This is a genomic window from Streptomyces sp. NPDC037301, assembly GCF_055602785.1.
In genome coordinates this window covers 1-57,671 of sequence record NZ_JBVJWD010000015.1, presented here as the reverse complement: position 1 = coordinate 57,671, position 57,671 = coordinate 1, and the positions used below count along the sequence as shown (strand labels likewise).

Below are 57,671 nucleotides of genomic sequence, written 5' to 3'. Positions count from 1 at the left end.
CTGCCTTTCGCCGGCACTGCGACCGAAGCACCTCGGTGAGACGCACGACCATGATGCCGGACGGGGCCACCGCGCCGGACGGGGCCGGTTCGGCGCCGCAGCAGTTCTGTCCCTGACCGCCTGTTGGCCCCGGTCCCATCCGCTGCTGACTGATCGCTTCGGAATGAAGTTCGTTGTGATTCCTGGCGGTTGTGTGATGCACCGGCAGGATCTGTTGGGTGTCCGATGACCTGTGGGGCCGCATGGCCCCGCAGCCCGCTGCCGCGCGCCCCCGCGGCGTATGCTTGCGCCGGTCAGGGGAGGAGGCGCCATGGGGCGGATGCCGTCGGCGCAGCGGCGCAGGCAACTGGTCGAGGCCGCGATCCGGGTGATGGCCCGCGACGGCGTCGCGAAGACCACGACGCGGTCCGTCGTGGCGGAGGCGGGTGTCTCGCTGAGCGTTTTCCACTACTGCTTCGACTCCAAGCAGGAGTTGCTCGAAGCGGTGATGGACACCATCTCCGAGCACTCCGAGTCGGATGTCCTCACCACGCTCATCCGCAGGCCCACCCTGCGCGAGACGATCCGCGCCGGGCTCCAGGCGTACTGGGATCATGTGCTGGCCAATCCCGGCGAGCACATGCTGACGTACGAACTCACCCAGTACGCCCTGCGGGAGCCCGGCTATGAGCATCTCGCCCGGCGGCAGTACGAGCGCTATCTCACGGCACACACCAAAGTGATCCGTCAGCTCCCCTCGGTCCTCGGCGTGGAGTTGACGGTGCCCGAGCCCGCGGCCGCCAGGTATCTGGCCGCGCTGACCGACGGGCTCACCCTCAACTTCCTCGTGCTGGGCGACGAGGAGAAGGCGGGCGACGTGCTGGACATCGTCGCGGACCAGATCCTGACGTTGGTGCGGGAGTAGCTCAGCGGCTGTACACCGCTGCCTCGTTGATCGAGTAGCCGTACTTGGTAGCCCGTGTCACGCCGTGGATACGGACGTACCGCGCCTGCACCGGGCTGAACACCGCGTTGTCCAGGCCCCCGTCCCCGCTGTCCGTGGACCACACGGTCCGCCACGTGGTCCCGTCGTCCGAGACCTCGATCCGGTAGACCCGCGCATAGGCCTGTTCCCAGTCCAGGGAGACCTTACCGACCGTACGGGAGCTGCCCAGATCGAGCCGCAGCCACTGGTCGTCCGACCAGCCGCTCGCCCATCTCGTGCCGGTGTCGCCGTCCACGGCCTTCTCGGCGGCGTAGCTGGTGAGCGGGTTCCACTCCGTTTCACCGGCGCTCGCCGCGGCGCCGGCGGCGAGGTTGGGTGCGGGTTTGTGGAGTTCGGTCGCCTTCCAGGTGCGGAGGTAGGACTCCGCGCCGTCGAGTAGGTCCTGCACGGTGTCCTTGCCGCCGCTGAGCCGGATCTGCTCGATCCAGTCGGGCACCATCCCGACATGGGCCGCACCGTCGGTGTTGAAGTCCCAGGTGCGCTGGCCGGTTTGCTGACGGTCGATGACGGAGCCGCCGTCGGCACTGCGGAAGGGATACTTGACCGCGTTGGGGGCGCTGGGTCCGACCGGTCCCGGCCAGCCGCCGACGCCGTTCATGTCGGTGCCGTAGCCGACTCCGACGCCGTACTTCTGGCGCAGCGCCCTGGTGGCGGCGGATTCCTTGGCGAAGCTGTCGGCGCTGGACATGTACGAGGCCTTGAAGCCGCCGAGGCGGTAGACGCGCTCCAGCCAGCCGTCGTCCATCCAGCTGTGGCTGGAGAGCACGCCGGGGTAGTTCGCCGACTCCAGCAGGTCCAGGGCGCGGCCGGCCGCCTTGACGCTCATGTGGTCGGCCTCGAACATCATGTTGCGCTTCATCAGCCCCTTGACGGCGTACTCGCCGAGGCGGGTCAGCCCACGGGTGTTGCACTGCGCGCTGCTGTCGTATGCGGGCACCTTGGTGCCGGCGGGCAGCAGCTTGGTCACCTCGGCCGGGGCGGCCACGTTACCGGCGGGGTTGTCGTGCTGCGGACCGCTGCACTTCTCCGTACTCCAGAAGGTGCCGGTGGAGAGGAACTGGCCGATGTTCACGGCCGTTCCGATGGTGCCGGAGTCCATCCGCACTCCGCACAGGGCGTTGTCGAACTTGTGGCACAGGAACATGCTGCGCACACCGAGTTTGTACAGCTCGTCCAGACCTCTGTCGATGTCGGCCTGGCTGCACTGGGGGACGTCGAGGATCTGCTTGCAGCCGAAGGGCTCCGAGGTCTCGACGCCGAGCACCACGGCGAGCTTGCCCTCCGCGACGATCTGGCGGGCCTGGGTGGAGTCGGTGACGATACGGAAGAAGCCCTTACCCGTTCCGCCGTAGATCTTGTCGATGTAGTCCTGCATCTCGTAGGTCTTGCGGGCTTCGAGACGGATGGCGTCCATCTCGTTGCAGCCGCGGTCCCTGACGTAGATCGAGCACAACAGGCCGTTGGTGACCAGGTCGTTGACCAGGATCCGCTGGCCGCCGCGCCAGGTGCGCTCCAGCCACGCGTAGTAATTCTGCTGATGGCTCAGGGAGTTGTGGGCGGGCCAGGACTTGAACGTCGGCCAGCCCACCGGGTCGTGGTGGCCGTCCGAACCACCGGTGACGTTCTCGAAGAGGGCGAGCGAGCCGTCGGGATAGTGCTCGGGGCAGTCCGCGAGGGCGTCGGCGATGCCCGCTTCGGAGAACGGCTTGCCGCAGATGATGCGGCCGCCGAAGCCCTCGTTGGACATCACGTGATTGTGCGCGTCGACGAAGCCACGGACCCGGCCCTGGCTGTCCGTGCCGCGGAAGGGCTCGCCGGTGACGTTGATCTGTGAATCGGCGGCGGGCCGCGCCGTGGGCTCCCACCAGGGGGTGTCGGCTCCGACGGCGGGCGGGGAGCCCACACCGAGAGCCAGCAGGAGGGTGACGACAACGGCAAACAGTCCACGTCTGCGGAGGAGGGTCATCCGGGCTACCTTCGCTGTCCGGGATGGGCGCGCGCCAACTTACTCGCGCGTAGGTCCCGTCGAGGATGGCGCGGACCTGACAACGAGTCAAGAGTCCGGGACAGATGACCTATTTGATATCCCGTCAACTCGACCGGCTGAAGAAAGCCCTCTCGGGACGGCCTGTCTTCGGGGCCGGGGAACTCACGCGATGGCACCTCGCGCAAGCGGGTGCCGGCCGATGTCGGTGGGGGTGACATCGGGGTGCCTCCCGCGCTCCGAACGTGAACGGGACGGCCTCCACGTTCCATGGCTGCGGCACGATCTTCAGAGCGCCGACCGCCGGAGCGACGAGCAGCATCCAGCCCGTGAACGGTCCCGAACATTTGATCAGCGCCTTGGCCCCGGCGGCCGAACGGCTCCGGAATCCCTCCCCTCACGACGCGCTGACGGCCCGCACGCCAGCCGCCCACATTTTGCTCGACCGTCACCTCGGCCCACTTTCCTCAAGTCCGGGTCCTCTTGAATACTCCGTCTGAACCGCCCCGGGTTCGGTAGAGATCTCAGATTGTGTTTTTGACCTGGGGTTTCGCGGTGGTGAGGTAGTGGTTGGTCTCGTATTCGACGGGTGGGATGTGCCCTATTTCACCGTGGAGTCGGCGGTGGCAGTACCAGTCGACCCACTCGGCCGTCGCGAGTTCGACTTGGGAAAGTGTCCTCCAGGGCCGGCCAGGCTTGATCAGCTCGGTTTTGAACAGGCCGATCGCGGACTCCATGAGGGCGTTGTCGTAGGCGTCACGACCGAGCCGATCGAAGCCGCGATGCCCACGGCGTCCAGATGCTCGGCGAGCCGGAAACTCGTATATTGCGACCCGGCGTCCGAGTGATGTATCAACTCGCCTGCCGTGTGGGGGAATCCGTCCCGGTTCGCGCTGCCACGGAGCCATCTCCAGGGCGTCCAGTACGAGCCTGGTCTCCTTCGATGTGGCGGCGGACCAGCCAACGATCCGGCGGGAGAAAGTGTCCACGACGAAGGCGACGTAGACGACTCCGGACCAAGACCTGACGTAGGTGAAGTCAGCGACCCAGCAGCGGTTCGGCGCCGGCGCGACGAACTTGCGGTCCAGCAGATCCGGCGCCCGTTCGACTGGGCTGTCCGGGATCGTGGTGATGACCTTCTTTCCGCGGACGGCGCCGGTGATGCCGAGATCGCGCATCAGGCGTTCGACGGTGCACCGGGCTACTTCGTGGCCCTGGCGGTGCAGCTCACGCCAGACCTTCCTGGCGCCATAGACACGGAAGTCGGTCTCGTGGACCTCGGTGATCAGCTCCTTGAGGGCGGCATCCCGCACCTGCCTGGCCGAGGGGGTGACCGCGCCCTGCACGTCGTTAATCTGTCCGTGCATTTCGGATTCTCCAGTTCCAGGGCGCTGCTTACTCGCGGCTTATGCAGTTCGTAACTTTCACTCCGTCACGCTGCGCAGTTGCGGCGAGACGGAGAACTCGACCGTTCAAGGTCGCTGGGCAGAGGGCCCGGCGGTGCTGTGAGGCTGGCTGCGCGGGCAGCAGTGACGAAATCCTTACGGCGGGATTCGAGGCGTTCGATGAGCGGGTCCCGGACCCATCCACCGATCAGTTGCTCCCACATGGCCGGGCAACGGTCGACTAGAGAGAGCCTGCGCTACTTGCATTTCGGTGAGGGTGGCGCTGCCGCGGAGGCAGTAGTCCAGAAGATCCCGGTCATGCCTTCTTTCCTCCTCGTCCTTGCGCGCCCACCCGACGAGAAATTCCCAGGCTACGTAAGCCGAGCTATGACGATCATCGGTGCAATCTTCTGGGTCGCCGGGACACCAGCCTGCTTCCAGGGCGCTGATCGTCGCGCGCAGTACCGCGCGATCGAGCGCGCAGCGTTCCAAGAGGCGGCATTGCGAGAGAAGGAACTCTGCGGCTGCAAGGACATCAGGAGGGGCGAGGAGTTCCAGTGAGGCGTATCGGGTTTCCACCGGGATAGCGTGCTTGGCCACGAGCCCCTGGCGTTCATCGTGATCGAGGTTCGGGAGTCGCTTCACCACACCTACCAGGGTGTCGTGGACGCTCAGGAACTCCATGCACGCGCTGTCGAGTGCCATGTGCCGTTGCTGATCCCGCTGGAGGAGGCTCTGGGTCTGTACCGCCGAGATGGCTGTGTCGGCCTGGATGCGCCCGGCGAGGAGCGCGGCAGACGTTGCGCTTTCTGCGCTGCGCTTGGTCCACCACGCTGCAACTAAGGCAGTGGGAACGGAGAGAAGGGCTGCGACCGCGCCCAAGTCGACCATGTCCATCGACCAATGCTGGGTGAACAAGACCTGCCATGAGGGCGGTTCGGTGCAAATTGATGAGACCCGACATTTGTTCCTGCTCGCCCGGCTGTTGAGGCAGTTCGTTTCGATGAGACGTCAGCGCCGTGTACGGAGATCATGGAGCCGACCGACGAGGCAGTGGGATGGAGACAGACGAGGGTGCGTTAGCCAGGATGCGGGCGGCACCGGCGAAGTCTTGAAGCTGACTGCGGCCATATCGCGCGCACGGGCTCACGATGCACCCGCAGAGTCTGTCCACATCAGCCTTCGGCCGGCGGGCTTTGGACAACTGGGTCGTGCTTGGGGGACTGAACTGGGTTGACTGGCGGCTTGGTGCGGCGCACGGAGGCCGACGTGGCGCTGCGACGTGCAGGTCGCGCGTGTACCGCGTGCGCGTTGAAACTCCGAAGCCTGGAAGGCCAATTGGCTGCGCCGGGAACAGCCGGTCCGGTCGGCACGGTTACATCGACCGAGGGACCGGCGCCGTACGGGCGGGGAGACACGGAGACTGCAAGGGTGTCCGCCCCGCCAGGATCGCGGTACGCCCGCCGCGCACTCGGACCAACCCGTATTTCTGCAGGAGGACCGTTTTATGATTGACCGGCCGTTGACGCTCATGGCAGTGCACGCTCACCCCGACGACGAGGCCACCGGAACCGGAGGGGTCCTCGCGCGGTACGCGGCGGAAGGCATCCGCACCGTTCTCGTGACATGTACCGACGGCGGTTGCGGTGACGGAACGGGGGGTGTCAAGCCGGGCGATCCCGGGCATGATCCGGCGGCCGTTGCCTTGATGCGCCGCCAAGAACTCAAGGCGAGTTGTGACGTACTGAAGGTCAGCGATCTGGAGCTGCTGGACTATGCCGACTCCGGGATGATCGGCTGGCCGAGCAATGACGCCCCCGGATCCTTCTGGCAGACCCCCGTGGAGGAAGGTGCTGCCCGACTTGCGGAACTCATGCGGCACTACCGACCCGATGTGGTCGTCACCTACGACGAGAACGGCTTCTACGGCCACCCCGACCACATCCAGGCCCACCGCGTCACGATGGCGGCGCTGGAGATGACCGCGCTGATACCGAAGGTGTACTGGACGACGATGCCTCGCTCGATGATGCAGCGGTTCGGGGAGACCATGCGCGAGTTTCGTGGGGACATGCCGGAACCGGATCCTGCCGAGGCCGCCGCGATGGCCGAGATCGGCCTGCCCGACGATGAGATCACCACGTGGGTGGACACCACCGCATTCAGCGGTCAGAAGTTCGATGCGCTGGCCGCGCACGCCAGTCAGGGCGAGAACATCTTCTTCCTCAAGATGGGCAAGGAGAGGTTCGGCGAGTTGATGGGCATGGAGACCTTCGTACGTGTCAAGGACGCCACCGGCGCGGCCGTACCCGAGAACGATCTCTTCGCCGGACTGCGCTGATCCGCTGTGTGTCGTCATTACCGCGTTGGCGCCGGCGTGGACTGGACAGTTCGCCAGTCGGGTGGCGGCTGGCACAGCACTGGGGCTCCTGCCCGCAGTCGGGCTGCCCATCTGCGGACAGGAGCAGCTGCATGGGATGCCCCGGTAGTGAGAATCCGTGAGAGATGATCAGTAGTTGATCTACCGAAAGCACTCTGACCTGGATCTATCTGTTCGCGTGTAGAACAGTGTCCACTACTGGCGGTTTGTGCAGGCCAGCGCCGCGGTCCGGTTTGTGGGTTGCTATGAGAGCGGAGTCGCATCCACCTGGCGCCACGTCGCCACCGGGCCGGGGTCGCGGGCATCCTCGGGGGTGACCCAGAACGCTCTCCCCAGTTCGGCGCTGTACTGGGCGCCCGTCCGCCCGTCTCCGGACGAACGGCCGGTCAGACGGCGGCCGATCCACGGCATGAGGTGCCGGCGGGCGAAGCGGAGGTCGTCGACGCGTCGTATCGCCCATTTCGGAGGTACAGCGGCCGGGAGCGGCATCCGCCAGTCGTTCTCCGGCGGCAGCCCCAGCGTCTGCCAGACCGCCTCCGCCACGCGGCGGTGGCCGTCGGCCGTCAGATGCAGCCGGTCGACGTCCCACAGACGGGGATCGCCCAGGGCCGGTGCTCCGTACAGATCGACGACCGACGCTCCGTGGCGGGCAGCCAACTCGTCAACCAGGGAGAACAACTCCTCCATCCGAGGACGGAAACGTTCCATCACCGGGCCGTTGCGACCGGGGCTGCGCATGAGCACAAGCTTCCTGCACGAGGGCGCGAGACGCTCGACGGCCTCTTCGAGCCTTCCGCGGACCATGCCCATGTCGCACTTGGGCCGCAGCGTGTCGTTGAGACCGCCGACGAGCGTGATGACATCCGCCTGCATGGCGGCGGCCGCATCGACCTGCTCGTCGACGATCTGGGCGATCAACTTGCCCCGTACGGCGAGATTCGCGTACCGGAATCCCGGAGTGCGGACCGCGAGCCGTCCGGCGAGGACGTCTGCCCAGCCCCGGTATGAGCCGTCGGGTAGCAGGTCCGACATGCCCTCGGTGAACGAGTCGCCGACCGCGACAAGACTGGTGTAGGAGGCATTCATTTCCATGGCGATGCGATCGTATCGGGTGGGGTCCCGCCCCTTCCAGAAGGCGACGGCCAGGTGCCGAGCGTCGCAGTGCGCTGTCGGCGGTCGCGTCCTCAGTCGCTCAGGGCCAGCCGCAGCCCGAACCCGGCGATGACGGTCCCGGTGATCCGGTCAAGCAGCTGACGGGCCTGCGGGCGCTGCAGCCAGCCCCGCAGCGCCTGGGCGAAGGCGACCAGCAGGGCCGACCAGAGGAAGCCGAGCGCGATGTGCACCCCGGTCAGCAGGAGGCCTGCGGTGAAGTGCGGGGCGCCTGCCGGGATGAACTGGGGCAGGACGGCCACGTAGAACACGCCCATCTTCGGATTGAGCAGATTGGTCAAGGCGCCTTGCCGCCACCCGGCAGCGAGCCCGTCGGTTCCTTGAGAAGCCAGGGCATGAGTCTTGGCCCCCGGCACTTCCACCCCCTCGGCGCCCCGGCCGCGCAAGGTGCTGATGATCATGCGTCCGCCCATCCAGAGCAGATACGCGGCTCCGGCGTAGCGCAGCGCTTCGTATGCGACGTGCGAGGCGGTGAGCAGTGCCGTGACACCGAGCGAGGTGAGCGCGCCCCAGATCAGGGTTCCGCTCTGGATGCCGAGGACGACACCGAGTGCACGCTTGCGACGACCGAGCGCCGAGGTGCGAAGGACGAGGGCCGTGTCGAGGCCCGGAGTGAGAGTGAGGAGCCCTACGACCAGGACGAATGACCATAGTGCGGTGCTGATTGCCATGGACTGTCAGCCTAACCGAGCCAGGTGGCGGCCCCTTCTGCGGGAGGGCGCGGCCGAACCCGCACCGCGCCCCCGCCGGCCACCGGTCTGCCTGCCTGCGATGGAACCCGCACCTGGCCCCCAGCGGCTCCCCGCCCACCGGTCAGCGCGCCTGCGGTCGGCCCACCAGTTCGCGCAGCACGTCCTCCATCGTGACCATTCCGGCGAGTCGATCGTCCTCGTCCAGAACCGCCGCCAGATGTGTGCGGCTGCGCCGCAGCGCGGTCAGCACGTCGTCGAGCGGTGTGGCGGCCCGTACCCGGGCGATCGGCCGCATTGCCGACACGGGGAACGGCACATCGCGCGGTGTGGCGTCCAGGGCGTCCTTCACATGGAGGTAGCCCAGGATCCGCTTCTCGCTGTCCATCACCGGGAAACGCGAGAAACCGGTCTCGTACGAGAGCTGTTCCAGCTGTTCCGGCGTCGTCCCGATCCTCGCGTACACCACCCGCTCCACCGGCATCACCACATCCCGCACCGGGCGACGGCCCAGTTCAAGAGCGTGGTGCAGCCGTTCGGCCGCGCGGTCGTCGACCAGCCCGGCGGCCCCGGCGTCCTTCACCAGCCGGGCCAGTTCGTCGTCGGAGAACGTGGCGGACACCTCGTCCTTCGTCTCGACCCGCAGGAGCTTCAGCAGCGCGTTGGCGAAGGTGTTGACGGCGAAGATCACCGGACGCAGCGCCCTGGCGAGGGTCACCAGCGGCGGTCCGAGCAGCAGCGCGGTCCGCATGGGCTCGGCCAGAGCGATGTTCTTCGGCACCATCTCGCCGAGCAACATGTGCAGATAAGTCGCCACGGACAGCGCGATCACGAACGAGATCGGATGGATCAGTCCGTGCGGCACACCCACCGCGGTGAAGACGGGTTCCAGCAGATGCGCGATGGCCGGTTCGGCGACGATGCCGAGGACCAGCGTGCAGAGGGTGATGCCCAGCTGTGCCGCCGCGAGCAGCGCCGATACGTGTTCGAGGCCCCAGATGACGCTTCGCGCCTGCCGGTTCCCGTTCTCGGCCTCCGGCTCTATCTGGCTGCGGCGTACGGAGATCAGCGCGAACTCCGCGCCGACGAAGAAGGCGTTGACGACCAGGGTCATCAGTCCGATGAAGAGCTGGACGGCGGTCATCGTGCGTCCTCCGTCTGCTCGTCGTCGCCGGGCAGCGGCGCATGCAGCAGGGCTCGCGCGGCACGGCGCCCGGAGGCGTCCACCACATCGAGCCGCCAGCCGGCCAACTCGATCGAATCACCGACGGCAGGGATGCGGCCGACCTCGGTGGCGACAAGTCCGGCGAGTGTCTCGTACGGTCCGTCCGGCACCCGCAGTCCGATCCTCTTCAGCTGATCGAGGCGGGCGGCGCCGTCGGCCGACCACAGGGTCCGTCCGTCGGCGTCCTCACCCGCCGGTGCCAGGTCCGGCGTCTCGTGCGGGTCGTGCTCGTCGCGCACCTCGCCGACCACCTCCTCGACGATGTCCTCCAGAGTCACGACGCCGGCCGTACCGCCGTACTCGTCGATGACGACGGCCATGGCGAGCTTGCCGGACAGCCGGTCCAGGAGCCGGTCCACGGTGAGGGTCTCCGGTACGAGCAGGGGCTCGCGCAGCATCTCCGAGACGCGTGTACGGGGCCGCTGCTCGGCCGGGATGGCCAGCACGTCCTTGATGTGTGCCACGCCGACGACGGTGTCCAGGTTGCCCCGGTAGACGGGGAAGCGGGACAGCCCGGTCGCACGGGTGGCGTTCGCGACGTCCTCGGCGGTCGCCTGCACCTCCAGTGCGGTGACCTGCACCCGCGGGGTCATGACGTTCTCCGCCGTGAGCTCCGCCAGATTGAGGGTGCGGACGAACAGTTCCGCGGTGTCGGCCTCCAGTGCGCCCGCCTTCGCCGAGTGCCGGGCCAGCGCCACCAGCTCCTGCGGGCTGCGGGCGGAGGCCAGCTCCTCGGCCGGTTCCAGGCCGATGCGGCGCACGATCCGGTTCGCGGTGTTGTTGAGGTGGCTGATGAACGGCCGGAAGATGGCGGTGAAGGCCCGCTGCGGGGTCGCCACGGCCTTCGCCACGGCGAGCGGGGAGGAGATCGCCCAGTTCTTCGGGACGAGTTCGCCGACCACCATCAGGAACACGGTGGACAGCGCGGTTCCCAGGACGAGGGCCAGGGAGGACGCCACGCTGGGGGACAGGCCCACGGCCTCCACCGGACCGCGGATCAGCCTAGCGATCGACGGTTCGGAGAGCATGCCGACCACCAGGTTGGTGACGGTGATGCCGAGCTGTGCGCCGGAGAGCTGGAAGGTCAGGCTGCGTACGGCCTTCATGGCGCTCGCCGCACCGCGCTCACCCTGCTCCACGGCCCGTTCGAGCTGACCGCGCTCGACGGTCGTCAGAGAGAACTCAGCCGCGACGAAGGCGCCGCAGGCGAGCGAGAGCAATACCGCCACGAGCAGCAGAAGCACTTCGGTCATCGGTTCACCTCCGTCCCATGATCCGGCAGGGGCAGGAGGATCGCTCGATGTCGGCGATGTCGACTACTGGGAGGCTCGCCCATGGGCGGACGCTCACACCTTTCGGAAGGATCGGTCAGGAGACCACCCATCGTAAAGGATCGGCAAAGTCGTCCGCCCTTTCGGGTGATCGTGTCAGTCCGTGAGGGGCTTCACCCAGCGCCGCCAGTGATCCTCGCGGTGGTAGCCACCCGCAGCCCACGTGTGGTGTGCCCGTTCGTTGGCTTCCAGCACCATGGTGTCCACCCGTCGCCCGCCCAGAGAGACGAATCGCTGTTCCGCTGCTTCCATCAAGGCGGTGGCGATACCTTGCCGGCGGCAGTCCGGGTGTACGGCCAGCCGGTAGGCGGAGCATCGCCAACCATCGAAACCGGCTATGACGGTTCCCGCGAGAAGGCCGTCGCGCTCTGCGAGAAGCAGGGCCCCGGGGTCTCTCGAGATGAGTCGCGCCACCCCGCCGTGGTCGTCGCTGATGCTCGTTCCTTCCGCGGCTTCGCGCCAGAACCGCAATACGGGATCGATATCGATGAGGCCGGCGCAGCGGATGTGGAGATCACTCATGGGGCGAGCCAAGCAGAGGAACGGCCCGCTCGGCGAGCGATTTCCACGCGGGGATCCGGCCGTCAGAGTTCCGCGTCAAGGATGTTCAAGAACGCCGTGCCGTGCATACTCCCGTCGGGTCGGGGCAGCGCCAGCTCCGCCCAGATGACCTTTCCCTGGGGGGTGTAGCGGGTGCCCCAGCGTTCGGCCAGTTGTGCGACGAGGAACAGGCCGCGGCCTCCTTCATCCAGCGCAGCGGCATACCGCAGATGGGGCGAAGTACTGCTGCTGTCGGCCACCTCACAGGTCAGGGTGCGGTCGCGCAGCAGTCGTATCGCGACCGGTGCGGAACCGTGGCGGAGGGCGTTGGTGATCAGCTCACTGAGCACCAGTTCCATGGCGAACACAAGCTCGGACAGACCCCAGTCGTCGAGCTTCTCGGTCACGGCGGCGCGCATCCCCGCCACGGCGGCGGGATCGAACGGCACGTCCCAGTCGGCGACGTGGTCGGGCGGGATCGCCCGTGTGCGAGCGATGAGCAGCGCCACATCGTCCTTCGGCCGGCTGGGCAGGAGCTCGTCGAGTACCGCCTGGCAGCTCTCCTCCGGCGGCCGGTCGGGATGGGACGCCAGCGCCTGACGCAGCATTTCCATCCCCACGTCGATGTCCCGGGTGCGGTCCTCGATGAGCCCGTCGGTGTAGAGGACGAGTTGCGTGCCCTCAGCCAGCTCCAGTTCCGCGGTCTCGAACGGCATACCGCCCAGGCCCAGGGGTGGCCCGGCCGGCAGGTCGGGGAACGACACACTGCCGTCGGGCTGGACCAGCGCGGGCAAGGGATGCCCGGCCCGCGCCATGGCGCAGTGGCGGGAGACGGGATCGTAGATCGCGTACAGGCAGGTGGCGCCTGTGATCACCGCGCCGCCGTTCGTCTCCACATCCTCCTGGTCGATACGCCCGACCAGGTCGTCGAGGTGGCCGAGGATCTCGTCGGGCGGCAGGTCGAGTGTGGAGAAGTTGTGCACGGCGGTGCGCAGCCGTCCCATCGTGGCGGCTGCGTGCAGGCCGTGGCCGACGACATCCCCGACGACCAGCGCCACCCGGCTGCCCGGTAGCGGGATCACATCGAACCAGTCGCCACTCACCCCGGAGAGTGCGGGCAGATAACGATGGGCGACCTCAAGGGCGCTCTGCTCGGGCAGGGCACGCGGGAGCAGGCTGCGCTGCAGAGTCACGGCCATGGCGTGCTCACGGGTGTAGCGGCGGGCGTTGTCGATGCTGACCGCCGCCCGGGCGACCAGTTCTTCGGCCAGGGACAGGTCGTCCTCCTCGAACGGCTGGGGCTTCTCCGAGCGCCAGAAATTGGCCATGCCAAGGATGACGCCCCGCGCCTGGAGGGGCACCGTTATGAGCGAATGGATGCCGTACTCGACGATCCTGCGTGTCCGCTCCGGTTCCTGGGCGAGCCAGCCGGGTGCGGCGGACAGGTCGGGCACCAGCTCCGGCCGGCCGCTGCCGAAGGCCCGTGCCTGCGGCGTGGAGGGGAGGAAGTCGATCAGGCGGCCGCGCTCGTAGAGAGGATGGTCGTCCCGGATGCCCTGGATGGCGGTGCGGCGCATGTCCGCGCCCGTACTGGTCGGCTCGTCGCCGTGCAGGACCGGGTCGGCCAGATCGACGGTGACGAAGTCGGCCAGCCGGGGGACCGCGACCTTCGCCAGTTCCTCGGCCGTACTCACCACGTCGAGGGTGGTACCGATGCCGAGCCCGGCGTCGTACAGCAGTCTCAGCCGCTGGCGGGCCACCTCCGCCTTTCCGGACAGCGCCCGCAGCTCTGTGGAGTCACGCAACGTCGCCACCGTTCCCTTGGGGCCACCGTGACGATCCGTGAGCCGCTGGTTCACCGCGAGCAAGCGGTTTCCCGCAAGGAGCACTTCGTCCGTGGCCGCACGGCCCGAGCTCAGCAGTTCCACCATGCCGGGATCAAGGCTGGGCAAGTCCGAGATGTGCCGCCCCTCGGCGTCGTGCGGCAGATCCAGCAGCCGGCGGGCCTCGTCGTTCGCCAGCAGCAGCCGGCCGTCGTTGCCGACGATGAGCACGCCTTCGCGTACGGCGTGCAGCACCGCGTCGTGATGCTCGTACATGCGAGTCATCTCGGCGGGGCCCAGACGGTGGGTCTGCCGCCGCAGCCGTCTGGCCATCAGCGCCGTCCCGGCCGTGGCCACGGCCAGCGCGGCGGCTCCGGTGCCGAGGATGATCGGAATCTGCCGGGACACCACGCTGGTCACGTGCTCGACCTTCATGCCGGCCGCCACCAGGCCCACGACCTTGTGACCGAGGTTGTAGATGGGCACGGTCGCCTGCACCTCACGGCCGAGTGGGCCTTTGACGGTCTCGGTGTACACATGGCCGGCCAGCGATGGCCCGATGGTGCCGACGAACCTCTTCCCGATCTGGCTCGGCTGGGGATGCGTGTAGCGGATCCCCTTCGTATCCGTCACCACGATGAAGTCGACGCCGGCCGCTTTCCGAGCCGCCTCGGTGAGCGGCTGGAGCACTTTGGAGGGATCGGGTGACTTCAGCGCGGCCAGGACGCCCGGTGAGTGTGCGAACGTCTCTGCGACGGCAACCGAACGCTGTCTCGCCTCCGCGTTGGTGTCGTGCTGGGCCTGCAGCAGTAGTGCCAGCACCGCGGCCGCCACGAGGAACACCACCAGAGCCACCTGCAGGGCGAAGACCTGCCCGGCAAGGCTCCAGGGGTGTTTCTCCGTGAGTGACCGAACCGGTGCGTTCCGGAATCGGCCGAAACGTCTGGCCACACTGCCCTTTTTAACACCGCAAGGTCGACGGCGCGTGAGGCGAAGCAGCCCGGGGAGGGCCTTTTGGGCGGGAGCGCACGGCCGTCGCGGTCCGCTTCCGAGGGGCCGCCGCATCCCGGCGGTACCGTTGTCCTTGCCCTGGGCGGCTCCCTCGCAGAGCCGACGGAGAATGCCGAGGGCGAATTCCGCCATGTGGTCACCGGCGACCGGTGTACGGGGCACCGGAGGGCTCCCCTTGCCGGTGCTAGCGCACCCGCGCTAGCGTGTTTCTGTGCCCAAGACTCAGCTGAACGTGAGAGTGGACGAGGCCACCGCCGAGGCCGCGCGACAGCGCGCACTGCAGAGGGGAATCAGCGTGAACCGCTACATAGAGGAGCTCGTGAAGCAGGATGCGGGCGAGGTCGGACACACCTTTGTCGAAGCCGCGGCCGACTTCATGAAGCAGTACGAGTCGGTGTTCGCCGAGGAGTTCGGCCCGGAGTGCAAAGGCACGCGTTGAACCTCCAGATCGACCTTTCCTGGCTGCTCATGGTGGCCGAGCACAAGACTCCCGGCGATCCGCAGGTCGTCGACTGGGGTGCGCTCGTGGCTGCGGTGGCCCGTCATGAGGCCGAGATCTTCGGCAGCCCCGTCTACAGCGACCCGCACTCCAGGGCCGCTGCCCTTCTGCAGTTGTTGCTCCATGTTCCGGCGCTCGAACACTCGAACGCGATGTTCTCCTCGGCCGTCGCATACGGCTATCTCGTCGCCTCCGGGCTGAAGGTCATCACCTCGCCCGAGCAGGTGCGCGACCTGGCTCGACTGGTGAAGGAGGGCAAGGCGGACGTCCGGGTCATCGCCGACGAACTGCGCCAGTGGAGTCTGTGACACCTCCGGTACGCGGTGGTGGCCGATGCGTCAGTCGACCACGGCCGGCCGCCGCGCCACGCCCAGCACACATGCGGACGTGGGCAGCCGGATTCCCCAGTCGGGCATCCTGACCCTGCGGTAGGTCTCCACCGTGAACCCGGCCCTTTCGATGGCGGCCAGGGTGTCGCGCGCCGTGTGGCACCCGCCCGTCACCAGCGGCCAGACCGTACGGTCCAACGCCCGCTGAGTCGCTGCCATGGCCCGGTCATCGGCCCGCACATGCTCGAAGAAGCGCAGCTCGCCGCCCGGCCGCAGCACCCGTACGAGCTCCGCGAGCGAACGCTCCACATTCCGTACGGTGCACAGCACCAGCGAAGTGACGGCCCCGTCGAACGCCTCGCTCTTCACCGGCAGGGCCTCCGCCGCGCCCGGCACCACATCCACCGGAATTCCGGCACGCAGCGCCGAGCGCACCGCCAACCTCCGCAGGCTGCGCTCGGGTTCGATGGCCACCACCTCCGACACCGCGGGCGGGTAGTGCGCGAAGTTCAGGCCGTTGCCCGCACCTATCTCGATGACCCGGCCGTACATACCGGCCAGCAGCTCCGATCGCACCGCGCCCAGCCCCGCCCCGGTCTCCGCGGCCACGCTCATCCGGGCGTAGAACCGGGCGAAGACGGGGTGGTGCACCGCGTCCTCCGGGATCTTCGTGCTGCGCAGACGCATGGCGGACCTCCTCGACACGACGCTCGACCGGAACGGTACGGCTGCTTCGATTCTCCCCCGTCCCGCGCGGCTCAGCCGCTCAATCGGCCGGCCGATTACCGCCCAGTTCCGCCGCCAGCCAACTCCCGGCCAGGACACGGAAGTCGGCAGGCGCCAACGCCCCCGCACCGGCCGGTACCGCACCCAGCAGCGGGGCGCCCGCAGCCACCGGAAGGTCCGCCAGATTGCAGCGCGCCGCAAGGTCCGGCTCGGCGGGCATGCTGCCCACCACCACACCGAGGCACTCCAGCCCCCGGGCCCTCAGGGCCTCCGAGGTCAGCGCGGTCGTATTGAGCGTGCCCAGTCCGGCCGCCGCCACGACCAGGACCGGTGCGCCCAGCAGCCGTGCCGCGTCGGCCAGGGTCGCGCCGTCGTCGTCGAACCGTACGAGCAGTCCGCCCGCACCCTCGACCAGCACCAGATCGTGTTCGGTCGCCAGCTTCTCGGCCGCCTCGGCGATCTCGTACGGCCGTACCGGCGGGAGCCCTGCCCTGCGGGCGGCCGTGGCAGGTGCCAACGGCTCGGGGAACCGGGCCAGTTCGACCGCGGTCACATGGCCGCCCGCCAGCCGTGCCACCTCTGCGGCATCCCCGGGCTCGCCGGGGGCCAAGCCCGTCTGGGCGGGCTTGAGCACCGCCACACCGCGATCCCGGCACGCCGCCGCCACGGCCGCGGTCACGACCGTCTTGCCGATCTCCGTGCCCGTACCTGTCACCACCAGAACCGTCATCTCAGCCCTCCCGCGCAGCCGCGCACACGGCGCGGCAGATCCGCGCCACATCCTCGTCACCGGTCACATACGGCGGCATCGTGTAGACGAGATCGCGGAACGGCCGCAGCCACACGCCCTCCCGCACCGCCGCCCGGGTCGCGGTCTCCATGTCCACCTCGTGATCCAGCTGTACGACGCCGATAGCGCCCAGCACCCGCACATCCCGCACCCCGGGCAGCTCCGCCGCCGGGGCGAGACCGTCCCGCAGCCCGCCGCCGATCCGCTCGACCTCTTTCTCCCAGTCCTGGCCGAGCAGCAGGTCGATGGAGGCGCACGCCACCGAGGAGGCGAGCGGATTGCCCATGAACGTGGGCCCGTGCGCCAGCACCGGCACCTCGCCGCGCGAGATGCCCTCCGCCACCCGTGCCGTGCACAGCGTCGCCGCCATCGTCAGATAGCCGCCGGTCAACGCCTTGCCCACGCACATGACGTCGGGCGAGATCCCCGCATGCTCCGCGGCGAACAGCTTTCCGGTACGGCCGAAACCGGTGGCGATCTCGTCGAACACCAGCAGCACGTCATGCGCATCGCAGGCCTCGCGCAGCGCTCGCAGATAGGCGGGGGAGTGAAACCGCATTCCGCCCGCGCCCTGCACCACCGGCTCCACGATCACCGCGGCCAGCCGGTCGGCGTGCTCCGCGATCAGTTCCCACAGGTGTCGTACGTACGCGGCATCCGGCTCCGCGTCGAAGCCGGCCGGCGGCTCGTCCGCGAAGATCTGCCGGGGCAGTACGCCCGACCACAGCTCGTGCATGCCACCTTCGGGGTCGCACACCGACATCGGCTGCCAGGTGTCCCCGTGATAGCCGCCGCGCCAGGTCAGCAGCCGCTGCTTGGCCGGCCGCCCGGCCGAGCGCCAGTACTGCAGACACATCTTCACCGCGACCTCGACCGACACCGATCCGGAGTCGGCGAGGAAGACATGCTGCAGCGGCTCCGGGGTGATCTCGACCAGCCGCGTGGCCAGCCGCACGGCGGGCTCATGGGTGAGCCCGCCGAACATCACATGACTCATCCGGTCGAGCTGACCGCGTGCCGCTTCATTGAGCACCGGATGGTTGTAGCCGTGCACCGCCGACCACCAGGACGACATGCCGTCGACCAATTCGTGCTGCCCGTGGGCCGGTTCGGCAAGCCGGAGCCGTACCCCGGACGCGGACTCCACGACCAGTGGCTCCGTACGCCCCGGCATCGGGCCGTACGGATGCCAGACGTGGGCCCGGTCCAGGGACCGCAGTTCGGCCGGGGAGAGGGCCTCAGGCATTGGGTGCGACATCCGTACCCGCGCCGCGACGGCGGACTGCCACCAGATCCGTGCGTGCAGCCGGAATCTCGCTGGGCTCGGCAGTGGCTTCTGCGGGCGCGTCGCCACAGGGTGCACATCCCCCGTCATGCGAACCGCAGCCGCCACCCGCCTGAGCGCGGTGTGCAGGCAACGTCGTCGTTCCCGCTCCCTCCACCTCGAAACCGGCGTCCGCGATCATGTCCAGATCCGCCTGCCCCGCCTGTCCCTCACTGGTGAGGTAGTCGCCCAGGAAGATCGAGTTGACCAGGTGCAGCGCGAGCGGCTGCATCGAGCGCAGATGCACCTCGCGCCCGCCCGCGAGCCGCACCTCCACGTCCGGGCAGACGAACCGGACCATCGCCAGAATGCGCAGACACCGCTGCGGGGTGAGGTTCCATTCCTTGGCCAGCGGAGTGCCCTCGAACGGGATCAGGAAGTTCACCGGCACCGAGTCCGGGTCGAGCTCGCGCAGCGAGAAGACGACATCGACCAGATCGGCGTCGCTCTCACCCATTCCGGCGATCAGCCCGGAGCACGCCGAGAGCCCGGCGGCCTGCGCCTGCTGCACGGTCTCCACCCGGTCCGCATAGGTGTGAGTGGTGGTGATGTCCCCGTACGTCCCCTCGGACGTGTTGAGGTTGTGGTTGTACGCGTCGGCGCCCGCTGACCGCAGCCGGTCGGCCTGTCCGTCGGAGAGCAGACCGAGGCAGGCGCACACCTCGACGCCCTCGTGCCGCTCCTTGATCGCCTCGATGGTCTCCGACACCCGGTCGACATCCCGGTCCGTCGGACCGCGACCGCTGGCCACCAGACACACCCGCTTGGCGCCACCCGCCACCCCGGCGGCGGCGGCCTTCGACGCTTCGTCCGGTTTCAGCCAGGTGTACTTGAGGATCTCGGCCTTCGAGCCGAGCCGCTGCGAGCAGTACGAGCAGTCCTCGGGGCAGAGCCCGGACTTGAGATTGACCAGATAGTTCAGCTTCACGCGCCGCCCGAACCACTGACGGCGCACCTTTCCGGCCGCGGCCACCACTTCGAGCAGGTCGTCGTCGGAGGTCGCCAGTACGGCGAGTGCTTCTTCGCGGGTCGGCAGTTCGCGCCGCAGTCCCTTGTCCACCAGCGTGTTCAGGAGGTCCATGGCGTTGATCCTGGCCTACGGCACCGCCCGCAGCCAAGGAGGAACCGGACAACAGAGCCCGTCTGGGGTGTGTGTATTGCCACACCATGACCTGCTGCGTGCCCGGTTAGGGTCTGTGAGCTGCCTACAAAAGGGACCGCTCATGCCCTTCGCCCCGTTCGACTGGATCGACGACGAGGCGCGCCGCCGCGCGGACGCCGGACTCGTCCGTACGCTTCGCCCTCGGCCCGCCGAACCAGAACTGCTGGACCTCGCGAGCAACGACTATCTGGGCCTGACCCGGCACCCCGAGGTCACCGCCGCCGCGGCCGAGGCCGCGCGCAGGTGGGGAGCAGGGGCGACCGGATCGCGGCTCGTCACCGGCTCCACCGCATTGCACGCCGAACTCGAACGCGAGCTGGCCGATTTCTGCGGTTTCGAGTCGGCCCTGGTGCTGTCATCGGGCTACGCGGCCAATCTCGCCGCCCTCACCGCGCTCACCGGCCGCGGCTCGCTGATCGTCTCCGACGCGGGCAACCACGCCTCGATCGTGGACGGTTGCCGGCTCTCCCGGGCAGAGACCGCCGTCGTACCGCATGCTGATCCCGATGCCGTGCGCAAAGCCCTGCAGGCACACAGGGGACGCGCGCTGGCGGTCACCGACTCGGTCTTCTCGGTCGACGGCGACGCTGCGCCGCTGCCCGAACTGGCCGACACCTGCCGGGCGGAGGGTGCCGCACTGCTCGTCGACGACGCGCACGGTCTCGGAGTGCTGGGCGAAGGCGGCCGGGGTGCGCTCGCCGCCGCCGGTCTCGCGGGCGGCGAGGGAATCGTCACCACGCTCACCCTCTCCAAGTCCCTGGGCAGCCAGGGCGGGGCGGTCCTCGGTCCGGCCAGGGTCATCGAACACCTGGTCAACACGGCCCGTACGTTCATCTTCGACACAGGCCTCGCACCGGCCGCGGCGGGCGCCGCTCTCGGGAGCCTGCGGCTGATCCGTCGCGAGCCGGAACGCGCCGGCAGGGCCCGTGCGGTCGCCACCGCTCTGTACGAGCGGCTGACCGAGGCCGGTCTGACCGCCGTTCGCCCCGACGCGGCCGTGGTCTCGGTGCGGGCACCCTCGGCGGACGCGGCGGTGCGCTGGGCGGCCGACTGTCGCGCCGCGGGAATCGCGGTGGGATGCTTCCGGCCGCCATCGGTGCCGGACGGTGTCTCCCGGCTGCGGCTGACAGCGCGAGCCGATCTGACTCAGGAGCAGATCGCCACCGCCGTGGCGATCGTACGGCGGACCGCTCCTGTCAGCTGACCGAACCCCGGTGCAGGCCGGAGACGAAAGATGTCCAGGCCGCCGCGGAGAACCGCAGCGGTGGCCTGGACACATCCTTGGAGTCCCGCACGGCCAGCCGCCCGTCTGTGAACGGCGCGGCCTCCACGCAGTTGTTCATACCCGTGCTACGGCTGCTGCGCTGCCACCGTAACTCGTGTTGTGCGAGGCAATCCGACATGAGCCCCCCTCGGGCAGTCCGGGGTCACCCACCGTCGCGGTCGATCGCGGCGATGAGGTCCAACGAGTGCTCCGGCGACAGCGCGTGCGCCTGCATCGTGCGGAAGGCCGAGCTGTACGCCTCAAGGTCTTCTTTCCGCTCCAGATAGAGGCTACTCGTCAAATGGTCGAGAACTACCACGTCCAGATCAGAAGTGTTCGGAAATGAGAAGATAACGAAAGGGCCGGTGAGGCCGGCATAACCACCGACCGAGAACGGCAGCAACTGAAGCTCTACATGGGGTAGTTGAGCCACGCGAGTCAGATGGCGCAGCTGGTCTCTCATCACCCGGCGCCCACCGACCTCGCGCCGGAGCACCGCCTCGTCGAGCACCGCGCTCAGTCGCAGCGGCGGATCGGTCCGCAGCACCCCCTGCCGGGCGAGCCGCACCTCCACCAGCGAGTCCAGCTGGCCGGCGGGTAGTCCGTCCAGCGAGGCCCGGGTCACCGCACGTGCGTAGTCGGCCGTCTGCAGGAGACCCGGTACCACCGAGGTCTCCAGGGTCCGCGCGGTCCGCGCCTGGGACTCCAGACTGATGAAGTCGCGGTACTGCGGCGGGATCAGACCGCGATAGGCATGCCACCACCCGGTCCCGCCACCGCCCGCCGAACCCGCCAGCGCCGCCAGGAGCGTCCGCAGCTGCGTGTCGTCCACGCCGTACGCGTCCAGCAGCCGGGTCACATCGACCGGCCGCACCCCACTGACACCGGTCTCGATCCGGCTCACCTTCGACTGGTGCCAGCCGAGCATTCGCGCGGCGTCCCGGCTCGTCAGTCCGGACGCATGGCGCAGGCTCCGGAGCTCCTCCCCGAGCTTGCGGCGCCTCACCGCAGGGCCGTGCTGCATCTGCGGCCTCCCTCCCTCTTCTGCCGAGCGGACAGTGTGACGCCCGCATACGGTCTTGCGTGGCAGAGTTCACCGCATTGAGCGACAGATATATGCATATCTTGGTGGATCGCCGTCACAGAGGGCAGCATCAGTGGCAATCTGGCGCGAAGCACAACCGGGACCGGTCGCGGGTCGGTCCAAGTGGGAAAGGGACGGCTCGCCATGGCAGACCACCAGGAAGCAAGCGTCACTCTGCCGAGCGATCCGGTCTCGGTCTCGTCGGCCCGGAGATATGTGGCAAGGGTGCTGACCGAATGGGGTCTGGCCATCGACACGGAGTTCGCCGACAGTATCCGACTGATCGTCTCGGAACTCGTGACCAACGCCGTCCAGCACACCTTCGGCCAGTCGCCCACCTTCACCGTGGACCTGAGGCTGGAGCGGGAGGAACAGCTGCATCTGGGTGTGACGGACAGTCACCCGCGCTGGCCTCGGCGGCTGCCCGCCGCCGTTCAGCAGGACAACGGACGCGGCATGGTGATCATTCGCTGTCTGGCCAAGGAGTGCGGGGGCCGGCTCACCGTCACCCCCACTGCCGACGGCGGCAAGACGGTCTGGATCGCGCTCCCGTGGAGCATCCCCGTGCAGAGCTGACCGACCCTTCGATCCGCCGCCTCCCCGTCTCCCGATCGCGTGATCACCCGCCCTCGCCGCCCGGCCGCTGCGCCGAGGCCGCCCGCCCGAACCCACTGCGCAACAGTGCCTGGAGTGTTGCCGCCGCGGCGCTCGCCCGGTCGCCGCGGTGCACCATCGAGATCGTCCGCCGGAACGAAGCGGGCTCCAGCCGCCGCACGGACAACGGCGTCGACGACATCGCGGCAACCATCTCCGGTACGACCGCCATTCCGATGCCCGCGCTGACCAGCGCACACACCAGCGCGTAGCCGGGCGACTCGCAGACCACGGCGGGCGTCGCCCCTGCTTCGGCCAACGCCTGCTCCACCCCGCGGCGCGGTGGATGCGTCGGCGCACTGCTGATCAGCGGCCGCCCCGCAAGTTCTGTCACCGGCAGTCTCCCGGTGCCTTCGGACAGCATCTGCCCGACCGCCGTGATCAGGACCAGTTCCTCGACCAGCAGCGGTTCGGCGAATACCCCGGAGGGCCAGGCCGCTGCGGCAGCCGGCTCGTACACATGGGTCAGCGCAAGATCGGCCTCGCCCGCGGCCACCGCCGCGACCCCGTCCGGCGGCTCGTACTCGGTGACCGCCAGTTCCACATCCGGGTGGGCGCGACGGAAGGCGCTCAGCACCGGCGGCAACAGATGGATGCCCGCGGTGGTGAACGTGCCGACCCGGAGGCGTCCGCCGGAGAGTCCGGAGAGACGGGCCAGTTCGTGGCGGGCCAGGTCCATCTCGTCGAGGATCCGCCGTGCGCGTCCGACCAGCAGTTCACCGGCGGCCGTGAGGCGGGCCCCTCGGCGGTGGCGCACCAGCAGTGCAGCGCCCGCCTCCCGCTCCAGCTTGGCGATCTGCTGGGAGAGCGCGGGCGCAGTGTAGCCGAGTCGGGCGGCGGCCCGGGTGATCGATCCGGCTTCCGCGACCGCCACCAGCGCCGCGAGCCGTGTCGGGTCGTACATTAAGCGTTCCTTTTGGCAGACCCAGAAGATTGCAAGTACACGCTAAAGGCTCTGCCGGGCCAGGGTGGACCCATGGACGCACAATTGATCGCCTTCACCGGGGTCGCCGCTGGAATGGTCGCGCTGCCGGGCGCGGACTTCACCGTCGTCGTACGCAACGCGCTCGCCTCCCGGTCAGCGGGGGTGGCGAGCGCGCTCGGTGTTGCCGGTGGACTCCTCGTGCACACCGCGCTGGCCGTCGCCGGGCTTGCCGCTGTGCTGGTGACGCTGCCCGTACTGTTCCGCACCGTTCAGCTGCTCGGCGGGGCCTACGTCCTCTGTCTCGGCATCAGTGCCCTGTACGCGGCTCGGCGCCGCACCACGGGCAGGGCGGGCGAGGCCGAGGGCGAACCAGCAGGGCAGGGAACGGTACGCGCACTGCGCCAGGGCTTCCTCACCAACGCCCTGAATCCCAAGGCGCCGGTGCTCTTCCTGAGTCTGCTGCCGCAGTTCGTTCCCGACGGGCAGCCGCCGCTCCCGAGGACCTTGTTGCTCGCAATGATCGTGGTGCTGCTTGCGCTGATCTGGTTTCCCGCCGTGGCCCTCCTGGTGGACCGGCTGGGCCGGTGGCTGCGCCGGCCGCGTACCGCCCGCGCCATCGAGGGCGGCAGCGGCGCGGCGCTCACCGGTCTGGGGCTGGTGCTGGTGTCCGGCTCCCTGCTGCACTGAGGAACGAGCGGGTCAGCGGCGGAGACCCGGGCCTGTCCGGTGGATCACGGCCGGGGGCGCGGGCCTGATGCGCCGGACAGGCATCAGCGGACCCGCCCGTAATAGACGCTCTTCGTCCAGATCTTCTCCAGCCGGACCACCGCGCCGGTCCTCGGCGAGTGCCAGATCCTGCCCTTACCGGCGTAGATCCCCACGTGGTAGATGCTGCGGCCGTAATGGAAGAAGACCAGATCGCCGCGTTGCCTGTGCGAGGCCGAGATATGGCGGGTCTTGTTGTACTGCTGCTGGGCCGTGCGGGGGAGCTTCTTGCCCGCCTTTTTGAACGAATAGACCGTCAGACCCGAGCAGTCGAAGCGGTTGGGGCCGGTGGCCCCCCACCCGTACGGCGATCCCTTCTTCGACGCGGCGATGTTGAGTGCCTTCATCGAGAGTGCCGCTGCCTGGGCTTGGGGCGTGGCGCCCGGGGCAAGCATGGTGCCGCCGACGGCGGCCAGTGTCAGAACCGAGGCCGTGCCGGCCCGGGCGAGCAGAGACGGGACATGAACCTGCGCAGCCATGCGCAACCCTTCGTCAGCCGCCTGTGAAGGATGACCTGTCGGGTTCGGGCTGGCGAAGTTGCCCGGCCGCGCTCGGCGGCTTCACCCCGAGGGTCGACCGGTGTTCCGGTCGACCCGTTGTGCTCGGGTCCTCCACTCCTGCCGATCCACTTCTGTCGACCAGGCATCCGGACGGCGGCAGGACTCGGCGTCCGCCCGGACCGCCCCGTCGCGGTGGCGGGGGCTTGTCGTCCCAGGGATCTTGACGCACCGACTGCCGGATTTCCGAGTGAAAGCGACGATATGTGAGTCTCCTCACGAATGGCCCGTTTGGGTGGGGCTGGTGATTTCGAAGACCGTGCAGGTCACTCGGACCGGTCTCGCACCAGGGATGGAGGGAGGGATTCCGATCACTGTTCTCGCAGAAAACGCAAGTTGAGATATCGCCCGTGAGGGGGAATCCCTACGCCGAACGAGCTAGGAATTTTGATGTGCCTGCCGGGCGTGTCGCGCAGGGGAGTTGAGCGAAGTCCGTCGGAGTCGGGGACGGAGTGAGTTGAGCAAACCCCGTCGGAGGTGAGGGCAGGGGGAGTTGGCCGGAGCCGGCCGGGGTGGGAGACGAAGTGGGCTGCTCAACTCGTCTGAGCGGGGGGTACGGTGACGCGTCCGGCCCGCCGTTCCCCGTCCAGTACGCGCAGCGCCCGCGCCAAGGTGGCGGCGTGGATCTGCGCCTCGCCGCGCTCATGCATCAATGCGAGGGCATCCCGCAGCGCGCCCGCCCGTGAGGCCAGTGCCTGTGCGGCGCGCAGTGCGCCGTAGGTGTCGCTGCCGCGTGCCGGGTTGATCCGGCCCAGTTGGTCCAGGACTTCGAGGTAGCAGTCGATGAACTCCCCCTCCGCGCGCGTCAGTGCGGGGAGCGGCGGCAACTCCGGTGGCTGCATCGGGCGTTCACCTCGCGCTGTGCGGCGGGAGTGACGACTTCCGGGTCTCCATGATGTGGTCCACCAGACCGTACGCCTTGGCGCCCGCCGCGTCGAGGATGAGGTCGCGCTCGATGTCGGTGGCGATCTGCTCTGCGCTGCGGCCCGTGTGACGGGCCAACAGTGTGGTGATCATCTCGCGGACCCGTTCCAATTCCTGTGCCTCGATCTCCAGATCGGAAGGCTGGCCCTGAACCGGCTCGGTGAGCCCGGGCTGCTGCACGACGACCCTGGCGCCGGGCAGTGCGTGCCGCCGGCCGGGAGCGCCTGCGGCGAGCAGTGCGGACGCGCAGGAACCGGCCTGGCCGAGGCAGTAGGTCTCCACCTCGCAGGTGAGGTACTGCATCGTGTCGTAGACCGCGGACATGGCACCGAACGAGCCGCCGGGGGAGTTGATGTAGAGCGAGATGGGCCGGTCAGGGGCGTCGTGTTCCAGATACATGAACTGGGCGATCAGATCGGTGGCCGCGGTGTCGTCGACCGGGGTGCCGAGGAAGACGATCCGTTCGGCGAGCAGCTTGGAGTACGGATCGAGGGTGCGGGTCCCGTTGGTCGTGCGCTCGGTGAACTCGGGCAGCACGTAACGGGCGGTGGGGCGGAACAGCATGGCGTTGCCTTTCCTCCGGGGCTGTACGGGGACCTGCGCAAGCATCTGTAAAGAATGTACAGGACGTACAGAAAATTATGATGGGGAGCAGCACCGTCTCGCTGTGTGCGACGGTGGTCGGGGCGTAGCCGGGCCCAGCCGTTGGCTTGCCGGTCACGGGGTTCAGGGCGGTCCCGCTCTGTACCGACCGGCGCTTCGGAGTCGAGCCCTTGCTCGGCTTGACCGTCACCCGAATCCAGCGGCTGAAGTCCCGGGCCTCGACCCGGGTCGCCCGGCCCCAGGGGACCCCCACTGCCTGCAGGAACCGCCACCACCGCAGCAGATCCATTCGAACCGTCGACGGAGCCCTGCCGGCCGCCAGCGGCTCCTGAAAGTAGACCGCGACCGCTTCCACGCTTGTACCGTCGGGGTCGAGGAGCCGATAGGGCTCGTACCGGTCGCCGGTCTCCACCAGCCGACCCCACCGAGGAACCACCAAGGCGGCCAGATCCCGCTCGGGCGCATCGTTCGTCACGACCGGTCAACGTAGCGACCGCGGACACCACTTTCCCTCTGAACTGCAGAACCTCCGGGGTTCGTTCAGTCAACGGGGCGTCCGCTGCCCGATGCTCTGGCCCGACCCCGACCCGGGGGTCCGTCGTCGTGCTGAACGGCATTGGACCCGCGAGTTCGACTCCAACTCGTGACCACGCCGCTTCCGGGCTCCGTGGACGGACAAACGGGGAGCGGACTAGCCAAGAGGGCAGCGGTAGCGCAACTTGTTGAGAGATCCGCCGCCGGTGGAGTCCTCCACGGCCGCGCCGTCTGCGCCCCAGCCAGCGGCTTCGTAGAAGCGCCGGGCGCGTTCGTTGTCTTCCAGGACCCACAAGGTGGCTTGCGTGTAGTCGGCCTGTCCGAGAGCCGCCAACGTGGCCAGCATCAACTGCCTTCCGATTCCCGTGCCCCAGACCTCGGGCATCGCGTAGAGTGTGCCGATTTCCGCGATGACAGGGGTGTCCTGAGACGGGCCGAAACTTGCGAATCCGACGATCCCGGCCTCGGTTTCAGCTACCAGTACTCCCGACGATGGCCACCGTGTTTTCGCGATTCGTGTCTTCCACTCGGACTCTTGGCGGCTCGGGTCCATGGCGTCGAGGTAGTGCTGGGGAACAAGACCGGCAAAGGCCACCTGCCAGGAGCGCACGTGGACGCCAGCGACCTCTGAAGCATCATCAGGCCATGCCTGTCGAATCTGCATGGCTGTCATTCTTCAAGTCCCGTCAATTTGGGCCAAGTTCTTTTCCTGAGGGCGATGGTGTCGACGGTCAGGGATTTCCCCACGACCTGCATGATCGGCGTCACGTACTTCCCCACCCGCGCGGTCACCATTCCCCAGGGGGATGGTGACCGCGCGGCACACCCTCGAAGGGCTGATCAGACCACCGGCGGCCCCGCCTCGATGCGGCGCAGTACGGGGGGCAGGCGGTCCAGGTCGGGGCAGGTTTGGACCTGTCGCTCGTCCCACCAGGTGGCGCCGGCGTCGTGCAGTGGGCCGATCACGTCCTTGGCCTTCGCTGCGTCCGGCGGCGTGGCTCCGCCGAGTACGAACTCGAAGGGGTGCTCGGCCCCGGCTGTACGGTGCTTGCGTACATAGCCGACCAGTTCCCGTACCTCCGCGACATCGGGCACATGTCCATGCCGGGCCGTCTCGAAGAGTGGCGCCGCGCCGTCCCACCGCGCTGCCCGCCGCATGGGCGGACGGTGCGGCCAGAACCCGCCGATCCACACTGGCGGACCCGGCCGCTGCACGCCGGCGGGCGGCATCGTCACGTCCCGGACCTCGTAGTGTTGACCGTGGTGGTTCACCGGCTCGCCGGACCAGAAGCGCCTCAACAACTCCAGTCCCTCGTCCAGCCGCTGCGCGAGGAGGCGTGGCTCGGCAGTGTCGCCGAAGCTGCGGTATTCGTCCTCGATCGGACCGCCCAGGCCGGCGGCGAAGACCACCCGGCCGCCACTGAGGTGGTCCAGGGTGGCCACTTGGCGGGCGAGTTGCTGCGGACGGTAACGGGGGACCGGCGTAAGCAGGGTGCCCAGTCGGATCCGGGAGGTCGCAAGCGCGGCCGCGGTCAGCAGCATCCAGGGGTCACCGAAGGGACGATCCTGGTGCCGTCGGTGCAGCACGTGGTCCCAGACGAAGAGTCCGTCCCAGCCGGCCTGTTCGGCGGCGGCCGCCACGGTCGCGACGTTACGGGGGTCGGCAAAGTCGCCGAAGTTGGGGATGTTGATGGAGTAGCGCATCTCAGCAGGATGTGCAGCCGGCCACGAGGGGGCAATCGGATTTCCCGGCGGGCTACGGACAGGCGTAGGACCACGCAGGCTCCATCGTGATCTCCGAACCACAGTCGAACGGACAGGACTGACCCGCCGGACTCCGCATCACGCGCGAAACCCGTCAGCTGCTACGGCCACCACCTGGGGAATTACGTGAGCACAGCCCCTGGGGAATCGCGTGACCGTCGACAGATGGTGAGTGCTCGGCTGTCTGTTCCAGCAGTGCCCGCGCCGAGTCCGCGTAGCGGATGGCGGTCCTCTCGTCGATGCCGAAGACCAGTGCGAGGTGGAGCGGGTCGGCGCCGTGGGTGAGGGCCTCTTCGAGCTGTCGGTCGACGCGGAGTCGTTCGAGGGTGGCAGTGAGGTTGCGGGTGGCCCGGGTGGCCCGGGTGGTCCAGAGCTTGCCGGCCGGGCCGAGTTCGACGGCGGTCTTCTGGGTGATCAGCTTGGTCAGCGCGATCTCCAGGTTGATCGCGCCGATCTGCTCCTCGGTGAAATGGGCGTTGACTGCTTCCCGGACCTCGTCGGTGACGCCCTGCGCACCATCCTGCATCCGGGTGGCGGCCTCGGCCAGCGCCAGTGCCGCGCGCTCCGCATCGGTGTAGAACGGCGCCTCACGCCACGCCGCTACGTTGTGCAGCCGCTCATCGGTGTCACCGGCCTTCTTCCCCCCAGCGACACTGGCGTAGACGCATGCCGAGCAGCCGTTGATCTGGCGGGCGCGCAGGTGGACCAGCGCGAGCAGCTTCGGGTCGACGCCCCCGGCGGCGATCGCCTTCTGGAGGTGCTGGATCGCGGTCCACACATCGGGGTTGTTCGCGTTCTTGTTCTTGAGCCGGTTTTCCATGTGGGAGTGCTCTCCTTCATCGGGTTACGTTGCGGCGTCTGCGTGCGTCATCCCTATGACGGAGCAGCTTTCAGGGAGGTAACAACATGGCCGGCACCCATCCCGCGGACCCGATCGTCGATGCCTTCGAGTCCCACCGTGACCGGCTCCGGGCGGTTGCCTACCGCGTGCTCGGATCACATGCCACGCGGAAGACGTGGTCCAGGAGGCGTGGCTGCGTCTCTCCCGCCAGGACACCGGCACCATCGACAACCTCGGCGGCTGGCTGACCACCGTGGTCGGCCGCATCAGCCTCGATCACCTGCGGTCGGGCCGGACGCGCCCAGAAGTCCCCCTCGACGACCAGCTACCCGAAATGGCCCTCGGCCCACCTCACCTCACGCGAAGGTGTGAAACCGCCACGCCCCGTAGGAGTCGCCCCACCCCCGTGACAACGGGCGAAGAACCGTTCCGCACGTCAACTCCAGCCTTGATCGGCCACACAATCCCATCCTTGGCACATGCCATCGTGTCCGCCGGGCGCCACCACGCCGCCCACCCCACCAACCGAAAGCGAGGCACCGTGAAGAAGTCCATCGCCTGCTGGACCGCAGCAGCGGCATGCGCCCTGCTTGCCCTCACCGGAACCGCCGAAGCCTCCGACGCCACCATGGCGAAGCCCAAGACGTGGTACTCCACCGCCGTCTGTGGTGTCGAGAAGATCGGAAGTGGCGACCACGGAGACAAGCAGCTCAAGGGCACCGGAAAGGGAAAGAGCAAGTCGGAGGCCGAAAAGTCCGCCCAGCGAGATGTGCAAGCCCAGATCAGCAAGAAGTACGGAAAGGGGTACCGGGCGCACCACTGCACCTTCCGCAGCTCCAGGCGGTAGGCCCCGCGCCCGTGGAAACACGTGAACAACAGAAAGCGTAAGAAGCTGCCGAAGCGGCTTGCCGCGGCTGCCGGTGACGGACGAGTCGGCCTTCTCCAGCGACTCCTCGCCCAAGGGGCCGATCCCGACACCCGCGACCCTGACGGAGCCACACCGCTCTATCTCGCCGCCGTCCAAGGCGAAAACCGCTGTGCCGAGCTGCTCCTGGCGGCCGGGGCCTCGCCCAACGCCGAATCCCGGGGATGGCGCAGCGGGTTGCCGCTCGCCGCAGTCGCTGCCAAGGCGAACCTGCCCCTTGTCGAGCTGCTGCTGCGCCATGGCGCCGACCCGCACCTTCGGGAGTCGGGGGGCGGCTCGGCGCTGGACTGGGCACAGGGCTGGAGCGACGACACCGAGGATCGGCAAGCCGTCCTGGTCCGGTTGCGCAACCTCACCGTTTGAGCCGTCCCCACCGGACGGTCGGCACCTCCGGTTTGCCGAGTGCTGCTGGGGGTGCCTCTATTTGTTTCGTCGACCCTGGCCGGGGTTGTTCACGAGGGTTGGTTCTGGGTACGCAAAGCGTGAAGTTCTCGGCAGGCCGGGTGCCGTGTGGGAAGGCTTGTGGTCGGCCTGGCGGGTGGCCGCGCCGGTGCGCGGACGCGGCGGGGCGGAAGGGGTGTTCGAGCAAGGCTGACCCATTTCGGCTGTGACGCTCGATTGACGCTCCGAGGGCGTGGAAGTCACTTCCTGTGAGCGTGAGACTACGTCTGACCTGCTGGTTCTTGGTATGTCACTTCCGGCGACGTGATTTCGATGACGCATCATGTGGAGTGCGTGGCGATCCTTGAGCCTGCCGAAAAGGGCCGCTGGCCTGCTGTTTCGTCGAGTGTGCATTATGTGCGCTGTGGGCGTTACGGGCGATATCTTGACGCATATTCGACGCGCGTGACGCACGTTTGACGCACGTTTTGATGGAGTATCAGGCGACTGTTCGTGCAGGTGACGGTGCGTCGGATACGGCATGCAGGGTTCCGGCTTTGCCGTCTCTTGGTGAAAATTCGTGGGTTGTGGGCGGTGCTGGGTTCAGCAGGGGCGGGGTGCGTACTGGCTCCAGCGGCCGACGAGGTAGGGCTTGAGCTTCAGAACCTGGCGGGCGCGCACACCGTCACCGCCGTGACGGGTGGCCGGCAGACGCTGATCGGCGGTCCGGTCGGCTCATGGGAGTCCGTCAAACTCTTCTCCGGTGACGGCGGCGGCTTCTTCAACGCCAGTCGGGTTCCTCGAAGAGGTGGGTGGCGCCGGGGCCCTGACGGGTCCTGAGTCGTCAGCTCAGGCCGACAACCTGTGGCGACTAAAAGTGGGTCTTCAAAGTTGAGCGGTGCGGAGGTGTCCGCGGGCTCGCCGGGTGGTGATGCAGCGTGTCCGTAACCGCTGGTTCTCGGCGTTGCGGAAGCCGAACGCGTTGCGGGCGACGAGCTTGATCACACGGTTGATGCCATGACGATCACAGACCAGGGTTGGAGGCGTGCCGTCGGGATCTGCGGCCTGGCCGCCCGGCTTTCAGCGGTCGCAGGTGACGTGGAGGCGGGCCCAGGCGTTGTTGGCGTAGCCCTTGGGGTTCCAGACCGTCGCTGGGGACTCGGGCTGTACGGCTGCGGCGGAGTCCCAGGCACGGGCGAGGAGTTCCGTCTCGCCTGCCGGGAGGATGAGCGTGGCGCGCCAGTGCTGCCACGTCCATGGGTTGTCCGGTGCGTTCAGATCGGCGTGGACCCACGTGGTGCCGCCGTCGGCGGACACGTCCACGCGTGTCACCGTGCGGTCGTCGCCGGCGAAGGCCACGCCAGTGACCTCGGTGGGTCCGGACGGCAGCTGGGCGCCTTTGCCGGGCCGCAGGATGGCGATGTGAATGGCGACCGGCCCGAGCGTGATGCCGTCGCCTGGTCCTGCCTTGTGGGGGTCGGCCTCGGGAGGCAGGAGGCTGTATTCCCACTGGAAGTAGTTGTCGGACGATTCGGTCTGTGCGGTGATGCGCTGGAGCCATTTTACGCTGCGGGCGCCGATGTAGCCCGGGACGACGGCGCGCAGCGGGGCGCCGTGCGCAACGGGAAGAGCCTGATCGTTCATCGCCCAGGCCAGGAGCACCTCGCTGGAGGTGGCCTTCGCCGCCGGTATGGAGGCGCCGAAGGGCTGTGGCGGGTCGGCGTCTTGTGACACGTCGGCGCCGGTGAAGGCGATATGGGCCGCTTCGGCCTGCAGTCCTGCCTCGGTCAGTACATCCGCCAGGCTCACACCGGTCCACCATGCCGTGGAGATGGCCCCGGGGCCCCAGGGGACCTGGCCGGGTATGTCGCGGAACTCCATGAGGTCGGCGCGGCGGTTGCCCGCGCACTGCAAAGTGGCGAGCACTTTCCGTTCGGGGAAGCGGCGCCGCAGTTCGTCCAGCGACAATTCCAGCGGGCGGTCGACCGTGCCGTCCACCCGCAGCCGCCAGCTCGCCCCGTCCACGCGGGGGATCGGGGCATGGTTGCGGCCATAGAAGGTGTCCAGAGGGGTGACCGGGTCCACGAGCGCGCCAGGAGGTGGTTCAGCGTTGTAGGGCTCGGCCTGGTGCACGATCATGTCGTCTCGTTTATCCCATATGCCCATATCGCCACTATGCTCGAAGTCCTTCCAAGCGGCACTTCGATCCCGCTCGGTTTCGGCGAAAGCGACAGAATGCGCATCGCTGCGGCCTCCAGGTAGGAGAGCGAGTCATGGGCAAGGAACGCCCCGGGGATGACACAGATCCATCCCACGCCCGAGATCATCTGGCGAACGAGCGTACCTACCTCGCATGGTTGCGCACATCCGCGAACGTGATGGCTCTAGGGCTGGCCGTGGCCAAGTTCGTCGAAGGCGGCCGTACCCGTTCACTGGCCGCAGGCGCTCTGCTGATGGCCGTCGGAGCGGCTGGGCTGGCTTACTCCGCCGTGCGCTATCGGAACGCCGCAGCCGATATCAGGCACGAACGGCTTCGCGCCGCCAGTCGAACCGCGGACGCGATGGCGTCGGTGATCCAGGCGCTGCCGACTCCGGCCGCGCACGCGCGGGCGCGCCGAGCGGCCGCCGACATCGTGGCGGCTGCGGCCGGACGGCAGTGAGCTCAACGGCCTGGGACAACTCGCCGCGGCCATCAAGGAGGCCATGCTCACTCGATGGCCCGCGCTTCAACCGCTGCCCCTGCAACGGCCATAAGGGCGCCAGACCGCAACCTGGCCGACGACGTGACCTCGAACCACACGTCTTGACGAGTCCTCCCGTGACAGAGGCGGCCGTCTTCGGCAGGACCGAGGCTGCAGCGACCGGGGGCGCCGCTCGCGCGAACGGCGCCCCCGTCGTTGTACGGCCTCAGGCGCCGACGTCGCGGCCGTCAGCGCGCCACACCGCGACCACGGCCGGGCGGACGATCTTGCCGGGCCCGTCGGGCCAGGTGCTGGCCGGCTTCTCCACGGACGCGCCGTCGACCTCGCCCGGGTGCTGCACGGCCACGACCACGCGCCGGTCCTGGACGATCGGCCCGCAGGTCTCGGCGCCGGTGGGCACCGTCAGGAACTGCTTGAGCTCACCCCGCCGGTCACCGCGCGTGGCGACACCGAAGAGGCCGTCGTGGGAGCCGAGTTGGGCCCCGTCGGTGGCGATCCACAGGTTGCCGTGCGGGTCGAAGGCCACGTTGTCCGGGCAGGAAATGGGGCTGACCTTCTCCTTGGGGAACCCGGCGAAGTAGGTGGACGGGTCGGCGGGGTCACCGGCGACGAGGAAGACCGACCAGGCGAACGTGGTGCTCTCGGGCTGGTTCCGGCCCTCGGTCAGTTCCAGGATGTGCCCGTGCTTGTTGGCGTTGCGGGGGTTGGCCTCGTCGGCGGGCGCGTAGCCGCTCTTGCCGCGGTTGGTGTTGTTGGTGAGGACGACGTAGACCTTGCCGGTGTGCGGGGAGGGCTCGATGTCTTCGGGGCGGTCCATCTTGGTGGCGCCGACCTTGTCGCCCGCCAGCCGGGTGAACACGAACACGTCTTCGGCGGTCATGCCCTCGACGTGCGAGACGGCGCCGTCGGCGGTGGCGGTGGCCAGCGGAATCCAGGTGCCGGAGCCGTCGAACTCGTCGTCGGCGGGCAGCTTGCCGCTGCCGTCGATCTCGGAGGCGGGCGAGTCGCCGGTGAGCTTGGCGACGTAGAGGGTGCCCTCTTCGAGCAGCGACAGGTTGTGCTCACGCGCCGCGCGGCTGTTCCCCTGCCGCATGCGCTTGCTGCCGACGAACTTGTAGAAGTAGTCGAACCGCTCGTCGTCGCCGGAGTAGACGACGGGCCGCCCGTCATCGGTGAGCCGGACCGTCGCGGCCTCGTGCTTGAAGCGGCCGAGGGCGGTGTGCTTGCGGGGCGTGGAGGTGGGGTCGTACGGGTCGAATTCGACGACGTAGCCGAAGCGGTGGACCTCGTTGGGCTCCTGGGCGATGTCGAACCGCTTGTCGAACCGTTCCCACTTCCGCTCGGTGGCACCGGTCCCGATGCCGTACCGCTTGTCGGTGGCCCGGCTGCCGTTCGCGAAGTACTGGTTGAAGTTCTCCTCGCCGTGGAGGGTGGTGCCCCACGGGGTGGTGCCGCCGGAGCAGTTGTTGAGGGTGCCGAGGACCTTGCGGCCGCTCGGGTCGGCAGAGGTCTTCAGGAGGTCGGACCCGGCGGCCGGTCCGGTGAGATGGAACTCGTTGGTGGCGGTCACACGGCGGTTGAGGGGGTGGCGGGGGACGGCGGTGAGGCGCCCGGTGCGCCGGTCGTTCTGGACCACGACGGCGGCCAGACCGTGAGCGGCCCAGGCGACCTCGGCCTGCTGCCGGGTGGGGTTCTCGGGGTCGTACCCCCGGAACATGATCACCTCGTCGGTGTACTCGTGGTTGGCGACGAGGAGCTGGAGGTCATGCTCGCCCTGAATCGGCAGGAGGGCGAGGAAGTCGTTGTTGTACCCGAACTGGCCGGCCTGGGCAGCGGCGGTCTGGTTCTCGGGGTCGAAGGCGGGTGCGCCGCGGAGGATGGGGTCGCCCCAACGGATGACGACGTTCTGGTGGTAGCCGTAGGGGATGGTGACGACGTCGGCGGTGTTGGGGGCAACGGCGGTGAAGCCGAGGCCACGGGCGGCGTCGCCACGACCCCCGGCGGCGCCCTGCCCCTGCGGGGCGGCAGCCTGGGCCTCGGGGGCCGCGGCCGTGACGGCGGCCGTGCCGGTGGCGGCGGCCACGGTGACGACGGCGGCGCCGCGCAGGGCGGAACGGCGGCTGAGGGCACCGGCGATGACGTCGCCGACGTACTCGCCCGAGCTGGTGTTGGGCACCTCGTGGAAACATGCATCGCCGCAGCGGTAGCGGCAGGTCAGGGCGGACCGTCCGCCAGGATGCGAACCGGACGGTGTTCCGATCAGCGGCAGGAGCTTGCGCACTTTGCTCTCCCTATATGAAACCTTGGTGTGAGCGTGACGCTAGGAGGGTTGGGTGTGCGGGAGCCCTGCCGATGAATGAACGATCGGTGAACGGGATCGAACCCTATGGGGATTGGATGACGGCCGACGGAGCGTGTCGCGCGGGGTCCGCGGGATGGGCCGTGAGGATGGGCGACGGCGGGAGCGCGGTGTTGGCAGATGGTGCTTCCGATGACTGGACCCTACCCAAGATCACCGCCTCCGGCCGCCAACCTGAGCAGCGCTCACCGCGACTGGCACTTAACCTGGATCCACCGGCTGTCCCGGGTCCTGTGGATGGAGAAATGAAGAGAGGTGCCTGCTGACCTGCGAAGATGGGAGTTACCACACCACCATCACGCACTATCAGCAAGGCACCTCGTAGATGAAAGTTTCCCACACCCCGGCGGCGGTCTCTGTTGCGTTCGATGACCGGAATCTGATCGCGTATGCGGGGCTGGTCCCGGTGATGCGGCTATGGCCGAGCGGTGTGGTCTTTCGCGCCTGGTGGCCGAGAAGGTGAAGCTGCCCGGGGCGGGCAACGGTGCGGGTGCGGCGGCGGACGCCAAGGTCACCAGCATCGTGGGCGGTATGGCCGCAGGCGCGGACAGCATCGACGACCTTCACCTGCTGCGGCACGGTGCGATGCCGGCCGTGTTCGACGGTATCCGTGCCCCGTCCACGCTGGGCACGTTCCTGCGCGCGTTCACCCACGGGCATGCGCTCCAACTCCACGCCGTGCACCGCAGGTTCCTCGGCGCGCTGGCCGCACACACGCCGCTGCTGCCGGGCGCCGGTGTGATGGCGTTCATCGACGTCGACTCCACTCATAAACGGGTTTACGGGCGGGCCAAGCAGGGCGCGGAGTACGGCCGGTTCAAGGACATCCGCACTCTGCACCCGTTGCTCGCCACGATCTGCGCCCCGCACTCCCGGCCGGTGATCGCCGCGGTCCGGATGCGCCGCGGCAAGGCAGCCGACGCCCGCGGCGCCCCGAAACTCGTGAGCGAGGCCCTGGCCACCGCCGTCGAGGCGGGCTGCACCGGCATGCGGATCCTGCGGGCGGACTCCCAGTTCTGCAACGCCGGTGTGATCGCAGCCTGCCGCAGGGCCGGAGCCCGCTTCTCCATCACCACTGGCATGAACCCGTCCATCAAACGTGCCGTCGTCAGCATCCTGTGCCGTTCAGAAATGCGTTGCTGCAGGTCGTAGGGGGTCGCACCGCAGATGATCGAGGTCCTGGACCGGATCCGGGTGCCCCGCCGGCTGGGCGGGCGGCCCCGGACCCGGCTCGGTCACGTCAGCGGTGACAAGGCCTACAGTTCTCGCCGCAACCGGCGCTACCTGCGACGACGCCAGATCAAGCACACGATCCCGGAGCCGAAGGACCAGCGGGCCAACCGCCGGCGCAGAGGCAGCGCGGGCGGCAGGCCCGCCGGGTTCGATCAGGAGCACTACCGGCGTCGCAACGAAGTCGAGCGGACCATCAACCGGCTCAAGAACTCCCGTGCGGTCTCCACCCGTTACGAGAAGGAGGGCCTACGTCTTCCACGGCGCCGTCACCGCAGCGGCGATCCGCCTATGGCTCCGACCATGATCCGCCGGACAGGGCCTACGGGTGACCGGACCCATCGGTTCAACACGACCAAAATCGCCGGTAAGTCGGCCCCGACGCGGAAGGGCTCAATAGCGACACCCCAAGCGCCCCTGAGGACCGCTACATTGGTCCTCGGATCACTGTCCGTGGGGGTGGGGGATGGACCCGATCGTACTGGCGGCGGGAACCGCCTTGGTGAGCGCCATGGCGACGGATGCCTGGCTGCAGGCGAAGGCCGCGACAGTGGCGATGTGGCGCCGCCTACGTCCGGACTACGCAGACGACGTGGGCGCCGAGCTGGACGCCCTGCGCGGTCAGGTGCTCGCCGCACGTGATGCGGACGACGAGGACACCGAGCAGGCGCTGGCCGGGGTCTGGCGGATGCGCTTCCAGCAGGCCCTCACTGTCACCCCCGGCCTCGCCGCCGAACTGCGGCTGTTGCTGGACGATCACCTTGGCCCCGCACTGTCCCAGACGGAGCGGACCCGAGGTGCGTCGGTCGTCATGAATGCGGAAACCCGCGACAACTCCCGCGTCTTCCTGGCGGGCAGGGACCAGCACATCACCGGAGCATGAACGTCCCGGCGGGGGAGCCCACCCCCCGTCAGGAAGCCCACGCCCACGACAACTCCCAGATCCACATGGCGGGCAGGGACCAGTACATCTACTCCTCGGACGGGACCAACCGTGATCAGGTGCCCGTCCCGGGGGCGGCCCGTGCTCTCGCGCGGATGCTCGCACCGTTCTGCGTCCTCGTCACTGGCGTCACCCTGGTGTGGGTGGCCTACGACGCCGACGGCTGGATCAGGGGACCGTTCCTGCTGGCGGGCCTCGTGTGTGTCGTGCTCACAAGCCCGCGGCTGCGGACCGCTGTTCGACACTGGCGCCTGACACGGACCGGGCGAAACCCGGGGCTCGCACGCCTCCTGGACCGACAACTCGAAGGAGCCGCCGAACAACTCGCGCGCGAACTCGAGGTGTTGTGGAATCGCGAGATGAGACTCCGCAGACTCCAGCATCCGACTCCGCTGCCAGTGCGTTGGGTCAACGCGGAGGAGTTCGGGGATCACTGGACGAACATCCGCACGGACGACGGGCGCGACGCGTCGCTGGATCTCTCGGGCAGCAGCGCTCTCCACGAGGTCTTTTCCAGAATCCCTTCCGGTCGGCTGCTCATTCTCGGCCAAGCCGGGGCGGGCAAGTCCGTGCTCGCGTTGCGCTTCGCTCTCGACCGCCTGCGGGCGAGGGAGCCGAGCGGCCGCGTTCCCGTACTCCTTCCCATGGCCTCGTGGGACCCTACGACGCAGGACCTGGAGTCCTGGGCGGCCGGGCGCCTGGCAGCCGCCCACCCGGCACTCGCCGGGCGGGCCGTGTCGGGCCGGACAGTCGCCACCGAACTCCTCCGGTCGGGCCAGCTCTTACCCGTACTGGACGGCTTCGACGAGATGAGCACGCAGACCCGGCATCATGCTCTGCGAAGACTTCGCGCCTCGCTCGGCGAGGCGGACCCCTTCCTGCTCACCAGCAGGGCCGACGAGTACGAGGCCGCCGTCAGACAGGCCGACATCGTGCTGCCGGCGACGGCGGCGGTACGGGTGGAGCCACTGAGCGTGCAGGAGTCGGTGGACTATCTGCGCCGCACGACCCGGAAGCTGGTGGTCGGCCGTACTGTGGCCACCAAGTGGGACCCGGTGTTCACCCGGCTGCGCGAGCACCCGCGTGACCCGCAGGTGCTGGGGCTGCGGGACGTGCTGACGACCCCTCTGATGACGGGTCTGGCCCGTATCACCTACAGCGACACTTCCCGCGATCCCGCGGAGCTTCTGGACCACCGCCGCTTTCCCACCCGAGCCGCGATCGAAGACCACCTGCTGGGCCAACTCGTTCCGGCGGTCACCGATCAATCGGAGCGGACCGCACGATGGTTGAAGTTCCTGGCGCAGCACCTCAATTCTCTGGGCACCCAAGACCTGGAGTGGTGGCGGCTGAGCCTGGCGGGTCCGAGAGCGGCCCGGGCAGTGGGGGCGACGCTGGCGCTGGGTGCGGCCACTGCTCTGCTCGGGTGGCGGGTCGATCGGCAGACGTCCTGGTTCGGCATCGAGATGCCGGTCTGGGTCCCGTTCGGTGTGCTCTGTCTGATATCAGTCACCGATGTGGTGTTCGGCTCCCGCGAATCTCCGCCGCGGTATGTCCCGCGTACCGAGCCGGGGCGGATGGTTCGGCCCGCGCTCGCCGTCGTGGCGGTGGTCGGCGGGGGTCTGCTGTACTCCTGGCTCCTGCAATACCTGCTGTTCAAAGTGATCGTCGCAGCTGCCTCCGTGATTTTCTCCGTCGGCCACTCGATTCTGCGCCGAAAGAGACCTCGGCCCAAGGCCCCTGGCCGACTGACGGTGGAGGAGCCTCTTGAAGATCTCCGCCACGGTGCCAGCGATGCGGCCACTCGCGGCCCGGAGCGGACGCTGAGGGAGGACCGACTGGCGACGCTGGTAACGCTGGGGCTCATCAACCTGCTGATGGGAGGTTCGGCAGTCTGGCGGGCGGCCGGGCTCCTGATCTTCGCAGCGTTCGCACCGGAGTGGTTCCTTCCTGACGTTCGACCGGGCACCGGGGCCATCACCACGGTCGTCACGTTCGTTGCTTTCGCCGTGCTCGGAGCATCGTCGTCCGCCTGGTGCGGGTTCGGTGCGTCAAGAGTGTGGCTGTGGGGTGCGGGGAAGCTTCCGTGGAACGTGCTCGGCCTTCTCGGGGAGGCCCACCGCCTCGGCGTGTTGCGCCAGTCCGGCGCCGTCTACCAATTCCGGCACTCCCGGCTCCAGGAACGACTGGCCGCGCAGGCGGGGGAGCCCGCACCGGCTCGGGGGCAGGCGAGCGGTTCACGGATCGAAGATCTCCGGCCGGTCGTAAGCATGCTTTCCAGCCTCGTTCTCGCTGTCGGGTCGGTTGCGATGGGTGTGGACATGTTTCTGCTGAAAGCTGAGTCCGGGCCGTACGAAGCGGTTGTCCCCGTCTGTGAATTGGTCGACCGCGAGGTCCTGCTGAAGCTCGTCCCGGACCCCCGGGGAGAACCGTCCGAGGGGCACGACTACGAAATGAGCACGAGGTATTGCTCCTGGAACGCTGGCACGGAGACCGCCGGAGACCCCGTCGTGGTGATCATGGTGCAACTGTTCAAACCCACGCGCACGCTCGCTGCCGTCGAACGGGCGGACGGGTACTTCGGCCACGGACTCCCCGTCGGGCCAATCGTCCCCCAATACACCACCTACCTTGCCGGAGTGGGCGACGAGGCCGTCACCGCCGTGGGGCACAGCGAGGATCGCCCGACGGCCGCGACGAGCGTCCGGTTGGACAACCTGCTGGTGACCGTCACGTATGAGGTGAGCGGGTTGAAGTGGGGCGATACGGAGGGTTACGCCCGCAGCACCGGGATTACGCAGGACCTGGCCCGCACCGTCGTGCGGAATCTCTCCGACGCGCGCCCGTAACCAAGGGTTTCACCATAGGGCGGACTCGACGTCTTGGCGGACGGAGTCCCGACCCCGTCCGCGGTTGAAAGCTGCCACGCGAGACACGGGACGGGGTGCCGGGGCCGTACCTGACGGTGCCGGGGTTGTACTTGGTCGTGCGGTGGCCCACGAAGCTCTCGGCCGCGTTCGGGAACTCGGCTCCAGGCGACGGTTCGGGCCGACCGCAAGCCCCGGGCGGGCGCACGGGACACCCTCAGGCGGTGTCCGGCGGGTCATGCCCCGGGGGCGCGACGCCCGGCACGGTACCTCGCGGCGTTGCCGAAACGTCCGAATCGGCCCGCTATGAGGGCGCTCCGGCGCCCTGCGAGACACCGCACCGGGCCCCGCGCACCATCCGGCCTTGATCCGCTGGACGCCGCGAGGGCTCCGCGCACGTCATACGCAAGGCTGTCGCCGACGTGGAGCACCTCCGACGGGCGCACATCGTGCCGGTGGGCAACGGTCTGCACCGCCCGCAGGTCCGGTTTGGCGAATCCAAGCCGCCACGTCGGGTAGTGGCACACGACGTGAGGCGCGAGGAGACGCGCAACATCGCTCTCGCATTCGTCCCAATACGTGACGTTCGACAAGGTGACGATAGGCGCGGTCTTCGCCATCCTGGCCACCGCCTCATGGGCCCCGGACCACAGGGCGAAGTTCGGCGGATGGTGGTCGTGAGGGAAGGCGCTGGTGGGGATTCCCAGTCCGGCGCAGGCCCTCTCCACCAGCGGCAGGCCCACGCCGACTTCGCCAGCCTGGAAGGCGGCGAAGTCCCCGGACCCCGCCTCACTCTCCGTGGCTGAGCGTCACTCTGATTACAAGGAGTTGCTTTCCGCTTCGCGGCAGCTTCGGGAGAACAGGGCACACGCGGCGACGGCGGCGGGCGCGGGCCGCGCTGCTTGTGGGACCAGACCGAGGCTGTGCGCGCGGTATGTCGGTCTCGATGAGCCGCCCGCCGATGCCTTCGGGCTGGCCGGGAGGCCTCGCGGCCGGGACGTCTGGCTGCACCAGCCCGATCGCGTCATGTGAGGCGTCGATCCCCGCTGAGACCCGCCAGGATTCAGGGCAACCAGGAAACTCTTCGTCTCACCTCGTCTCACACATCTCTCACAGACGAGAGTGCACGGGAGCACACGGGAGCCTCTTGAGGCTGTTTTGCTGTTAGCCGAGCGTAGATATCTCACAAATCTGTCACGACTTCTTGATCATCAGGCTGCTTCGCCCTCACTGAAACCGAGTAGAGAAGTGAGGTGGTCCGAGGTGACGTGGAGGTCCTCGGGGCTCGGGTGGACGTGCACCCGCTTGGTGAAGTTGGCGTTGGCATGCCCGGCCCTTGCGGCGAGGACGACGTCCGGCACGCCGTTGACGGCAAGAAACGTGAGGCACGAGTGGCGTGCGTCGTAGAGCTGGACCTTCCGCAGCTGCAGCTTCCGCTGCAGGGAGTACGAGGCCTCACGGAGGTCTCGAGTCGTGAGCGGCTGGCCGAGGGCTACGATGAGTCACGCCTGGTCAACCACCGCCTGAAAGTGACCGACGCATCTGAAAGTGGCAGCGCGCCCCCGCAGGTAACGTCACCCATTGGGGTGAATTCTGGCACTCGCGTTGCGGCCCCTTTCAGAGCCGAGCCGTCCGGCCCGCGTCCGCGGGCTCCGCATAGCTGTGGAGACACGGAGCCCGAGACGGCGGCGAGTTGCCCGGCCGCTGCGTCGGCAGTGCGACTGCTTCCTTGCCGACGTCCGGCAGCGGCCGCACTCGCCAACGCCTGCCCTTCCCGCGATCGACCCGGTGTACAGGATCTCGCCCCGCCCGGGGCGCCGCTGCTGATGACCAATTACATCCGGCCCCGCCCGGACTGTCCGAGGACGGCAGGCGCTTGCCGGCCGCCGCCCAGGTGCCGGCGATATCGGCGGCGATGGCGACGCCCGAGCTCGGGCCCGCGCCCTGCGCCCGTCCTTCCTGTACGTGGCGGCGAAATCCGTCAGCGTCAGCCGGGCCTCGTCGAACCACTTGGCCTCGAACCGTGAGATTCCGCAGGCGTATTCGCCATACCGGATGGAGCCGTCGGTCTTTCCGGCCAGCACTGAGACCGACTTGTTGGGCAGCGAGAGGGCCGTCGTACGGAGCTGGCGCAGCGCGTCCCTGGCCGCGCAGGAGTCACTCCCGCCACACGGCCCGATTCTGCTCCGAAATCTTCCAGGAGACCGCGGTCCCACGTTCCCTGCCTGCACCAAGCCCGGGGACGTCTCGTCCAGTTCGTCGCGGTCCCTGCCGGGCGCAGTAAGTCAATGTGATGCACGACACAGTTGACCATCGTGCCTGATCAACACATGATCCACACAGATTCTTTTAAGGAAAAACTAAGGGGATGGGTGGGGCATGTTAACTCAGGAACGGGGGCACAGCTGGCGTCAGGCGGCGCGAAGTTGGGCCGTAGCCGTCGCACTTCTAGGGAGTGCGATTCCGGTGGTCGGGGTCGGAGCGACTCCAGCAATCGCCCATGACGGAGCGGCCTCGACAGCGGTCGACGGGACTCCGGAGTCGGAGGCTAGTGCTCTCGCGGGGGAGACCGGTGAGCGAGTGGCCGTGGACGGGGTGACTACCGAATCGTCCCAGGTCTTCGCCAACCCGGACGGCACCTTCACGCAGGAAATGAACGCGGCTCCGGTCCGTGCCCGGAGGGACGACGGTACCTGGGCACCCATCGACACCACCCTCGTTCGCGAGACCAACGGCTCTGTGCGGGCGAAGAACACGACAGCTGGTCTCACCTTCTCGGGCGGCGGCAGCGGGGACGGACTGGTCACGCTGAAGGATGAGGGACACGAGCTGCGGCTCGGCTGGCCCACTGAGCTCCCGGAGCCCCGACTCGACGGCGACACCGTCACGTACGCCGGAGTCCTCCCGGACGTCGATCTGAAACTGACTGCGTTGAGCTCCGGCTACACCTCGGTGCTCGTGGTCAAGACCGCGGAGGCTGCAAAGAATCCGGCGCTCGCGACGATCAGGATGACCGTCTCCGGCAATGGCCTGGACATCGCCCCGACGGCCGATGGCGGTTTCGTCGCGCGCGACGGCGACGGCTCCCCGGTCTTCGAGAGCCCGGCAGGGCGGATGTGGGACTCGGCCGGTGACACCCCGGCAGCGGGCATCACCACGCAACTCGACCGCACCGTTTCAGCAGAGCCGGAGGGCGAACCGGAACCAACGCATACGGCCCCGCTGCCCGACGCCGAGGGCGAACCCGCCCCCTCGGAGGGCCCCAGCAGCGGTGACGCGACGGCCGAACTCCCACTCAAAATCAACGAAGATTCCCTGGAGATCACGGCTGATCAGGCCCTGCTTCACGGTAAGGACACTGTCTTTCCTGTCTACATCGACCCGCCGACCAAGGGCATCGCACTGGGCGACTGGACGGCGCTTTCCTCGGACGGTGACAAATTCTGGGAGTTCGACGGGGACAAGGGCGTGGGGCGCTGCTCCAACTCCGGCGGATACCTGTGCTCCAACAGCCCCTACACCCAGCGCCTTTACTTCGAGTACCCGCTCTCCTCGATCCACGGCAAGAAGATCCTGGACGCCACGATGGAGGTGTACCAACTGTGGACGTTCAACTGCGATCCGCACTGGTACGACCTGAGCCGCGTGGACAAGGGCATCTCCTCCAGCACTACCTGGTCGTCCCGCCCCACCGGGGTAGACCTCATGGGCGACCGGAACGTGGCCTACGGCCGGGGCAGCCTGTGCAACCCGGCACAGCCGGCGAACTGGGTACGCTTCAGCGACAACGTGGACGAGGAGACGAACGAGAACCTGACGACGACCCTCGCTTCCTACGCCACGAACAAGACGTCGCAGATCACCTTCTCGCTGACCGCACACGACGAGTCCGACGCGGCCGCCTGGGCGCGGTTCCGCAACGACGCCAAGCTGTCGGTGACCTACGTCTCCTACCCCGACAAGCCGACCTCGTACGGCGTCCAGCAGGGCACCACCGGACGGGCCTGCAACGCCTCCACGCTGCCATTCGCCACCAGTGACACCACGCCGAAGATGCTGGCCACGGTGCAGTCGGCCGACGGCTCGGGCTCTCAGCTGCGCGCCTTGTTCGAGGTGTGGAAGGCGGACGGCTCCAGCCGCGCCTGGTACGCGGCCTCCCCGGACGCCGCCTGGGTGGCCGACAATGCCCCCCGCGACGCGACCTCCAGCGCGCTGCCGGCACAGACGGACTACAGGATGCGGGTCAAGACACAGGCGTACTACAAGACGGACCGAGGCGCCACCGGTGTGCTGGACTCGGCCTGGTCGTCCTGGTGCTACTTGCGGGTAGACACTGATTCGCCACCGCCTCCGGTGGTGACCAGCGCGGACGGCGTCTACAAGTCGGCCGAGACCGATCCGGCCGCGGGCGGGGTGGGCACATCGGGCAAGTTCACCTTTACCCCCGCGGACACCAATCCCACCACGGCCGGTATCCAGTCGGACGTCGTCAGCTACAAGTGGAAGCTGAACAGCGGCGCGGTCTCCGCTCCGATCACCGTCGCCAAGGGCGCGGCCACCACCCAGACGATCACGCCGAACCAGGCCGGTGAGAACACCATCCAGGTCTGGGGCTACGACGCGGCGGCTCACAGCTCGCAGACCGGCTACTACAGCTTCTTGGTGAAGGGTGCCGAGAAGCCCTCGGGGGTCTGGCACCTGGACAACAACGGTGCTGACAGCACCTCTGCGACTCAGCACCCGCTGACGCTGGGCGGCTCGTCCGCCTACACCGCGCTGGCACGGTCCGGTGCAGGGGCGCTGAAGCTCAACGGAACCAGCGACTACGCCGCCACCAGCAGTGCCGTGCTCGACACCAGCAAGTCCTTTGCGGTCTCCGCATGGGTACGTCCGGCCGACATCTCTCGCAGCCAGACGGTCCTCTCGCAGCAGGGCACCAACCTGTCCGGCTACGCCCTGCACTACTCCGCGTCGGCCGGGAAGTGGGCATTCAGCAAGTACGCCAGTGATGCCGTGGGTGCTGCCGCCGTCCGTTCGTACTCCACCGCGCAGCCGGTAGCGAACACCTGGACACACCTGGCAGGTGTCTACAACGCGGCGGACCAGACCATCCAGCTGTTCGTCAACGGAGTCCCGCAGGGCCAGCCGGTGACCAGCACGACCGCCTGGAATGCCAGCGGCCCGATGCAGTTCGGACGATTCCACTCCGGCACCAGCTACGTCGAGAACCTGAACGGAAGCCTGGACGAGGTCCACGTCTGGTCCCGTGCTGTCACGGACACCGAGATTGCGCACGACGCCTGGCTGGAGGACGAGGACATCAGCGACGGCACCGCCGGCGACCCGGTCCCGGCGCTCGTCGCCAAGTGGGACGCCACGGACATGGCCAACGCCGCCGGCACCACGGTGAAGGACACCAGCGGCTACGGCCGGAACCTGACACTCAACGGGGCCGCGCTCACCCAGTTCACCACCGGAGACCCGGATATCGGCGAAGAGGTCACGACGACGCAGTCGATGACCCTGAACGGCACCAGCGCCTACGCCACCGCCGCCGGCCCACTCCTCGACGACTCCGGTTCGTTCACCGCGACCGCCTGGGTGACGCTGGACCCGGCCAAGCTCGCCGACACCACCAAGTCCTACGCGGTGCAGGTGTTCGGCCAGTCGGGGACGAGTCAGTCCTCCTGGGGCGTCTGGTACGAGCAGCCGGCCGGAAGCACCCAGGGACGGTGGACGTTCGGCCGTCCCGACAAGGACGGCACCGGAGCCGCCTGGACCGAGAGTGAATCCACCGCATTCACCACCGCTCAGCTGGGAGTGCCCGTCATGCTGACAGTCGTCTACGACGCCCAGGCCGCAGCCGACCCCGAGGACACCTCCAAACTCGGCGCGCTCAGGCTGTACGTCGACAGTGCCCTGATGGGTGACGCGGACGGCGTGGCGTACTCGGCCCCCTGGCAGGGTGCCGGGGCATTCGAGATCGGCCGGGCGAAGATCAACGGCGCCGCCGCGCGCTACTACCCCGGCAAGATCGACAGCGTCCGTGTCTGGGCCGGAGCCACCTCCACCGACAACATCGCCAACCGGCACAACATCGAGCAGCGGTAGAAGCGAGGACGGTCGGAGTGCCTGCGCTACTCCCCGATCTCCGACCTGTTCAGGCCCGGGTGCTGCTGATGCCGGCGCCCGGGCCGTCTCGCACTTCTCCAAGCCTCCCGTAGCACGCGCGCCTTGACGGGCGCGCGCCAAAAGCAGCGCTCGCGGCGCCGATGCCGTTGCCGGAGCGTTCCCCGCCCATCATCGAACACGGAGAGTAACTGTGTCCTCGCCGCCCTTCCGTAAGCGCTTGCCAGGGGCGTTCATACGCCGCTGGCTCGGCCGCGGTGCCCTCGTAGTCTCCCTCTCTGTCCTTCCGCAAGTTGTGATTCCCTCGGGGTACGACTTCGCTGCCCAGGCCCAGACCGCGACAGCCCGAAAGCAGCTGGAGGACCGGCCCGAGGCGAAGATCGACAAGGTAGGCAGGCTCAAGCCCGGCGCGTCCAAGGCCCCGAAGGACAAGGCCGCCTCCGCCTCGGGCAAGACCCGCGCGCGGCTGAACAGTGCCGCGTGGCCGGAGGCTGGAAAGGCCACCGCAAAGGTCCCCGCGACCAGCACGGGGACCGCCATCACGGTCGGCGGACTCGGCGTGGACCTGGCCCAGGAGCCCACCGCCCTGGCAGCCAAGTCGGCCAAGACGAAGGCGGAGGCTACCGGTCCCGCCGAAGAGGTGGCGCTCAGGGTCCACTCCCAGGCCGCCGCGAAGAAGGCAGGTGTCAACGGGATCCTGCTCACCATTGATCCCTCCGAAGGAGCTGCCGGAGATACCGACAGGCTCCGGGTATCTCTGGACTACTCCACCTTCAACGACGTCTACGGTGGCAACTTCGGCCCCCGCCTGCGCCTGGTGACACTCCCGGCATGTGCACTGACCACCCCCGAGAAGGAGTCCTGCCGCACTCAGCAGCCAGTAGCCGGCGCGAGCAACGACACCGGATCGCAGACGCTGACGGGTACCGTCTCCGCCCGCACCCTCGCAGCTGGCACCCCGATGCTGCTCGCGGCGGCGGCCGACAGTTCAGGCGGCGGAAGCGACTACAGCGCCACGCCGCTGTCTCCGACCGCGACCTGGGAGGCCGGTGGCAGTACGGGTGACTTCACCTGGAACTACCCGCTGCGGGTTCCCCCGGCCACGGCCGGCCCGTCCCCGAACCTGTCCATCTCCTACAACTCCGCATCCGTGGACGGCCGCACGGCCGGGGAGAACAACCAGACCTCGGTGATCGGTGAAGGCTTCTCGATCACTGAGTCCTACATCGAGCGCAAGTACGGGTCCTGCAAGGAAGACGGCCAGTCCGGCAAGGGCGACCTGTGCTGGAAGTACGCCAACTCCACCCTGGTCCTCAACGGCAAGGCCGTCGAGCTGGTCAACACCTGTGCCGACAAGGCGGCCTGCGACACCGCCGCCCTCTCCGAGGCGTCCGGCGGCTCGTGGAAGACGAAGAACGAGGACGGCACCCGCGTCCAGCACCTGACCGGCGCCACCGCCAACGGCGACAACAACACCGAGTACTGGAAGGTCACGGACGCATCCGGCACCCAGTACTTCTTCGGCAAGCACCGGATGCCCGGCTGGAGCGACAAGGGCACCACCGACACCGCCGACGACGACCCTGTCACCAACTCCGTCTGGACCGCCCCGGTCTTCGGCGACGACTCCGGCGAACCCTGCTACAAGTCCACCGGCTTCGCCGACTCCTCCTGCAACCAGGCCTGGCGCTGGAACCTCGACTACGTCGAGGACACCCACGGCAACGCCTCCACCTACTGGTACAGCAAGGAGACGAACTACTACTCCAAGAACGCCGACACCGCCGTCAACGGGACCGGCTACACCCGCGGTGGCCACCTCGACCGCATCGACTACGGCCTGCGCAGCGACCTGATCTACACCAAGCCCGCCGCCCAGCAGGTCCGCTTCACCTACGCCGAGCGCTGCATCACCTCAGGCGGCTGCTCAAGCCTGACCAAGGACACCAAGGCCAACTGGCCCGACGTGCCCTTCGACATGATCTGCGCAGCCAACACCAAGTGCACCACCCAGATCGGCCCATCCTTCTTCACCCGCAAGCGCCTCACCGACATCACCACCTCCGTGTGGACCGGCACCGGCACCAACCAGCGGGACGTTGACACCTGGCACCTGGAACAGGACTTCCCCGATACCGGCGACGCCTCCTCCGCCAGCCTGTGGCTGAAGTCCATCCAGAACACCGGCAAGGCCAACACCACCACTGCCGCCATGCCACCGGTCACCTTTGGCGGCGCCCAGCTGCCCAACCACGTGGAAGGCAGCGGCCCGGACACCCTGCGCTACATCAAGTGGCGGGTACGCACCATCAAGTCCGAGACCGGCTCGACCCTCACCGCCAACTACTCCGACCCGGACTGCATCTGGGGCACCAGCATGCCGGCGGACGTCGACAAGAACGCCCGCCGCTGCTTCCCGGTCAAGTGGTCCCAGTCCGGGGCGACCCCGGTCACCGACTGGTTCCACAAGTACGTGGTCACTTCCGTCTTCCAGGACGACCCCTACGGCCACGGCGACACCGGCGAGACGTACTACGACTACAAGGACGGCGCCGGCTGGGCCTACGCTGACGACGAGGGCCTGACCAAGCCGTCCAACCGCACCTGGTCGCAGTGGCGCGGCTACGGCAAGGTCGTGCAGACCTCCGGCGACTCCGAGGGCCCGCGCAGCAAGAAACTGACGCTCTACATGCGCGGACTGAACGGCGAGAAGGAACTCGACGGCACCGCACGCGTGGAAAAGGTCACCGACTCCACCGGCACCGCGATCGACGACTCCCGCCAGTACGCCGGCTTCGTCCGCGAGACCATCGCCTACAACGGCGCCGAAGAAGTCAGCGGCACCATCAACAACCCTTGGTCGCACAAGACCGGCAGCCACACCTACAGCTGGGGCACCACCGACTCCTGGATCGTCCAGGCCGACACGGTCACCACCCGTACCAAGACGTCCACCGGCACCCGCACGGTCAGGCAGAAGACCACATACGACACCACGTACGGCATGCCGATCACCGTGGAGGACACCGGCGACATCGCCAAGACCGGCGACGAGTCCTGCGTGCGGACCGCCTACGTCCGTAACACCTCGGTCTGGTTGGTGAACGCGGTCTCGCGCACCGAGTCCTACTCGGTTGCCTGCACGACCACCCCGGTGATCCCCGACGACGTCGTCTCCGATATCACCATGGCCTACGACGGCCAGGCAGTCGGGGTCGCGCCCACCAAGGGCGACATCACCGCCTCCTACCGCCTGGCGAGCTATGGCGAGCTCGACAAGAAGCCCGTTTACCAGCAGGTCTCCGGCTCCACCTACGACAAGCTGGGCCGCCCGCTCACTGCGACCAACGCCCTCAACCGCACGGTCAGAACCACCTACGTCCCCGATGACACCGGTTACGGCCCGCTGACCTCCAAGACCACCACCGACCCCAAGCTCTACACCTCCACCACCGAGGTGGACCCGGCCTGGGGCACTGCCACCAAGTCCACAGACGCCAACGGCAATGTCACCGAGTGGTCCTTCGACGCACTTGGCCGCCTTCTGTCTGTCTGGAAGCCTGACCGCTCCCGCACGCTCGGAGACGTAGCCAGCATCGTCTACACCTACAGCATCAACAACGACAAGGAGACCTGGGTCCGCACCGACGCCCTCAAGGCCGACGGAAAGACATACAACAACTCCTACGAGATCCTCGACAGCCTGCTGCGGTCCCGCCAGAAGCAGGTCCCCGCACCCAACGGCGGCCGGGTGATCTCCGAAACCCTCTACGACGACCGCGGCCTGGCATACGTCTCCAACAGCCAGATCCACGACAACGACGCCCCCTCAGGCACCCTGGCCAACACCTACCCCGGCTCCACCCCCGCTTCCACCGAGACGGTCTTCGACGCAGCGGGACGCGCCACCGAATCGATCTTCCGGGTCTATGACCAGGAGAAGTGGCGTACCAAGACCGACAAGCAGGGTGACCGCACTACCGTCACCGCCGCCGAGGGCGGCACCGGCACCATGACGATTGTCGACGCCCTCGGCCGGATCACCGAACGCCGCGAGTACAGCGGCCCCGTCCCCACAGGCAGCGACTACACCCGCACTCTGTACGAGTACACCCCCGGCAGCCAGCTCAAGAAGATGACCGGTCCAGACGGGGCGGTCTGGACGTACGGCTACGACCTGCGCGGCCGCGAGACCACCTCCACCGACCCCGATATGGGCCGTGTCGACACCACGTACAACGACGCCGACCAGCCACTGACCATCGCCACGACCCTCAATGGCGTGTCCCGCACCCTGATCACCGACTACGACGAGCTCGGCCGCGCCACCGGGACCTGGGACGGGGTGAAGGACAACGCCCACCAGCTGACCAAGACCACCTACGACTCCCTGGCCAAGGGCAAGCCGACAGCGTCGATCCGCTACGTCGGAGGCACCACCGGCAAGATCTACTCCCAGGTCGCAACCGGCTACGACGCGCTCGGCCGCTCCAAGGGCACCAAGACCGTCATCGCCGCCAGCGACCCCCTGGTTGTTGCAGGGGCGCCGCAGACGTTCACCACCTCCACCACCTACAACATCGACGGCGCCGTTCAGTCGACCTCGCTGCCCGCGGTGGCCGGTCTTCCCGCTGAGACCGTGACCAACAGTTACAACGCCCTCGGCATGCTCACCGGCACCGACGGCATGACCGACTACGTCCAGAACATCGGCTACTCCCCGTACGGCGAGAGCGAGGAGACCCGCCTGGGCACCTCCACCGGTGCCAAGCAGCTCCAGATCCTCAACCGCTACGAGGACGGCACCCGCCGCCTGGCCAACACCCACACCGTCGACCAGACCAACACCGGCAACACCAGCGACGCCAACTACGTCTACGACGCCTCTGGCAACGTCGAGTCGATCACTGACAGCGCCAACGGCAAGGACACCCAGTGCTTCGCCTACGACGGCTACCGCCGTCTGACCGAAGCCTGGACCCCGTCCTCCAACGACTGCGCCACCGCCCGTGCGGCGTCCGCCCTCGGCGGGCCGGCCCCGTACTGGACCAGCTGGACCTACAAGCCCGGCGGCCTGCGAGACACCCAGACCGAGCACAAGGCCACCGGCGACACCAAGACCGGCTACGGCTACCCCGCTGTCAATGCCTCCGGCACCGGACAGCCCCACACCCTGACCTCCGTCACCGTCAACAGTGGCACCGCCAAGACCTACACCTACGACGAGCAGGGCAACACCACCAAGCGCTACAGCCCCACCGGCACCGCGCAGAGCCTCACCTGGGACATCGAAGGAGAACTCACCCGCCTCACCGAAGGCACCAAGAGCACCGACTACCTCTACGACGCCAACGGCGAACTCCTGATCCGGCGCGGCCCCGTCAAGACCGTCCTCAACCTGGGAGGTCAGGAACTCCACTACGACACGGCCACAAAGAAGTTCACCGCCCAGCGCTACTACCCTGCCGGCGACGCCACCGCCGTCCGCACCGAGGCCGGCCTGTCCTGGACGGTCGACGACCACCACGGCACCGCCTCAATGGCGGTGGACGCCACCACCCAGGCCATCACCCGCCGCTACACCAAGCCCTTCGGCGAGAGCCGCGGAGCCGCACCGTCGGCGTGGCCCGACGACAAGGGATTCCTCGGCAAGCCCGCCGACGCCGACACCGGACTCACCCACATCGGCGCCCGCGAATACGACCCGGCCAGCGGACGCTTTCTCTCCGTCGACCCCATCCTCGCCCCCGACGACCACGAGTCCCTCAACGGCTACGCATACGCCAACAACACACCCGTCACCCTGTCCGACCCCACCGGGCTCCGCCCCGACGGCGCGTGTGGTGGTGCCTCAAGCTCCTGCGGAGGTGGTACCGAGACCTGGACGCTCAACGACAAGGGCGGCTGGGACTGGAGCTACACCAAGACCTACCACTACAGCTATCCCGACGGCTCATCACTGGCTCTCACTGTCAACACCACGCGCAGCAATGTGTCGTACAAGGTCAGCTACAAGACCGGACCGCGCCCGCTGCCGACTGTGAGGTACGGCAGCAGCGGACCGTCCACCGCGACGCCCAGCCCCAGCCCGGGGATGGCTCCGGACCCCGACTACAAGGGGGGTTATGCGGGACCGTCGTGGGGCGTGGCCGGTGAGATCGCCCTGATGGCCTGCGGCTGGGTACCCGTGGCCGGCGCCGGATGCGACGCCGCGGATCTGGGTCGCGCGGTCGCCGACAAGGACACACTCGGGGTCGCCCTAGGCGCGGCCGGCTTTATTCCGCTCGCGGGCGACGCGGCCAAGCTGCCCAAGCAACTCGACAATATAGCCGACGCGATCAAGCTCGCGAACAAGATCCCCACCTCGCCGTTCTCCGCCAAGATCGATAATTATGCCGAGCACTTGACGATGAAGGACCTCACTGGGGCGGCACGGGAATTGAAGGGAGAGGTGGTCAAACGGAAGGCGAGCGGTGTCCCCTGGGATCATGTCGACGAGGTTCGCAACGCCCAGGGTGGCCTACTCAATCAAATCGCAGCCATCAACAGGAAGCTGGCCCATCCTGGGACGAGTGGCGCCATGCGAGACCTTCTCGTCGCCGACCTGGGGCGGGCCAGCAGAATGCTGGACTTCTCCGAGCAGTTCGTCCCCAGAATCAAGTGAGTGGAGCATGACAGTGGCGCATGATGCATATGTGCGGCAGCTGATCGCACGGGCGAAGGACGGCACCATCCCGCCGCAGGAGGTGAAGCAGATCGCCCAAGCCGTCACCGAGTGCCGGGCCGGCCGGGAGCTCTACCAGCGGCTGTACGCGGTGGCCCGTGCGGGCGGCCTGGCATACGAGCCGCTGATCGCCACGTATCTGATCTACCCCGAGGATCCCGAGGTCTCGGCGCTCGCCGTGCAGGTGCTCACGGCGCACTGGAGAGTGGGAGCGAAGTACAGGAAGCAGATTCTCGAGTTGCTGGGCTCCCCCGAGTGGGATACAAGCGATGATGCGTTCATAGCAGCGGTCTCGGGGGCGGGGGCGATCCTGCACGACGGGTTCGACGCCGAACTCCTCCGCGCCCTGCTGAAGCTCGCCGAGGAAGGCCGTGGTGAGTACAACGACGATCTTATGCAGGGTCTCGCGGTGGAGGCGATCGCCCGCGCGCTGGGCGCCAGCCACGCCGAGTTGACCAGACTGCCCGAGGGAGTCACCCGTGCGGAGTGGTCGCAGGGCGTGCTGAGGGCCGCGCGTGACCGACTGCACGAGGCGGGGCACCAGCCCTGAATCCGCTGACACCCAAGCAGGCCCCGGCCGGACGACTTCCGGCCGGGGCCTGCTCGGCCTCGAAGACCTGCTGCGGCTTGCGATGCGCATACAGGATCTTTACGACGAGCTGATTTTGCAGGAGCGAGGCCGGGGGCGGATACGGGAGTAGTTCGTGCTCGGTTTCGTAGGTGATTTCGGAGATCTGGCCAAGCTGGGTCCCTTACGTACGACGAGCAGGGCAACACCACCAAGCGCTACGGCCCCACCGGCACCGCGCAGAGCCTCACCTGGGACATCGAAGGAGAACTCACCCGACTCACCGAAGGCACCAAGAGCACCGACTACCTCTATGACGCCAACGGCGAACTCCTGATCCGGCGCGGTCCCGCCAAGACCGTCCTCTACCTGGGAGGTCAGGAACTCCACTACGACACGGCCACAAAGAAGTTCACCGCCCAGCGCTACTACCCCGCCGGCGACGCCACCGCAGTCCGTACCGAGTCCGGCCTGTCCTGGATGGTCGACGACCACCACGGCACCGCCTCAATGAGCGTGGACGCCACCACCCAGGCCGTCACCCACCGCTACACCAAGCCCTTCGGCGAAAGCCGCGGAGCCGCACCGTCGGCCTGGCCCGACGACAAGGGCTTCCTCGGCAAACCCGCCGACGCCGACACCGGACTCACCCACATCGGCGCCCGCGAATACGACCCGGCCAGCGGACGCTTCCTCTCCGTCGACCCCGTCCTCGCCCCCGACGACCACGAGTCCCTCAACGGCTACGCCTACGCCAACAACACCCCCGTCACCCTGGCCGACCCCACCGGGCTCCGCCCAGACGGCGCTTGTGGTGGTGCCTCGAGCTCCTGCGGCGGTGGTACCGAATCCTGGACGCTCAACGACAAGGGCGGCTGGGACTGGAGCTACACCAAGACCTACGCACAACCGGGCACATCCCATGGTGTATCCGGCACCTTCACCACGGTAGTTACCCAGACTCAGAACAGCACGACGGCCAAGATCACCTTCAAAAAGGGCCCAGAACCGGTCCCTGCACGGAAGACAGGGAACGGCGGCGGCTCCGGGTGGGGCTGGCTGTCAAGCGTCAAAGACTACGGCTCCGCCATCTTCTCCCAGCCCGAGATCTGGTGGGGCTCCGCGGAAATCGCCGGAAGCATGGCGCTCATAGGCGCCGGCGCAGATAGTACTGCGGGCGGTGTGGCCCTCTGCATCACCGGTGTCGGCTGCTTCGCTGGCGCAACCGCAGTCGCGGGCGGCGTTGCCCTTGTGGGCGCCGGCGCCATCGGCACGGCGGACGGCATCGGACGCATCAACGACGGACTGGGCAAAGCACTCAGAGAAGCCGACTCCGAAGTCCGATTGGAGTCAGGGAAGAATTCTGCTGACGCTTTGAAGTCCTTCACTTCGCCGAAGTCAGAGACTGAATTCGTCTACGATTCCGAGGCGGGAAGATTCCTGGCAGGCGACCGCGAGCCCATCCCTGGAGGGCTCAGCCCGCATGAGCAGTTGGCGCAATCACTTGGCGCCGACAAGAATACGGTATTGGGTGGCACACTCTTCCGCGAAGATGGCCGACTGGTGTTCACGGAGAGTAGTGGGCACTATGGGCATAGGTGGACGGATGCAACGCGTCAGAAATTCCAAGAATTCTTGAATGGCAATGGCGTTCAGTATGAATACAGGCAGTGGGGTTGAGATGGCCGAATGGACTCCGGTAGTGTATCGCGGCGACGGGGCATGGATTGGAATCATGCCCGACGGTCGGATCGGTGTGGGTGTTGAGCTGGAGGGTCGGGCGACTCTTGAGGGATCTAGATTCGCTCCCATGTGGCCCTATTTGGAGCGCGATCTCTCCGCCTGCCTTAGCGAGTTTTCCCGCGCATGGGAATCTCTTGATGAGGGTGGCGTGTCGACCCCCGAGAGGTTGATGGAGCTGACAGTTGGGTCAGCATGGAACTCTGGCCGCTCGTATTGGATGCAGCTAGCCGTTCCCTGGGCCATCGAGATGGCGCAGCAGCAAAATTTCGATCAGGAATTCATTCGGGAGCTTCTCGGGGGGATGGCAAATTCGGAGATCCTGCCTCCCGAGCTGCGGGATCGAGTACAACGGGCCAAAGCCTAGGTGAAATGCCTGGCATGGCGATGGTCGCTGAGTTGTGGATCTCGTTGGTGAACACCGAAAAAGTTGGCCTCCGGTAATTGAAGTCGGAGCGTCGGCATGCAGTAAATGCCCAAGGGCCCCGCTGGATTTGTTTCCAGCGGGGCCCTTGGGGGTCATGAACGGCAACAACGGGCTGCCCCTTCGGGAAGTCATGGAGGCATCCGCGCCCAGGACAAATTCACGTGGCGCAACGAGACCACCACCCGCGCCAAGATTTCCACCGGCACCCGCACGGTCAAGCAGAAGACCACGTACGGCATGCCGATCGCCGTCGAGGACAGTGGCGACACCGCCAAGACCTGCACGCGGACCACGTACGTGCGCAACACGACGGACTGGCTGCTGGCCGAGGTCAGCCGCACCGAGGTCTACTCCGTCCCCTGCTTGCCCCCGGTGGTTCCCGGCAACGTCGTCTCCGACGTCACCGCGGCCTACGACGGCCAGGCGGTCGGGGTGGCGCCCACCAAGGGCGACATCACCGCCTCCACCGGTTCGCCAGCTACGACCCGGTGGACAAGACCCCCGTCTACCAGCAGGTCTCCAGCTCCACCTACGACAAGCTGGGACGCCCGCTCACCGCGACCAACGCACATGATTGCGGGCCGCGCGGACATCCAGGCCGAGACGGCCTCAACTGCACGACCCGTACGGTGCCGTGCTGTTGGCGGGGGCGGGGAGGCTGGAGTCCTGCCGTACCCAGACTCCGAGCAATTGTCAATTCCTGTGGATTACTGCGGGGAGCCTCAAGTGGCCTGGAGCCATTGATCGAGGACTGCGAAGTCTTCATTGGTGAGGCCGCGGGACGACGCGATGCGGTGGAGGAGGGCTGGGGTCGGGTGGAGGGTGGACACCCAGTCTCGATCGGCGTCGGTGATCTCGTCGTCGACCCAGACGAACGGGCGTCCGTCCGCCCATGGACGAACGGGCGTCCGTCCGCCCATGCCGCCAGGGTTCGGGTCTTCCAGTGGAGTCCGTACCACTGGTCCTCGCGTTCATGCGCGTCGGAGGTTTCCGGCCAGTGCACGACCGGCAGGGGCGGCAGGCCGAGTCGGGGTGCCATGTCGGTGTTCGCCTCCTCCTCCCAGGTGGTGGCCCAGACCAGCTCGCACGGCAATGCCGCGAGGCGAGGCCCGATGCGCGGGTCGAGCCGCGTCAGGTGCGAATCTGTCGCGGTGCTTGACGGCTCGCGCTGCGGGCCGTCGCCGAACGGCAGGAGAGGTCCGTCGACGTCCAGGAACAGCAGCGGGCGTTCCTTGCGCTGACTCATGCCGCAGCCTCCTGCTCACGCTCGATCAGGACTCCGCCTTCGAAGCGGGCGCCGGTGCGGACGAGGGCGACGAGACACCTCACGGAGCTAAGTTGTCAAGCAGCTTCGAGAAGTTGTGTGGGGAAGGCGAGGTTCTCGTCGAACAGGATGTGCTTTTGGAGG

45 protein-coding genes, 5 pseudogenes and 1 riboswitch are annotated in these 57,671 nt (G+C 67.9%); of the genes and pseudogenes, 22 read left to right on the top strand and 28 right to left on the bottom strand.

What is annotated here, in order from left to right:
- Nucleotides 1-310 precede the first annotated feature (310 nt).
- Entirely contained in the window at nt 311-904 is a 594-nt protein-coding gene (locus ACZ7IB_RS23755) for a TetR/AcrR family transcriptional regulator (protein ID WP_376294315.1), read from the top strand.
- Nucleotide 905: 1 nt separating this feature from the next.
- On the opposite strand, the gene ACZ7IB_RS23750 is transcribed toward ACZ7IB_RS23755, so the two are convergent.
- The 3 genes from ACZ7IB_RS23750 to ACZ7IB_RS23740 form a co-directional block, all read right to left on the bottom strand.
- Nucleotides 906-2,951 (bottom strand): galactose-binding domain-containing protein, encoded by a 2,046-nt coding sequence (locus ACZ7IB_RS23750; RefSeq protein ID WP_470915420.1) that lies wholly within the window; start codon nt 2,949-2,951, stop codon nt 906-908.
- 542 nt (nt 2,952-3,493) lie between these two features.
- Nucleotides 3,494-4,336, bottom strand: coding sequence for an IS3 family transposase (locus tag ACZ7IB_RS23745; RefSeq protein ID WP_470915418.1), 843 nt, complete (start codon nt 4,334-4,336; stop codon nt 3,494-3,496).
- Between the two features lie 174 nt (nt 4,337-4,510).
- Nucleotides 4,511-5,251 (bottom strand): hypothetical protein, encoded by a 741-nt coding sequence (locus ACZ7IB_RS23740; protein ID WP_470915416.1) that lies wholly within the window; start codon nt 5,249-5,251, stop codon nt 4,511-4,513.
- A gap of 610 nt (nt 5,252-5,861) precedes the next feature.
- Here ACZ7IB_RS23740 and ACZ7IB_RS23735 point away from each other — a divergent pair.
- The gene (locus ACZ7IB_RS23735) at nt 5,862-6,695 is read left to right on the top strand and encodes a PIG-L family deacetylase (RefSeq protein ID WP_470915415.1); all 834 of its coding nucleotides are present in this window, start codon (nt 5,862-5,864) and stop codon (nt 6,693-6,695) included.
- A 282-nt stretch (nt 6,696-6,977) separates the two neighbouring features.
- Here ACZ7IB_RS23735 and ACZ7IB_RS23730 read toward each other — a convergent pair whose 3' ends face one another.
- From ACZ7IB_RS23730 to ACZ7IB_RS23705, 6 genes are all read right to left on the bottom strand, one after another.
- Nucleotides 6,978-7,826, bottom strand: a complete 849-nt coding sequence (locus ACZ7IB_RS23730) for an SGNH/GDSL hydrolase family protein (protein ID WP_470915414.1) — start codon at nt 7,824-7,826, stop codon at nt 6,978-6,980.
- A gap of 92 nt (nt 7,827-7,918) precedes the next feature.
- Nucleotides 7,919-8,575, bottom strand: a complete 657-nt coding sequence (locus tag ACZ7IB_RS23725) for a LysE family translocator (RefSeq protein WP_470915412.1) — start codon at nt 8,573-8,575, stop codon at nt 7,919-7,921.
- 142 nt (nt 8,576-8,717) lie between these two features.
- Entirely contained in the window at nt 8,718-9,737 is a 1,020-nt protein-coding gene (locus ACZ7IB_RS23720) for a hemolysin family protein (protein WP_470915410.1), read from the bottom strand.
- Nucleotides 9,734-11,071, bottom strand: a complete 1,338-nt coding sequence (locus ACZ7IB_RS23715; RefSeq protein WP_470915408.1) for a hemolysin family protein — start codon at nt 11,069-11,071, stop codon at nt 9,734-9,736. Before ACZ7IB_RS23715 ends, ACZ7IB_RS23720 begins: the two co-directional genes overlap by 4 nt.
- Before the next feature lie 174 nt (nt 11,072-11,245).
- A complete protein-coding gene (locus ACZ7IB_RS23710) occupies nt 11,246-11,671 on the bottom strand; it encodes a GNAT family N-acetyltransferase (protein WP_470915406.1) in 426 nt (141 codons plus the stop codon).
- 62 nt (nt 11,672-11,733) lie between these two features.
- A complete protein-coding gene (locus tag ACZ7IB_RS23705; protein WP_470915404.1) occupies nt 11,734-14,463 on the bottom strand; it encodes a SpoIIE family protein phosphatase in 2,730 nt (909 codons plus the stop codon).
- A 271-nt stretch (nt 14,464-14,734) separates the two neighbouring features.
- Between ACZ7IB_RS23705 and ACZ7IB_RS23700 the strand changes: the two genes are divergently transcribed.
- Nucleotides 14,735-14,962 (top strand): antitoxin, encoded by a 228-nt coding sequence (locus tag ACZ7IB_RS23700; RefSeq protein ID WP_470915402.1) that lies wholly within the window; start codon nt 14,735-14,737, stop codon nt 14,960-14,962.
- Complete coding sequence (locus ACZ7IB_RS23695; protein ID WP_114243309.1) at nt 14,959-15,330, top strand: fic family toxin-antitoxin system, toxin component; 372 nt, start codon at nt 14,959-14,961, stop codon at nt 15,328-15,330. Before ACZ7IB_RS23700 ends, ACZ7IB_RS23695 begins: the two co-directional genes overlap by 4 nt.
- Before the next feature lie 30 nt (nt 15,331-15,360).
- Here the strand turns inward: ACZ7IB_RS23695 and ACZ7IB_RS23690 are convergent, their stop codons facing one another.
- The 4 genes from ACZ7IB_RS23690 to bioB all read right to left on the bottom strand — a co-directional run bounded on the left by ACZ7IB_RS23690 (nt 15,361) and on the right by bioB (nt 19,272).
- A complete protein-coding gene (locus ACZ7IB_RS23690) occupies nt 15,361-16,038 on the bottom strand; it encodes a class I SAM-dependent methyltransferase (RefSeq protein ID WP_470915400.1) in 678 nt (225 codons plus the stop codon).
- Nucleotides 16,039-16,117: 79 nt separating this feature from the next.
- Nucleotides 16,118-16,807 (bottom strand): dethiobiotin synthase, encoded by a 690-nt coding sequence (gene bioD / locus ACZ7IB_RS23685; protein ID WP_470915397.1) that lies wholly within the window; start codon nt 16,805-16,807, stop codon nt 16,118-16,120.
- 1 nt (nt 16,808) lies between these two features.
- Complete coding sequence (locus ACZ7IB_RS23680) at nt 16,809-18,113, bottom strand: adenosylmethionine--8-amino-7-oxononanoate transaminase (protein WP_470915395.1); 1,305 nt, start codon at nt 18,111-18,113, stop codon at nt 16,809-16,811.
- Nucleotides 18,106-19,272: a biotin synthase BioB gene (gene bioB, locus ACZ7IB_RS23675; protein ID WP_470915394.1), complete on the bottom strand. Its 1,167-nt coding sequence runs from the start codon at nt 19,270-19,272 to the stop codon at nt 18,106-18,108. Before bioB ends, ACZ7IB_RS23680 begins: the two co-directional genes overlap by 8 nt.
- 142 nt (nt 19,273-19,414) lie before the next feature.
- Here bioB and ACZ7IB_RS23670 point away from each other — a divergent pair, with 142 nt between their 5' ends.
- Nucleotides 19,415-20,557 (top strand): 8-amino-7-oxononanoate synthase, encoded by a 1,143-nt coding sequence (locus ACZ7IB_RS23670; protein WP_470915392.1) that lies wholly within the window; start codon nt 19,415-19,417, stop codon nt 20,555-20,557.
- On the opposite strand, the gene ACZ7IB_RS23665 is transcribed toward ACZ7IB_RS23670, so the two are convergent.
- Complete coding sequence (locus ACZ7IB_RS23665; protein WP_470915390.1) at nt 20,550-20,756, bottom strand: DUF397 domain-containing protein; 207 nt, start codon at nt 20,754-20,756, stop codon at nt 20,550-20,552. The genes ACZ7IB_RS23670 and ACZ7IB_RS23665 overlap by 8 nt on opposite strands.
- Before the next feature lie 24 nt (nt 20,757-20,780).
- Nucleotides 20,781-21,641, bottom strand: coding sequence for a helix-turn-helix domain-containing protein (locus ACZ7IB_RS23660; protein WP_470915388.1), 861 nt, complete (start codon nt 21,639-21,641; stop codon nt 20,781-20,783).
- A gap of 204 nt (nt 21,642-21,845) precedes the next feature.
- On the opposite strand from ACZ7IB_RS23660, the gene ACZ7IB_RS23655 reads away from it, so the two are divergent.
- Nucleotides 21,846-22,277 carry an ATP-binding protein gene (locus ACZ7IB_RS23655; protein ID WP_470915386.1) on the top strand — a complete coding sequence of 144 codons (432 nt, stop codon included), beginning with the start codon at nt 21,846-21,848 and terminating at the stop codon, nt 22,275-22,277.
- A gap of 43 nt (nt 22,278-22,320) precedes the next feature.
- Here ACZ7IB_RS23655 and ACZ7IB_RS23650 read toward each other — a convergent pair whose 3' ends face one another.
- A complete protein-coding gene (locus ACZ7IB_RS23650; RefSeq protein ID WP_470915384.1) occupies nt 22,321-23,259 on the bottom strand; it encodes a LysR family transcriptional regulator in 939 nt (312 codons plus the stop codon).
- A gap of 72 nt (nt 23,260-23,331) precedes the next feature.
- Here ACZ7IB_RS23650 and ACZ7IB_RS23645 point away from each other — a divergent pair, with 72 nt between their 5' ends.
- A complete protein-coding gene (locus tag ACZ7IB_RS23645) occupies nt 23,332-23,967 on the top strand; it encodes a LysE family translocator (protein WP_470915381.1) in 636 nt (211 codons plus the stop codon).
- 83 nt (nt 23,968-24,050) lie between these two features.
- On the opposite strand, the gene ACZ7IB_RS23640 is transcribed toward ACZ7IB_RS23645, so the two are convergent.
- The 6 genes and pseudogenes from ACZ7IB_RS23640 to ACZ7IB_RS23615 form a co-directional block, all read right to left on the bottom strand.
- Nucleotides 24,051-24,524, bottom strand: coding sequence for a C40 family peptidase (locus tag ACZ7IB_RS23640; RefSeq protein ID WP_470915380.1), 474 nt, complete (start codon nt 24,522-24,524; stop codon nt 24,051-24,053).
- A 3-nt stretch (nt 24,525-24,527) separates the two neighbouring features.
- A riboswitch (cyclic di-AMP (ydaO/yuaA leader) is annotated at nt 24,528-24,700 on the bottom strand.
- 435 nt (nt 24,701-25,135) lie between these two features.
- Complete coding sequence (locus tag ACZ7IB_RS23635) at nt 25,136-25,444, bottom strand: hypothetical protein (protein ID WP_189280341.1); 309 nt, start codon at nt 25,442-25,444, stop codon at nt 25,136-25,138.
- Between the two features lie 7 nt (nt 25,445-25,451).
- Entirely contained in the window at nt 25,452-26,087 is a 636-nt protein-coding gene (locus ACZ7IB_RS23630; protein WP_470915657.1) for an ATP-dependent Clp protease proteolytic subunit, read from the bottom strand.
- Nucleotides 26,088-26,820: 733 nt separating this feature from the next.
- Nucleotides 26,821-27,327 (bottom strand): GNAT family N-acetyltransferase, encoded by a 507-nt coding sequence (locus ACZ7IB_RS23625; protein ID WP_470915377.1) that lies wholly within the window; start codon nt 27,325-27,327, stop codon nt 26,821-26,823.
- 176 nt (nt 27,328-27,503) lie between these two features.
- Nucleotides 27,504-28,367 (bottom strand): LLM class flavin-dependent oxidoreductase, encoded by an 864-nt coding sequence (locus ACZ7IB_RS23620; protein WP_470915376.1) that lies wholly within the window; start codon nt 28,365-28,367, stop codon nt 27,504-27,506.
- A gap of 427 nt (nt 28,368-28,794) precedes the next feature.
- Nucleotides 28,795-29,247, bottom strand: a pseudogene (locus tag ACZ7IB_RS23615) (carboxymuconolactone decarboxylase family protein); the annotation flags it as partial.
- An 86-nt stretch (nt 29,248-29,333) separates the two neighbouring features.
- Here ACZ7IB_RS23615 and ACZ7IB_RS23610 point away from each other — a divergent pair.
- The 4 genes and pseudogenes from ACZ7IB_RS23610 to ACZ7IB_RS23595 form a co-directional block, all read left to right on the top strand.
- A pseudogene (locus ACZ7IB_RS23610) lies at nt 29,334-29,611 on the top strand (sigma factor); the annotation flags it as partial.
- Nucleotides 29,612-29,740: 129 nt separating this feature from the next.
- Nucleotides 29,741-30,115, top strand: a complete 375-nt coding sequence (locus tag ACZ7IB_RS23605) for a hypothetical protein (protein WP_470915672.1) — start codon at nt 29,741-29,743, stop codon at nt 30,113-30,115.
- Between the two features lie 21 nt (nt 30,116-30,136).
- Entirely contained in the window at nt 30,137-30,556 is a 420-nt protein-coding gene (locus ACZ7IB_RS23600) for an ankyrin repeat domain-containing protein (RefSeq protein WP_470915375.1), read from the top strand.
- A 531-nt stretch (nt 30,557-31,087) separates the two neighbouring features.
- Complete coding sequence (locus ACZ7IB_RS23595) at nt 31,088-31,414, top strand: potassium-transporting ATPase subunit KdpA (protein WP_470915373.1); 327 nt, start codon at nt 31,088-31,090, stop codon at nt 31,412-31,414.
- Nucleotides 31,415-31,654: 240 nt separating this feature from the next.
- Here ACZ7IB_RS23595 and ACZ7IB_RS23590 read toward each other — a convergent pair whose 3' ends face one another.
- Complete coding sequence (locus ACZ7IB_RS23590; RefSeq protein ID WP_470915371.1) at nt 31,655-32,713, bottom strand: sulfite oxidase; 1,059 nt, start codon at nt 32,711-32,713, stop codon at nt 31,655-31,657.
- 134 nt (nt 32,714-32,847) lie between these two features.
- On the opposite strand from ACZ7IB_RS23590, the gene ACZ7IB_RS23585 reads away from it, so the two are divergent.
- Complete coding sequence (locus tag ACZ7IB_RS23585; RefSeq protein WP_470915369.1) at nt 32,848-33,234, top strand: YidH family protein; 387 nt, start codon at nt 32,848-32,850, stop codon at nt 33,232-33,234.
- A gap of 247 nt (nt 33,235-33,481) precedes the next feature.
- On the opposite strand, the gene ACZ7IB_RS23580 is transcribed toward ACZ7IB_RS23585, so the two are convergent.
- Nucleotides 33,482-35,557, bottom strand: a complete 2,076-nt coding sequence (locus ACZ7IB_RS23580) for a PhoX family protein (protein WP_470915367.1) — start codon at nt 35,555-35,557, stop codon at nt 33,482-33,484.
- Between the two features lie 495 nt (nt 35,558-36,052).
- Between ACZ7IB_RS23580 and ACZ7IB_RS23575 the strand changes: the two genes are divergently transcribed.
- From ACZ7IB_RS23575 to ACZ7IB_RS23560, 4 genes and pseudogenes are all read left to right on the top strand, one after another.
- The gene (locus ACZ7IB_RS23575; RefSeq protein ID WP_470915366.1) at nt 36,053-36,787 is read left to right on the top strand and encodes a transposase; all 735 of its coding nucleotides are present in this window, start codon (nt 36,053-36,055) and stop codon (nt 36,785-36,787) included.
- Nucleotides 36,788-37,172 (top strand): annotated as a pseudogene (locus tag ACZ7IB_RS23570) (transposase); the annotation flags it as partial.
- A 159-nt stretch (nt 37,173-37,331) separates the two neighbouring features.
- A complete protein-coding gene (locus tag ACZ7IB_RS23565; RefSeq protein ID WP_470915364.1) occupies nt 37,332-37,748 on the top strand; it encodes a hypothetical protein in 417 nt (138 codons plus the stop codon).
- A complete protein-coding gene (locus ACZ7IB_RS23560; RefSeq protein ID WP_470915363.1) occupies nt 37,745-40,657 on the top strand; it encodes an NACHT domain-containing protein in 2,913 nt (970 codons plus the stop codon). The genes ACZ7IB_RS23565 and ACZ7IB_RS23560 overlap by 4 nt, the downstream gene beginning before the upstream one ends.
- Nucleotides 40,658-40,911: 254 nt before the next feature.
- Here ACZ7IB_RS23560 and ACZ7IB_RS23555 read toward each other — a convergent pair whose 3' ends face one another.
- Nucleotides 40,912-41,295, bottom strand: coding sequence for an HAD family hydrolase (locus ACZ7IB_RS23555; protein WP_470915655.1), 384 nt, complete (start codon nt 41,293-41,295; stop codon nt 40,912-40,914).
- Nucleotides 41,296-41,886: 591 nt separating this feature from the next.
- Nucleotides 41,887-42,036 carry a hypothetical protein gene (locus ACZ7IB_RS23550; RefSeq protein ID WP_470915361.1) on the bottom strand — a complete coding sequence of 50 codons (150 nt, stop codon included), beginning with the start codon at nt 42,034-42,036 and terminating at the stop codon, nt 41,887-41,889.
- Between the two features lie 1,234 nt (nt 42,037-43,270).
- On the opposite strand from ACZ7IB_RS23550, the gene ACZ7IB_RS23545 reads away from it, so the two are divergent.
- The 6 genes and pseudogenes from ACZ7IB_RS23545 (at nt 43,271) to ACZ7IB_RS23520 (ending at nt 56,203) form a co-directional block, all read left to right on the top strand.
- Nucleotides 43,271-46,786, top strand: coding sequence for a LamG domain-containing protein (locus tag ACZ7IB_RS23545; RefSeq protein ID WP_470915359.1), 3,516 nt, complete (start codon nt 43,271-43,273; stop codon nt 46,784-46,786).
- A 313-nt stretch (nt 46,787-47,099) separates the two neighbouring features.
- Nucleotides 47,100-53,468 carry a polymorphic toxin type 28 domain-containing protein gene (locus ACZ7IB_RS23540; protein WP_470915357.1) on the top strand — a complete coding sequence of 2,123 codons (6,369 nt, stop codon included), beginning with the start codon at nt 47,100-47,102 and terminating at the stop codon, nt 53,466-53,468.
- Nucleotides 53,469-53,475: 7 nt separating this feature from the next.
- A complete protein-coding gene (locus ACZ7IB_RS23535) occupies nt 53,476-54,078 on the top strand; it encodes a hypothetical protein (protein WP_470915355.1) in 603 nt (200 codons plus the stop codon).
- 192 nt (nt 54,079-54,270) lie between these two features.
- Nucleotides 54,271-55,137: pseudogene (locus tag ACZ7IB_RS23530) on the top strand (RHS repeat-associated core domain-containing protein); the annotation flags it as partial.
- Between the two features lie 99 nt (nt 55,138-55,236).
- On the top strand, nt 55,237-55,776 hold the full coding sequence (locus ACZ7IB_RS23525) for a polymorphic toxin type 43 domain-containing protein (RefSeq protein ID WP_470915653.1): 540 nt from the start codon (nt 55,237-55,239) through the stop codon (nt 55,774-55,776).
- 130 nt (nt 55,777-55,906) lie between these two features.
- A complete protein-coding gene (locus tag ACZ7IB_RS23520; RefSeq protein WP_470915353.1) occupies nt 55,907-56,203 on the top strand; it encodes a hypothetical protein in 297 nt (98 codons plus the stop codon).
- Between the two features lie 188 nt (nt 56,204-56,391).
- Here the strand turns inward: ACZ7IB_RS23520 and ACZ7IB_RS23515 are convergent, their stop codons facing one another.
- Nucleotides 56,392-56,604, bottom strand: coding sequence for a hypothetical protein (locus ACZ7IB_RS23515; protein ID WP_470915352.1), 213 nt, complete (start codon nt 56,602-56,604; stop codon nt 56,392-56,394).
- A 381-nt stretch (nt 56,605-56,985) separates the two neighbouring features.
- Nucleotides 56,986-57,509 (bottom strand): annotated as a pseudogene (locus ACZ7IB_RS23510) (HAD domain-containing protein).
- Between the last annotated feature and the right edge of the window lie 162 nt (nt 57,510-57,671).

Coding starts and splice junctions, on each gene's coding strand:
- ACZ7IB_RS23755 (WP_376294315.1), top strand. CDS start 311: ATGGGGCGGATGCCGTCGGCGCAGCGGCGCAGGCAACTGGTCGAGGCC.
- ACZ7IB_RS23750 (WP_470915420.1), bottom strand. CDS start 2,951: ATGACCCTCCTCCGCAGACGTGGACTGTTTGCCGTTGTCGTCACCCTC.
- ACZ7IB_RS23745 (WP_470915418.1), bottom strand. CDS start 4,336: ATGCACGGACAGATTAACGACGTGCAGGGCGCGGTCACCCCCTCGGCC.
- ACZ7IB_RS23740 (WP_470915416.1), bottom strand. CDS start 5,251: ATGGACATGGTCGACTTGGGCGCGGTCGCAGCCCTTCTCTCCGTTCCC.
- ACZ7IB_RS23735 (WP_470915415.1), top strand. CDS start 5,862: ATGATTGACCGGCCGTTGACGCTCATGGCAGTGCACGCTCACCCCGAC.
- ACZ7IB_RS23730 (WP_470915414.1), bottom strand. CDS start 7,826: ATGGAAATGAATGCCTCCTACACCAGTCTTGTCGCGGTCGGCGACTCG.
- ACZ7IB_RS23725 (WP_470915412.1), bottom strand. CDS start 8,575: ATGGCAATCAGCACCGCACTATGGTCATTCGTCCTGGTCGTAGGGCTC.
- ACZ7IB_RS23720 (WP_470915410.1), bottom strand. CDS start 9,737: ATGACCGCCGTCCAGCTCTTCATCGGACTGATGACCCTGGTCGTCAAC.
- ACZ7IB_RS23715 (WP_470915408.1), bottom strand. CDS start 11,071: ATGACCGAAGTGCTTCTGCTGCTCGTGGCGGTATTGCTCTCGCTCGCC.
- ACZ7IB_RS23710 (WP_470915406.1), bottom strand. CDS start 11,671: ATGAGTGATCTCCACATCCGCTGCGCCGGCCTCATCGATATCGATCCC.
- ACZ7IB_RS23690 (WP_470915400.1), bottom strand. CDS start 16,038: ATGCGTCTGCGCAGCACGAAGATCCCGGAGGACGCGGTGCACCACCCC.
- bioD (WP_470915397.1), bottom strand. CDS start 16,807: ATGACGGTTCTGGTGGTGACAGGTACGGGCACGGAGATCGGCAAGACG.
- ACZ7IB_RS23680 (WP_470915395.1), bottom strand. CDS start 18,113: ATGCCTGAGGCCCTCTCCCCGGCCGAACTGCGGTCCCTGGACCGGGCC.
- bioB (WP_470915394.1), bottom strand. CDS start 19,272: ATGGACCTCCTGAACACGCTGGTGGACAAGGGACTGCGGCGCGAACTG.
- ACZ7IB_RS23670 (WP_470915392.1), top strand. CDS start 19,415: ATGCCCTTCGCCCCGTTCGACTGGATCGACGACGAGGCGCGCCGCCGC.
- ACZ7IB_RS23665 (WP_470915390.1), bottom strand. CDS start 20,756: ATGTCGGATTGCCTCGCACAACACGAGTTACGGTGGCAGCGCAGCAGC.
- ACZ7IB_RS23660 (WP_470915388.1), bottom strand. CDS start 21,641: ATGCAGCACGGCCCTGCGGTGAGGCGCCGCAAGCTCGGGGAGGAGCTC.
- ACZ7IB_RS23655 (WP_470915386.1), top strand. CDS start 21,846: ATGGCAGACCACCAGGAAGCAAGCGTCACTCTGCCGAGCGATCCGGTC.
- ACZ7IB_RS23650 (WP_470915384.1), bottom strand. CDS start 23,259: ATGTACGACCCGACACGGCTCGCGGCGCTGGTGGCGGTCGCGGAAGCC.
- ACZ7IB_RS23645 (WP_470915381.1), top strand. CDS start 23,332: ATGGACGCACAATTGATCGCCTTCACCGGGGTCGCCGCTGGAATGGTC.
- ACZ7IB_RS23640 (WP_470915380.1), bottom strand. CDS start 24,524: ATGGCTGCGCAGGTTCATGTCCCGTCTCTGCTCGCCCGGGCCGGCACG.
- ACZ7IB_RS23635 (WP_189280341.1), bottom strand. CDS start 25,444: ATGCAGCCACCGGAGTTGCCGCCGCTCCCCGCACTGACGCGCGCGGAG.
- ACZ7IB_RS23625 (WP_470915377.1), bottom strand. CDS start 27,327: ATGCAGATTCGACAGGCATGGCCTGATGATGCTTCAGAGGTCGCTGGC.
- ACZ7IB_RS23620 (WP_470915376.1), bottom strand. CDS start 28,367: ATGCGCTACTCCATCAACATCCCCAACTTCGGCGACTTTGCCGACCCC.
- ACZ7IB_RS23590 (WP_470915371.1), bottom strand. CDS start 32,713: ATGATCGTGCACCAGGCCGAGCCCTACAACGCTGAACCACCTCCTGGC.
- ACZ7IB_RS23585 (WP_470915369.1), top strand. CDS start 32,848: ATGGGCAAGGAACGCCCCGGGGATGACACAGATCCATCCCACGCCCGA.
- ACZ7IB_RS23575 (WP_470915366.1), top strand. CDS start 36,053: ATGGCCGAGCGGTGTGGTCTTTCGCGCCTGGTGGCCGAGAAGGTGAAG.
- ACZ7IB_RS23565 (WP_470915364.1), top strand. CDS start 37,332: ATGGACCCGATCGTACTGGCGGCGGGAACCGCCTTGGTGAGCGCCATG.
- ACZ7IB_RS23560 (WP_470915363.1), top strand. CDS start 37,745: ATGAACGTCCCGGCGGGGGAGCCCACCCCCCGTCAGGAAGCCCACGCC.
- ACZ7IB_RS23555 (WP_470915655.1), bottom strand. CDS start 41,295: ATGGCGAAGACCGCGCCTATCGTCACCTTGTCGAACGTCACGTATTGG.
- ACZ7IB_RS23535 (WP_470915355.1), top strand. CDS start 53,476: ATGACAGTGGCGCATGATGCATATGTGCGGCAGCTGATCGCACGGGCG.
- ACZ7IB_RS23525 (WP_470915653.1), top strand. CDS start 55,237: ATGGCGCTCATAGGCGCCGGCGCAGATAGTACTGCGGGCGGTGTGGCC.
- ACZ7IB_RS23520 (WP_470915353.1), top strand. CDS start 55,907: ATGTGGCCCTATTTGGAGCGCGATCTCTCCGCCTGCCTTAGCGAGTTT.